The 57,671-nt window shown below is 60.0% G+C and carries 48 protein-coding genes (2 of these 48 cut by a window edge); 16 read left to right on the top strand and 32 right to left on the bottom strand.

The window, feature by feature from the left end; translation table 11 throughout:
* The 8 genes from J2Y39_RS10140 to J2Y39_RS10175 all read right to left on the bottom strand — a co-directional run.
* A protein-coding gene (locus J2Y39_RS10140; RefSeq protein WP_310217216.1) for a GDSL-type esterase/lipase family protein crosses the window boundary here: on the bottom strand, positions 1–137 show its 5' portion. It extends 994 nt beyond the left edge of the window; the window shows 137 of its 1,131 coding nt (coding positions 1–137); its start codon is at positions 135–137; its stop codon lies beyond the left edge, outside the window.
* Between the two features lie 104 nt (positions 138–241).
* Positions 242–1,288: an acyltransferase gene (locus J2Y39_RS10145; protein ID WP_310217219.1), complete on the bottom strand. Its 1,047-nt coding sequence runs from the start codon at positions 1,286–1,288 to the stop codon at positions 242–244.
* 12 nt (positions 1,289–1,300) lie between these two features.
* Positions 1,301–2,404: a hypothetical protein gene (locus J2Y39_RS10150; protein WP_056791467.1), complete on the bottom strand. Its 1,104-nt coding sequence runs from the start codon at positions 2,402–2,404 to the stop codon at positions 1,301–1,303.
* A complete protein-coding gene (locus J2Y39_RS10155) occupies positions 2,395–3,627 on the bottom strand; it encodes a phosphoribosylaminoimidazole carboxylase (protein ID WP_310217222.1) in 1,233 nt (410 codons plus the stop codon). Before J2Y39_RS10155 ends, J2Y39_RS10150 begins: the two co-directional genes overlap by 10 nt.
* On the bottom strand, positions 3,624–4,736 hold the full coding sequence (locus J2Y39_RS10160) for a polysaccharide pyruvyl transferase family protein (RefSeq protein ID WP_310217225.1): 1,113 nt from the start codon (positions 4,734–4,736) through the stop codon (positions 3,624–3,626). The genes J2Y39_RS10155 and J2Y39_RS10160 overlap by 4 nt, the downstream gene beginning before the upstream one ends.
* A gap of 15 nt (positions 4,737–4,751) precedes the next feature.
* Complete coding sequence (locus J2Y39_RS10165; protein WP_252868001.1) at positions 4,752–5,834, bottom strand: glycosyltransferase; 1,083 nt, start codon at positions 5,832–5,834, stop codon at positions 4,752–4,754.
* Positions 5,835–5,874: 40 nt separating this feature from the next.
* Positions 5,875–8,097, bottom strand: a complete 2,223-nt coding sequence (locus J2Y39_RS10170; protein WP_310217229.1) for a polysaccharide biosynthesis tyrosine autokinase — start codon at positions 8,095–8,097, stop codon at positions 5,875–5,877.
* Between the two features lie 39 nt (positions 8,098–8,136).
* Complete coding sequence (locus tag J2Y39_RS10175) at positions 8,137–8,577, bottom strand: low molecular weight protein-tyrosine-phosphatase (protein WP_073471426.1); 441 nt, start codon at positions 8,575–8,577, stop codon at positions 8,137–8,139.
* 289 nt (positions 8,578–8,866) lie between these two features.
* Here J2Y39_RS10175 and J2Y39_RS10180 point away from each other — a divergent pair, with 289 nt between their 5' ends.
* Both J2Y39_RS10180 and tal read left to right on the top strand, forming a co-directional pair.
* Entirely contained in the window at positions 8,867–9,823 is a 957-nt protein-coding gene (locus tag J2Y39_RS10180; protein WP_310217234.1) for a glycosyl hydrolase family 5, read from the top strand.
* A gap of 202 nt (positions 9,824–10,025) precedes the next feature.
* Positions 10,026–10,952 (top strand): transaldolase, encoded by a 927-nt coding sequence (gene tal / locus J2Y39_RS10185; protein WP_016775468.1) that lies wholly within the window; start codon positions 10,026–10,028, stop codon positions 10,950–10,952.
* A 214-nt stretch (positions 10,953–11,166) separates the two neighbouring features.
* Here the strand turns inward: tal and rssC are convergent, their stop codons facing one another.
* From rssC to J2Y39_RS10200, 3 genes are all read right to left on the bottom strand, one after another.
* On the bottom strand, positions 11,167–11,649 hold the full coding sequence (rssC, locus tag J2Y39_RS10190) for an anti-sigma factor antagonist RssC (RefSeq protein WP_003226553.1): 483 nt from the start codon (positions 11,647–11,649) through the stop codon (positions 11,167–11,169).
* Entirely contained in the window at positions 11,649–12,830 is a 1,182-nt protein-coding gene (gene rssB / locus J2Y39_RS10195; protein WP_024013622.1) for a two-component system response regulator RssB, read from the bottom strand. Before rssB ends, rssC begins: the two co-directional genes overlap by 1 nt.
* 344 nt (positions 12,831–13,174) lie before the next feature.
* Positions 13,175–13,864 (bottom strand): VacJ family lipoprotein, encoded by a 690-nt coding sequence (locus J2Y39_RS10200; protein ID WP_016775470.1) that lies wholly within the window; start codon positions 13,862–13,864, stop codon positions 13,175–13,177.
* Positions 13,865–14,063: 199 nt separating this feature from the next.
* Here J2Y39_RS10200 and J2Y39_RS10205 point away from each other — a divergent pair, with 199 nt between their 5' ends.
* Together J2Y39_RS10205 and J2Y39_RS10210 are read left to right on the top strand one after the other, a co-directional pair.
* Positions 14,064–14,684 carry a phosphatase gene (locus tag J2Y39_RS10205; RefSeq protein WP_056791481.1) on the top strand — a complete coding sequence of 207 codons (621 nt, stop codon included), beginning with the start codon at positions 14,064–14,066 and terminating at the stop codon, positions 14,682–14,684.
* Positions 14,685–14,792: 108 nt separating this feature from the next.
* Complete coding sequence (locus J2Y39_RS10210) at positions 14,793–15,056, top strand: DUF4404 family protein (RefSeq protein ID WP_150634832.1); 264 nt, start codon at positions 14,793–14,795, stop codon at positions 15,054–15,056.
* A gap of 187 nt (positions 15,057–15,243) precedes the next feature.
* Here the strand turns inward: J2Y39_RS10210 and queF are convergent, their stop codons facing one another.
* Both queF and J2Y39_RS10225 read right to left on the bottom strand, forming a co-directional pair.
* Positions 15,244–16,074 (bottom strand): NADPH-dependent 7-cyano-7-deazaguanine reductase QueF, encoded by an 831-nt coding sequence (gene queF / locus J2Y39_RS10220; RefSeq protein WP_310217245.1) that lies wholly within the window; start codon positions 16,072–16,074, stop codon positions 15,244–15,246.
* A gap of 61 nt (positions 16,075–16,135) precedes the next feature.
* Positions 16,136–16,669 carry a cupredoxin family protein gene (locus tag J2Y39_RS10225; RefSeq protein ID WP_310217247.1) on the bottom strand — a complete coding sequence of 178 codons (534 nt, stop codon included), beginning with the start codon at positions 16,667–16,669 and terminating at the stop codon, positions 16,136–16,138.
* Between the two features lie 166 nt (positions 16,670–16,835).
* On the opposite strand from J2Y39_RS10225, the gene J2Y39_RS10230 reads away from it, so the two are divergent.
* Positions 16,836–17,516, top strand: coding sequence for a heavy metal response regulator transcription factor (locus J2Y39_RS10230; RefSeq protein ID WP_310217250.1), 681 nt, complete (start codon positions 16,836–16,838; stop codon positions 17,514–17,516).
* Positions 17,516–18,862: a heavy metal sensor histidine kinase gene (locus J2Y39_RS10235; RefSeq protein ID WP_310217254.1), complete on the top strand. Its 1,347-nt coding sequence runs from the start codon at positions 17,516–17,518 to the stop codon at positions 18,860–18,862. Before J2Y39_RS10230 ends, J2Y39_RS10235 begins: the two co-directional genes overlap by 1 nt.
* A gap of 119 nt (positions 18,863–18,981) precedes the next feature.
* Here the strand turns inward: J2Y39_RS10235 and J2Y39_RS10240 are convergent, their stop codons facing one another.
* The 3 genes from J2Y39_RS10240 to J2Y39_RS10250 form a co-directional block, all read right to left on the bottom strand.
* Positions 18,982–20,226 carry a lipoprotein-releasing ABC transporter permease subunit gene (locus J2Y39_RS10240; RefSeq protein ID WP_310217257.1) on the bottom strand — a complete coding sequence of 415 codons (1,245 nt, stop codon included), beginning with the start codon at positions 20,224–20,226 and terminating at the stop codon, positions 18,982–18,984.
* A 63-nt stretch (positions 20,227–20,289) separates the two neighbouring features.
* Positions 20,290–20,988, bottom strand: coding sequence for a lipoprotein-releasing ABC transporter ATP-binding protein LolD (gene lolD / locus J2Y39_RS10245; RefSeq protein WP_024013628.1), 699 nt, complete (start codon positions 20,986–20,988; stop codon positions 20,290–20,292).
* Complete coding sequence (locus J2Y39_RS10250) at positions 20,981–22,231, bottom strand: lipoprotein-releasing ABC transporter permease subunit (RefSeq protein WP_024013629.1); 1,251 nt, start codon at positions 22,229–22,231, stop codon at positions 20,981–20,983. Before J2Y39_RS10250 ends, lolD begins: the two co-directional genes overlap by 8 nt.
* Before the next feature lie 94 nt (positions 22,232–22,325).
* Here J2Y39_RS10250 and J2Y39_RS10255 point away from each other — a divergent pair, with 94 nt between their 5' ends.
* Entirely contained in the window at positions 22,326–22,907 is a 582-nt protein-coding gene (locus J2Y39_RS10255; protein ID WP_016775478.1) for a PilZ domain-containing protein, read from the top strand.
* A 14-nt stretch (positions 22,908–22,921) separates the two neighbouring features.
* Complete coding sequence (locus J2Y39_RS10260; protein WP_041477331.1) at positions 22,922–23,644, top strand: glycerophosphodiester phosphodiesterase family protein; 723 nt, start codon at positions 22,922–22,924, stop codon at positions 23,642–23,644.
* A gap of 42 nt (positions 23,645–23,686) precedes the next feature.
* Here J2Y39_RS10260 and sthA read toward each other — a convergent pair whose 3' ends face one another.
* Together sthA and J2Y39_RS10270 are read right to left on the bottom strand one after the other, a co-directional pair.
* Positions 23,687–25,081 (bottom strand): Si-specific NAD(P)(+) transhydrogenase, encoded by a 1,395-nt coding sequence (sthA, locus tag J2Y39_RS10265; protein WP_039760770.1) that lies wholly within the window; start codon positions 25,079–25,081, stop codon positions 23,687–23,689.
* A 201-nt stretch (positions 25,082–25,282) separates the two neighbouring features.
* A complete protein-coding gene (locus J2Y39_RS10270; protein ID WP_310217266.1) occupies positions 25,283–26,329 on the bottom strand; it encodes an FAD:protein FMN transferase in 1,047 nt (348 codons plus the stop codon).
* A gap of 75 nt (positions 26,330–26,404) precedes the next feature.
* On the opposite strand from J2Y39_RS10270, the gene J2Y39_RS10275 reads away from it, so the two are divergent.
* Positions 26,405–27,703: an MFS transporter gene (locus J2Y39_RS10275; RefSeq protein ID WP_041477332.1), complete on the top strand. Its 1,299-nt coding sequence runs from the start codon at positions 26,405–26,407 to the stop codon at positions 27,701–27,703.
* Positions 27,704–27,875: 172 nt separating this feature from the next.
* On the opposite strand, the gene J2Y39_RS10280 is transcribed toward J2Y39_RS10275, so the two are convergent.
* A complete protein-coding gene (locus J2Y39_RS10280) occupies positions 27,876–29,339 on the bottom strand; it encodes a glyceraldehyde-3-phosphate dehydrogenase (RefSeq protein ID WP_016775482.1) in 1,464 nt (487 codons plus the stop codon).
* Between the two features lie 354 nt (positions 29,340–29,693).
* On the opposite strand from J2Y39_RS10280, the gene mfd reads away from it, so the two are divergent.
* Genes mfd through J2Y39_RS10295 form a run of 3 tightly spaced genes read left to right on the top strand, consistent with a single transcriptional unit; the run spans position 29,694 to position 36,422 of the window.
* Positions 29,694–33,143 (top strand): transcription-repair coupling factor, encoded by a 3,450-nt coding sequence (mfd, locus tag J2Y39_RS10285; RefSeq protein ID WP_024013632.1) that lies wholly within the window; start codon positions 29,694–29,696, stop codon positions 33,141–33,143.
* 10 nt (positions 33,144–33,153) lie between these two features.
* A complete protein-coding gene (locus J2Y39_RS10290; RefSeq protein ID WP_056791507.1) occupies positions 33,154–33,720 on the top strand; it encodes a CsiV family protein in 567 nt (188 codons plus the stop codon).
* A gap of 11 nt (positions 33,721–33,731) precedes the next feature.
* Complete coding sequence (locus J2Y39_RS10295) at positions 33,732–36,422, top strand: DEAD/DEAH box helicase (RefSeq protein WP_310217271.1); 2,691 nt, start codon at positions 33,732–33,734, stop codon at positions 36,420–36,422.
* A 148-nt stretch (positions 36,423–36,570) separates the two neighbouring features.
* Here J2Y39_RS10295 and J2Y39_RS10300 read toward each other — a convergent pair whose 3' ends face one another.
* The 4 genes from J2Y39_RS10300 to J2Y39_RS10315 form a co-directional block, all read right to left on the bottom strand.
* Positions 36,571–39,864: a DEAD/DEAH box helicase gene (locus J2Y39_RS10300; RefSeq protein ID WP_310217274.1), complete on the bottom strand. Its 3,294-nt coding sequence runs from the start codon at positions 39,862–39,864 to the stop codon at positions 36,571–36,573.
* A gap of 9 nt (positions 39,865–39,873) precedes the next feature.
* Positions 39,874–40,611 carry an S-methyl-5'-thioinosine phosphorylase gene (locus J2Y39_RS10305; RefSeq protein WP_310217277.1) on the bottom strand — a complete coding sequence of 246 codons (738 nt, stop codon included), beginning with the start codon at positions 40,609–40,611 and terminating at the stop codon, positions 39,874–39,876.
* Positions 40,612–40,624: 13 nt separating this feature from the next.
* Positions 40,625–41,623: a beta-N-acetylhexosaminidase gene (gene nagZ, locus J2Y39_RS10310; protein WP_177434243.1), complete on the bottom strand. Its 999-nt coding sequence runs from the start codon at positions 41,621–41,623 to the stop codon at positions 40,625–40,627.
* A gap of 170 nt (positions 41,624–41,793) precedes the next feature.
* A complete protein-coding gene (locus J2Y39_RS10315; RefSeq protein WP_056791523.1) occupies positions 41,794–42,501 on the bottom strand; it encodes a TetR/AcrR family transcriptional regulator in 708 nt (235 codons plus the stop codon).
* A 229-nt stretch (positions 42,502–42,730) separates the two neighbouring features.
* Here J2Y39_RS10315 and lexA point away from each other — a divergent pair, with 229 nt between their 5' ends.
* Together lexA and sulA are read left to right on the top strand one after the other, a co-directional pair.
* A complete protein-coding gene (lexA, locus tag J2Y39_RS10320) occupies positions 42,731–43,339 on the top strand; it encodes a transcriptional repressor LexA (RefSeq protein WP_016775490.1) in 609 nt (202 codons plus the stop codon).
* Positions 43,340–43,349: 10 nt separating this feature from the next.
* Positions 43,350–43,823, top strand: a complete 474-nt coding sequence (gene sulA / locus J2Y39_RS10325) for an SOS-induced cell division inhibitor SulA (RefSeq protein ID WP_041477346.1) — start codon at positions 43,350–43,352, stop codon at positions 43,821–43,823.
* 97 nt (positions 43,824–43,920) lie between these two features.
* On the opposite strand, the gene J2Y39_RS10330 is transcribed toward sulA, so the two are convergent.
* The 7 genes from J2Y39_RS10330 to J2Y39_RS10360 all read right to left on the bottom strand — a co-directional run bounded on the left by J2Y39_RS10330 (position 43,921) and on the right by J2Y39_RS10360 (position 52,325).
* Positions 43,921–44,154 carry a hypothetical protein gene (locus J2Y39_RS10330; RefSeq protein ID WP_003226592.1) on the bottom strand — a complete coding sequence of 78 codons (234 nt, stop codon included), beginning with the start codon at positions 44,152–44,154 and terminating at the stop codon, positions 43,921–43,923.
* Between the two features lie 106 nt (positions 44,155–44,260).
* The gene (locus J2Y39_RS10335; protein ID WP_236169419.1) at positions 44,261–44,785 is read right to left on the bottom strand and encodes a DUF6586 family protein; all 525 of its coding nucleotides are present in this window, start codon (positions 44,783–44,785) and stop codon (positions 44,261–44,263) included.
* A 144-nt stretch (positions 44,786–44,929) separates the two neighbouring features.
* On the bottom strand, positions 44,930–47,563 hold the full coding sequence (topA, locus tag J2Y39_RS10340) for a type I DNA topoisomerase (RefSeq protein ID WP_041477349.1): 2,634 nt from the start codon (positions 47,561–47,563) through the stop codon (positions 44,930–44,932).
* A 114-nt stretch (positions 47,564–47,677) separates the two neighbouring features.
* Positions 47,678–47,914 carry a DUF1653 domain-containing protein gene (locus tag J2Y39_RS10345; protein WP_041477350.1) on the bottom strand — a complete coding sequence of 79 codons (237 nt, stop codon included), beginning with the start codon at positions 47,912–47,914 and terminating at the stop codon, positions 47,678–47,680.
* Positions 47,915–48,007: 93 nt separating this feature from the next.
* Positions 48,008–49,183 carry an acetyl-CoA C-acyltransferase FadA gene (gene fadA, locus J2Y39_RS10350; protein WP_016775495.1) on the bottom strand — a complete coding sequence of 392 codons (1,176 nt, stop codon included), beginning with the start codon at positions 49,181–49,183 and terminating at the stop codon, positions 48,008–48,010.
* A 29-nt stretch (positions 49,184–49,212) separates the two neighbouring features.
* Positions 49,213–51,360: a fatty acid oxidation complex subunit alpha FadB gene (fadB, locus tag J2Y39_RS10355; protein ID WP_310217287.1), complete on the bottom strand. Its 2,148-nt coding sequence runs from the start codon at positions 51,358–51,360 to the stop codon at positions 49,213–49,215.
* 527 nt (positions 51,361–51,887) lie between these two features.
* Positions 51,888–52,325 carry a hypothetical protein gene (locus J2Y39_RS10360; RefSeq protein WP_041477352.1) on the bottom strand — a complete coding sequence of 146 codons (438 nt, stop codon included), beginning with the start codon at positions 52,323–52,325 and terminating at the stop codon, positions 51,888–51,890.
* A gap of 103 nt (positions 52,326–52,428) precedes the next feature.
* Between J2Y39_RS10360 and J2Y39_RS10365 the strand changes: the two genes are divergently transcribed.
* A complete protein-coding gene (locus J2Y39_RS10365) occupies positions 52,429–52,866 on the top strand; it encodes a universal stress protein (RefSeq protein WP_016775498.1) in 438 nt (145 codons plus the stop codon).
* Positions 52,867–53,058: 192 nt separating this feature from the next.
* On the opposite strand, the gene J2Y39_RS10370 is transcribed toward J2Y39_RS10365, so the two are convergent.
* Positions 53,059–54,981 (bottom strand): ATP-binding cassette domain-containing protein, encoded by a 1,923-nt coding sequence (locus tag J2Y39_RS10370; protein WP_016775499.1) that lies wholly within the window; start codon positions 54,979–54,981, stop codon positions 53,059–53,061.
* Between the two features lie 214 nt (positions 54,982–55,195).
* Here J2Y39_RS10370 and J2Y39_RS10375 point away from each other — a divergent pair, with 214 nt between their 5' ends.
* The gene (locus J2Y39_RS10375; protein WP_252868012.1) at positions 55,196–57,124 is read left to right on the top strand and encodes a transglycosylase SLT domain-containing protein; all 1,929 of its coding nucleotides are present in this window, start codon (positions 55,196–55,198) and stop codon (positions 57,122–57,124) included.
* An 82-nt stretch (positions 57,125–57,206) separates the two neighbouring features.
* Here J2Y39_RS10375 and J2Y39_RS10380 read toward each other — a convergent pair whose 3' ends face one another.
* Positions 57,207–57,671, bottom strand: the 3' portion of a protein-coding gene (locus tag J2Y39_RS10380; protein ID WP_409037406.1) for an ABC transporter transmembrane domain-containing protein. The gene runs 1,317 nt beyond the window's last position; 465 of the gene's 1,782 nt are visible here — the last part of the coding sequence; its start codon lies beyond the right edge, outside the window; the stop codon is at positions 57,207–57,209.

Consider the following 57,671-nt stretch of genomic DNA (forward strand, 5'->3'; position numbering starts at 1 on the left):
GTGTAGCTGTCGCCGATCACCGAAACCGCCAGCACCTTGCCGGTCTTGCCGTCGCGCCACTGCGCAAAGCGCTGGCGGGCATCGTCTACCGTGATGGCCGAGGTGGCGACTGGTTGAGGGGCGTCTACTGGCATCATTGAATATTTCCTTTGTCCGGGATGGCCCCTTCGCGAGCAGGCTCGCTCCCACAAAAGACGCAATCCACACAACCTCTGTGGGAGCGAGCCTGCTCGCGAAGCTTTCAGCTGTTCTGCGTCTGCACCACCGGAGCGACAATCACCGGTGCTTTCCTCTTCGCCGCACGCTCGCCAAGGAACAGCACCGAAGTGAAATTGAACCGGCTGAACACCATCGCCAACAGCACCGGCCCGAGCAATCCACAACTCAGACCACCGAGCACCAGCAAACTCTCATCCTTTACGCCCAGGCGCCCGAGGACAAACCGCGAGGTCGCCGCGAACAAAACATGAAAGAGGAAAATCGCATAGGAGTATCCGCCCAGCCAGGTCAGCGCTCTCGAACGCATGTCACTCGACAGCAACGCAATGCAAGACACGCAACCCACCGTCAAACCGATCAGGCTGCGGCGATCGACAATCAGCTCTCGATCAATCGCCGCGACGTACAGCAACGTCAGCGAGATCAGCACAAACAGCAGCGGCCCGATCACTTTGAAACGCTGTTTCAAAACATCGACATTTTCCTGACCGATCATCCCCGCAACAAAAAACGGCAGCAGGTAAATCGCACCGTTGATACCGAACGCATCCAGCGGCAACGGCGGCAGCAGGAACAACACCGCCGCAAACGCAAACAAGCCATACAGCCGCGTCGCCGAACGCAGCAGGCCGCGCCACTCCAGCAGGCCGACGAAGATGAAAATGCTGAACACCGCCTGCAGAAACCAGAAGTGGTTGATCGGCACCCAGAACGACAACAACGCATCGATCACGCCGACGTCCTTGTTCACCCCCGGCCCTACCGCTTGCAGCACCGAGAACGGCACGCCGACGCAGAACAGCGGCACGATCAGCCGCCGCACCTTGCCGGCGAAGAACGCGGAAAAGTCATTGCCGCGAATCTTGTAGATCGAATAGATGTAGCCGGAGATAAACGTGAACAGCGGCATGCGCACGTACACCATCGAGTCGGCGATGACCCGGAACGGCGAGCCGATGTCGATCTTCAAGCCGCCGCCCAGCGGGCCGATGACGTGATAGAGCACCAGCAGCAGGCACGCCAGGCCGCGCAGGGTTTCGATCTCCAGGGATTTTTTCTTGCTCGACATAGAGCACCTGCCTTAAGTGAGAATTCTTGATTCGACCTGCACCGGTTTGTTCGCGCGCAGCATCAAGCCCAGGCCGACGAACAACACCGGCACCACCATCGAGAAGTGTCGGGCGAAGGAGCCGAAGTCCGGCTCGAACAAGCCTTGCACCAACAGAAACGCCAGCGGAATCGCGATCAGTTCCTTGGGTTTGGTCTGGATCGGCGCGCCCTTGTAGTCGGTCGAAGTGATGACCTTGAACAGCAGCAGCGCGGTCATGATCATCAGCGCAACGAAGATCACCTGCCCCGGCCCGGACAGCAGAATCAGCTCAACCGGGAACGACAGGCGGAAGAAAATGATCATCGAATCCAGTGCCTGGGAGACGAAGTCACTGCCGCTAAGCCACGAGACGATCAGTGACTTCGAGCCCTCCTCGCCCGCCGTGCGCAGCTCGTTGTTGCTCGCCCGGATCGACGACACCGGAAAGCCCAGCGCCAGCTGAATGGCCATGGCCACCGCCAGATAAAACAGGAACAGCATCAGAAAGAAGGTGAAGCGCGAGACGTACTTTTTCATCACGCAGACGCCGACCCACGACAGCGAAAACAGAATCCAGTACGGCCGGATCAGCACACCGTAAATCACCGCCGAGAGAAAAAAACCGCCGCGATATTTGCGCGTCAATGCGCTGAGCAGAATGCTCAACACCGCCACCGACACGATGATTTCCTTGGTCAGGTTCTCGAGGAAAAACGAGCGCACGATGCCCCACAGGCACAGGGTGCCGAAGATGGTCAACGGCATGCGCCGGAACACCACTACCGGAATTGCGGTGAGGAAGAAATTGCAGAACATGCCGTAGGCCCAGGCATTGGTCAGGTTGATCCCGGTAGGCCGCAGCAGGAACGCCGAACACTCGTAGGACGAGCGATCCGGTGAGAACGGATTCCAGAAATTGCAGTTGTCGGCACGCGCATATGACGACCACAACGTCATCGCGTCCGGCCCCGGATCGCGTGGCACCAGCAACGGCATCGCCACCGACAGAAATAGTCCGGTGAACAGAATCAGGAAGGAAATCGACGAATCGAATGTGCGCCCACGAAACTCGATGCGCGGCAGCTTCAAGCCCATGACAGCGCAGCCTTTTTCGCTCCGGTGACACGGGTCAACACTGCAATCACACCAAGTTGCACGACAATGGCGAAGACGTTGCCCCACGCCGCGCCATAGATCGAGTAATGCTTGATCAGCACATAGCTGACCGGCACTGAAATCAGCAGGCAGAGCGCCGCGCTGGCCAGCGACACCCGGCTGTTTTTCGAAGCAATCAAACCGCCCCAGACGATGTCGCCGATCGCCCGCAAAGCGAAGGAAAAAATCAGCACCGCGAGGAGCGCGTTATCCGGGCGCGGCACGCTGCTGGCGACGTAATCGAGCAGCACATTGAAAAACACATAGATCGCCACGGCCACAACGGCGGAGACCACTAGCGAGCGCATCACCCATTTGTTGACGAACAGTTGCCTGACCGTGAACGCCTGCTGATCGGCCTGAAACCGTTTGGCCAGCACCGGAATGCCGACCACCGCCACCACCGCATAAGACAATGCCTGCAAGGTATTGGCCGCCGACCACGCGTACACATATTTACCGAGGCTGGCGTAGGGCTCCAGGTCGATGATCAGAAAGCGCTCGGCGTACTGACTCAGGGCGATCAGACCGGTGCCGAGATAGAACGGCAACCCGGCCTTCCACACCGTCGCGGTATCCAGCACCGTCGCCTCGCGGCCCTTGTGCACGTTCACCACGATCAAATAACCGGCGATGATTACCATCACGTTGGCGGCGACCCACAGCCACAACACACTGGCGATGCCCGCGACCCAGCCGAGCACCATGCCGCCCACCGCCAATACCGCCCACAGGCCGGTCTTGATGAAGAACAGCAAGGCGCCGGCGGTGGCTTTCTGCGCAGAAAACACGAAGGAATTGATTTCGAACGACAGGTGCTCGGTGAGCAACACCAGCGTCACGCACAGGATCAGCGTGGCGGTCGCTTCCACCGACTGGAACAGCGAATAGACCAGCACCGTCAGTACCGACAACAACAGCCCCACCGCCAGATACAGCAGCAGAACCTTGTCGACCACCCGCCGCGAGCTGCCGCCGACGCTGATCAAACGGTTGATTTCGGAACTGAAGCCGACGCTGTAGAACTTCGAAGCGATCAGCGAAGCCGCGACCACCACACCGTAAAAACCCAGCGCCTCGTAACCGAGGTAATGGGTGATGGCCAACACCAGCAAGAACTTCGCGCCCAAGGCTCCGCCGCGAAGCAACAGCCGAAATATCATCGAACGACACCCTTGATAATTTCGTCCATGGCCACGGTTTTCGCTTCGATTTCGCGGCAGGTGTCAGTCAGGCGCTTGCCGAAATCCGCCAAGGCATTGGGCGCGTAAACGGTGTTGATGATGGTGTCGACGTCGATGTCGCCGCCATTGATCACCCAGTCCTCGACGCCCATGTCCTGATAGGCGCCAAAGCCTTTGCGCTCGTAGCTGATGTGATACGCCGGCACGCCGGAGAGCAGCGATTCGATGGCGCCGTGCAGACGCACCGAGATCACCAGATCGGGTTGGTATTTGGCGATGGTTGCCTTCAGCGACAGCAGGTCTTCGTTGATGCCCAGCTCGCGGTAGAACGCGCCGTCATCGTTGCCACGCACCGCGCTCTGTACCGCGCAGACCACTTTGCTTTTGTTCTTCAGGCGCTGCAGCAGCAGTTTCAGATTGGCCACATAAGCGACCTTCTTCTCTTTGCTCCACTCCGGTGGCTTGCGCAGCACCACGCAGACGGTCGCCGGCGACGCGGCGCAGCGGGTGAATTTCGGTTGCTGAAGAATCTTGCTCGCCAGCGACTGCACGGCCAGATCCGGCGCGCGGTAGACGTTTTCGCAAGCGTCAAAAATCGCCGAGGAACGGTTGTCACGCACGAACACCGCATCGGCGCTGGCGTAGTATTCGACGATCTTGCTGCTCTCGCCGTGGAACGGGCCGATGCTCTGCGGCAGGTACACCGAAGGCACCTTGCTGAGGATCGCGGTTTCCAATTGCTTGGCATGGCCGAGCTTCAGCTTGATGTGCTCGAAGGCGCTTTTCGAACGCATGTAACCGCCGCCGACACCGACGATCAGATCGGTCTTCTTCAGCAGATCAGCGAGCCCGGCGTAGGACTGATTGAGAAACACCGCTTGCTTGACCCGCCCCAGACCCTTGGCCGCCATCACCGGCGCATCGAAACGCGGGTGCGGCAAGTAGTTGAACGACTCGGGGTCGGACGCCACGACACTGATCGCGGTGTCCTCACCGAAGTTACGCTGCACCAGAGCAATGGCCAGATCGACGAGCAGACCGTCACCGGAGTTGGACGCACTGTAGCCATGCAAAATCGTTACGTTCATAAGCTTGAGTTCTACTTAATAAGTGGGAGCGTGATACAGGTCGTAGGTCTGGCGGATCATCAACGCGGCGCTGAAACGTTCGCGGACAATGCTCCGGCCTTCGTTGCCGAGGTCGAGCAGGCGCGGCTTCTGGATGATCGTCAAAACGTCGGCCAGCGCCTGGTGATCGCCGGAGGGGAAGACGTAGCCGGACACTTCATTGGTGACCAGTTCCGGCAGTGAAGTGCAGTTGCTGGCGATCACCGGCAGCCCCATGGCCATGCCTTCCAGCGGCACCATGGCAAAGCCTTCCCAGCGACTCGGCACGATCAGCGCATCGGCTTTCTGATACAGCGCCTGCACTTCACTCGGGGTCACCCATGGCAGGTACTCGACCGAATCCATCGGCGGGCACTCGACCGAATCTTCGTTGACCGCACTGCCGACCACGGTGAGTTTCAGGTCGTTGCGGTTGACCTTGGCGTAGGCCTTGAGCAGCACGTCGAAGCCTTTCTGGTAATCCAGGCGCCCGACGAACAGCAGATGAATCGGCTCGGCGCCAGCGGTTTTTGGCGCGTCATCCTTGTGATGAATGCCGTTGTAGATCAGCTTCATGCGCTTGCGCTCGATACCGAAACGCGCGGCTTTATCCAGCTCGTACTGGCTGACGCAGATGATCACGTCGGTGACTTTCTGCAGCACGCGCTCGATCCACGCGTAGACCTTCTGCTTGGTCGGCGAGCTTTCCATCAGGAACGAAAACGCATGCGGGCAGTAGACGATTTTCGGCTTGCGCCATGGTCGCAACAGCACACACACCACACGGCCGATCACCCCGGAAAAGGTGCTGTGCAAATGCACGACGTCGGGTTTTTCCTTGAGCAGCACCTGGCTCAGACGCCAGGCGAAACGCAGCAGCGACGGCACGTTGCGGCCACTACGTGGAAAGGTGCGCACCTGCTGCGGGGCGATGCCGTGCAGCTCCTTGGCCTGATCCTCGGGCACCAGATAGACCAGTTGATAATTCGCTGCGTCGTCTTCTGGGGATGTCGAGATCGTGCGGATCACCGTCGCCACGCCACCTTTGATCGTCTCTGCCACGTGCAGTATTTTTTTCACAACTCACCCACTTCAAACAGGAAAGAACAATCGGCAACCATCAGGATTTGTCGGACGCGTATTCGTAGTTGTAATAGCCGGTGCCGCCGTAATAGCTGGCCGCACGTTTCTCGACGCCGTTGAACACCGCGCCTTTCAACTCGATGCCGTTCTGGGCGAAGCGGCGAATGGTCAGTTCGATCTCTTTGGCCGGGTTCACCCCGAAGCGGGTGACGATCAGGCTGATGCCGGCCTCGCGACCGACGATGGCGGCATCGGTCACCGCCAGCAGCGGCGGCGTATCGATGATCACCAGGTCGTAGCGCTCGCTGAGTTGCGCCAGCAGCTCACGGAAGTTGGCGTGCATCAGCAATTCGGAAGGATTGGGCGGCACTTGCCCCCGGCTGATGAAATGCAGGTTGTCGACTTCGACTTTGTTGATCGCCTGCTCAAGGGTGCAGCGCTTGACCAGCAGGTCGGACAAACCATTGCTGATCGGCGTGTTGAGGGTTTTGTGCAGGTGCCCTTTGCGCATGTCGGCATCGATCAGCACCACGCGCTGGCCGCTCAGGGCCATGACCGCCGCAAGGTTGGACGAGACGAAGGTCTTGCCGACCTGCGGGCTCGGCCCGGAAATCATGATGCGGTTGTTGGTCGAATCGAGCCCGGCAAAGTGCAGGCAGGTGCGCAGGCTGCGGATCGATTCGATCGACAGATCGGTCGGGTTGCGCAGCGCCAGCAGATACGCCGGCTTGTCGACGCCATCGCGGGCGCGGCCCTTTTTGTTGTCCTCTTCCTCCTGCAAGGCGCTGTAGGGAATCGACGCGTAAACCGGCAGGCCCAACTGCTCGATGCCTTCCGGGCCTTCAAGGCCACGGCTGAGGGATTTGCGCAGCAGCACCAGCGCCACGCCGACAAACGCGCCGAGCAATGTCGCGATCAGCACGATCAGTGGTTTCTTCGGTTTGATCGGATTGGTCAGGTCGACATCGGCGGTGTCGATCAGGCGCACGTTGCCGACGGCCCCGGCGCGGACGATGTCCAGTTCTTGGGATTTGTTCAGCAACTGCGTGTAGATCTGCGAAGCCACCTCGACGTCGCGGGTCAGGTTGAGCAATTCCTGCTGGGTGGCCGGCAGGTCCTGAACCTTGACTTCGAGGGATTTCTGCTGCTGGGTCAATTCGCCGATCTGCGTCATCAAGGCGCGATAGGCCGGGTGCTGTTTGGTGAACTTGCGATCGAGCTCGGCCTGCTGCATTTTCAGCTCGGAGATGCGCGTTTCCAGCGCCACCGACTGGCCCAGCACCGACTGGGTTTCCAGCGAAATGTTCACGGTCTTGCCGTGGGTCTGGTAGGCATTCAAGGCGTCGCTGGCCTTGGCCAGATCACGCTTGACCTGAGGCAACTGGCTTTGCAGAAACGCGAGGCTCTGCGCGGCTTCCGCCGAGGTGCGGCGTACGTTCTGTTCGACGTAGAGCGAGGCGATCTTGTTGAGAATCTTCACCGCCTCGGCCGCGTCGGAGCTGGCCAGCGCCAGACGAATGATCCCCGACTCCTTGCCTTGTTCGGAGATATCCAGCGCGTCCTGATAGCCCTGAATGGTCACAATCCGAGGATTGCGCACCACCTGAAAGCGCGTGCCGGGGTTGGCCGACAAGTGCGCGATCTGCCCTTCTACACCGTCATTGGCAAACGCTTCGCCGGCCACGCCTTCGGCGAGCAGATTGTCGTTTTCATCGAACAGTTGAAAACGCTGCTGCTCGCCGGCGATCAGGGTGAGTTTCTTGCCGAGCAGGTCTTTCGGCAATTGCAGCCGGTTGAACTCCAGACGCTCGCCACCCCAGGCGTAACTGTTCAGGCCGAAACGCGGCGGCGCGACGCTGGTCTCGCTGTCACCGCGATAGCGCCGTGAGAGAAAGCCGCCGATCAACGGGAACGTGTTGGGGGTGACGTCGATATCCAGGCGCAGGTCGTCAACGGTTTTGCCGATCACCGCGCGGGATTTGATGATGCCGATTTCGGTCACCGACGGCGATTGGCCGCCGAGCATGCTGTTGAGGTCGGAGAAACCGAGCATGTCGTTCTTTTTCGGTTCGACCTGCACCAGCGCGTTCGCCAGGTACACGGGCGTCGCCAGAACCGCATAGGCGACGCCGGTGACCATGAAGGCACCGGTCAGCGCGCCGATCAGCCACTTCTGGTCGATCAGGCTGCCGAAGATGCCGAGCAGATCAATACTGTCTTGATCATTGTCGCGGGTGCCGATTACGGACGGTAACTGCATAAGTCTGTTCTTACCATTTACTGTTCTGAAGAAGATTCATCAATGCCCGAGACGCTTTGCCCATGAACTAACAGCATCTTCAATCAATGCGTGGGCATGAATAAACGCGGCTTTGCCTTGACGATACGGATCATGTATTTCGCGCTCGCTCTGCCACTTGCCGAGCAGAAACACTTTGCCTCGGGCGTGCGAGGCAATCTTCAGCACTTGATTGACGTGGGCTTTTTCCATGACCAGGATCAGGTCCGAGTCATTGACGATGTCCGAAGTCAGTTGCCGCGCCTTGAAGGCCTCGGCGCAATGCCCGTGCTCTTCGAGAACCTGCCGCGCCGAGGCCTCCACGCCCTCGCCCACGCGGGCGGACAGCCCGGCAGAGGACACGGTGATGGCGGACTGGCCCAGCGCGTTGCGCAGCAGCAGTTCAGCCGTCGGACTTCGGCATATATTGCCCACGCAGACAACGAGGATCTTTTTGAACAAGTCTTGCTTTCCTGTGTAATATCAAACAGCCAACATGCCGTGAAAGTTAATGAACCCTCTCGACTTTCCTGCACTCAGAAATAGCTTCGCCCTGTTAGTACAGGAACATTAAGTACCACAGCGTTTTAAGCCGCCCCAACCACAATTAGCGGACTAAAAATAACTGTGATTTTCAGTTGCTGTTTTCCTGACAAAAAATAACATTCGCGCACTTAGTGCCATCACTGTTATCGGAAATTGAGTAACGGGATAAATATTCGTAGTTGTCATTCTCTTCAGGAGAGCAGACATGAAAACAGCACAGCGCAATAAACTCGCCGCCCTCGCCCTGATGGCGCTCGGTGCCACCAGCCAGGTTCACGCCAGTGAGCTGTTCCCCAACCTTCCAGCAAAAACCATCGGCGTGCAGGTGAAAATCCAGAGTTTCACCGCCGCCGATGCCGCGCAGATCAAGGCAGCAGGCTTCAGCTTTGTACGCTTCGGTGTGTGGAGCGACAGCCTCACCGCCAAGACTTATCAGAAACAGGTCAGCGACGCCTTCGCCGCCGCCGCTTCCGCCGGCCTGCCGGTGCTGCTGACGGTGCGCGCGATCAAGGCACTGCCGGCCACGTCGCCGGAGGAGCTGAACGCCGCCGGCGGTAAGTTCGCCAACACCGTGACCGGGCTGGAAAAATCCTGGAGCTCGCAATTGGTGGCGATCGAAATCTGGAACGAGCCGGACCTGGAAACCTATTGGCCGACGCGCAATTTCGATACAACGTTCGTGCCGTTCATGGCCGGCATGTGCAAGGCCTTCGAAGCTCAGCCACAGACGACACCACGGGTCGGTTTCGGCTTCGCCCGGCCGCCAAGCGCGGGCTCGGCGTCGACGGTGGCGCTGAAAAGTATCGTCAGCGAGTACCCCAAATGCCTCAACGCAGTGTCCTATCACCCTTACGGCATGACCGCCACGCAGATCAGCAACGCGCAGACCTTCATCCAGCAGAGCTTCAATCTGCCGGGGGTCATCAGTGAATGGGGGGTTTCGGCCCTCGCCTCCAACGGCGGTCCTGAGGGGCAAGCGACCAAGATCAACGCGTTTATTACCGACGTGAAACGCCTCAATATTCCCCTGACCTCTATCTATGAATGGCGGAACAGTGATTCCGGCAGCAACGATCGCGAGAAGAACTTCGGCTTTCTCACCTCTGACGGCCAGCCAAAACCGGCGCGGTTATCCGTGGAAGGTGTGTTGAACGCTGAGTAGAGCTCGAGCAACCGGCCTGTTCACAGGTCGGTTGCTTTGAACCTGTGGGCTGTTTTGGCATCGTATTCAGCGACACCGCGCCCCGCCTTTCAAACAATCGTTTTCTGGTTGTTGCCGCAGGGGCCATCGATCCACGAATGCACCCTTGAGTGCCCGTCAGCGCTCGGGTAATGTCTTCAGACCCATAGGATAGAGCACGCCCATGACTTCCAAGCTGGAACAACTCAAACAGTTCACCACCGTAGTTGCCGACACTGGCGACTTCGAAGCGATCGCCCGAGTCAAACCGACCGATGCCACCACCAACCCTTCCCTGCTGCTCAAGGCTTCGGCCATTCACGGTTACGCCGAACTGCTGAACGATTGCGTTCGCGACTGCAAGGGCGATGTCGGCCTGGCCAGCGACCGTTTCGGCGTCGCAGTGGGCAAGGAAATTCTCAACGTGGTTCCAGGCCGCATCTCCACCGAAGTGGATGCGCGCCTGTCCTTCGACCAGGATGCGATCCTCAAGCGTGCGCATCGCCTGATCGAGCTGTACGACAAGGCCGGCGTCGGCCGCGACCGCGTGCTGATCAAGATCGCCTCGACCTGGGAAGGCATCCGCGCCGCCGAGATCCTCGAGAAGGAAGGCATCCAGACCAACCTGACGCTGCTGTTCTCCTTCGCCCAGGCCGCCGCCTGCGCCGACGCCGGGGTGTTCCTGATTTCGCCGTTCGTGGGCCGTATCTACGACTGGTACAAGAAGGCCAACGGCAACGACTACACCGGCGCTGATGATCCGGGCGTGCAGTCGGTGACGCGCATCTACAACTACTACAAGGCCAACGACTACAAGACCGTGGTCATGGGCGCGAGCTTCCGTAACATCAACCAGATCGAGCAACTGGCTGGCTGCGATCGCCTGACCATCAGCCCGGAACTGCTGGAGAAACTGGCCGCCGATACCGGCAAGCTGGAACGCAAACTGGCACCGGGCAATGCCGGTGAAGCGCGTCTGAGCCTCAACGAAGCGCAATTCCGCTGGTTGTCCAACGAAGACGCGATGGCCACCGAGAAACTGGCTGAAGGCATCCGTCAGTTCGCCCGCGACCAGGAGAAGCTGGAAGCGTTGCTGCAGGCCAAGCTGTGATTTGAGTCTGTAGAACGCAAAAAGGGCGAACCTGTGAGGGATCGCCCTTTTTCATTTGCCTGCACTGATAAATGTATCGACCGACCCGACGCCATCGCGGGCAAGCCCGCTCCCACAGGGTATGTGGAGAACCTAAGTTTGAGGTTTCACGCGATCATTGTGGGAGCGGGCTTGCCCGCGATGAGGCCAGCCCAGACACCATCAATTCATGAGGTCAGTGTCTTTCCAGGGCATTGACCAGATCATGAAACGCTTCACGATTGGAATCGTTCAGGCCCATGAGAATCTTGTGCGCTTCCAGCACCTTGATTCGCACCACTTCTTCGGACTGGTCCTGATCCGGCAGGTCGTCCAGGCACTCCGGGCACGGCACCGGGTGGTTGACGATGTTGAACACCTGCTCGAAGCCCATCGACTGCAAAAGCCGAGTGATGTCTTCGTGGGTGGTGACAACCGTCGGCAACAGGCCGACCTTCTGCCGCGACAGGATCGACAGTTTGGCCAGCAGGCCCAGGGTGGTGCTGTCGATGCTGCGGGTTTCGGTCAAATCGATCACGATCGCGTTGAAATTCAGCGCGGTGAAGATTTTCTCAATAGTCGCATCCAACGCCGAACACAGGGTCAGGCGAACTTCACCGACGAACTTCAGGACGAAGGTGCCGTCCTGCTCGGCGAACTGGATTCTACCGGTACTCATTAAAGATTCCTGCTCAACACCAACAGGGCGATATCATCCGGCATCTCCCCTAGCGTGGCCAAACCAAACACTTGCCGCAGACCATCCAGGCTGCCGCCCGCCGACTTCACCCGTTCGGGCAAAGCAGCCTCTTTTTCTTTGAGCGTTGCTTCCGGCAAAAGGTCCAGAATGCCATCAGACATCAGCGTCAGGCTGAACGTCGGCGGCAGCTCAAGCACGTGGTCTTCGTAGGTGGCTTCGTTGAAAAGCCCCACCGGCAGACCACGGCCTTCGAGATAACGAACACTGTCAGGCGTGTACAACACAGGCAAAGGCAGATGGCCGCCGATGCTATAGGTCAACAAACCGGTCTCCTCGTCGATGACTCCACCGACCATTGTGACGTGTTTACCCAGCTTACAACTGATCAGCCCCCGGTTGATATGACCGAGCACTTCCGAAGGTTTGAACTCCGGCAAGGTACCGCTGCGTTTTGACTCGAAGAGCAAACGCGTGGTCATGAACTTCAACAGCACGGTGACGAAGGCTGATGACGCACCATGCCCGGAAACATCCGCCAGATAAAACGCGACCCGGCGCTCGTCAACGCGGAAATAGTCGACAAAATCACCCGACAGGTACAGCGACGGGATGATCTGGTGGGCAAAGTTGAATTCGTCGATGCTCCACGGGCTTTCCGGCAGCATGTTCATCTGCACCTGGCGACCGGCGTTCTGGTCTTCCTGGAGCAGGTTCAGGCTGGCTTCGAGCTCGCGGTTGGCCTTTTCCAGCTTCTCGCTGTAGCGCTGGTTTTCCAGCAGCAGCCGCGCACGATCCAGGGCCCGGCGCACGGAGTGCTCGAGCACAGCCAGATCTTCGAGAGGCTTGATCAGGTAGTCCGCCGCACCCAGGCGCAGGGCCTCGACTGCGTCGTTCATCACCCCGGCACCAGAGACCACGATCACCGGCGTATCGGGTGAGCGCTCGGTGACCTGACGGATCAGTTCGAGACCGCCCATCTGCGGCATGCGCAGATCGCAGATGACCAGATCGGGCTCGTCTTGCTCGAATACCTGAAGACCCTGTTGACCGTTGCCGGCCTGCAGGACGCTGAAACCACTGTCTTCCAGATAGGCCGCGAGGCTCGCGCGCACTACCTCGTCATCATCGATTATCAGCAGCGTGGCACTGGTTTTTGGCATGTGGGCAAACGGCGCCAGAATTAGGTTGGCGTAGTGAGCGGGGCAACGGCCCTGCGCAGACTACTGGATTCGCTTTCTAGCCTCTCTGTTGCAGCGCTTTCAAGCATTCGCCTGGCGCGCGGTTTTAAACAGAGGTGCCCTTCTAAGGCGCAGACGGTACTCCCATCCGCAGAGCGTTTCAAGCATGCGCCGATTGTCGCTTGACGACTTTGTTTGTCAAATCACCGGGAGTTATAAGAACCGCTCCAACGGTAACCCGATGGAAGGTAGTGGCAGTCGCAGGCAACGCTCTGGCGCGGACAAAAAAGGCGACCCGAGGGTCGCCTTTCTGTCGCCGGTCGAAATCAGAAATCGTCTTCGACCTGACCGTCCTTCACCTTGAACTCGCGGTTCTGCAGGTAAGCGTTGCGGATGAAGGTGTATTTGTCGCCGCTGATCAGCTTCTCGCTCGACAGCAGGCTGGCGCGGGTGTCGACGATGTTCAGGCCGAAGATCGAGTTACGCGTCGGCACGTGGTCGATGTAGCGGTACGCGCCGGTGAAGCTGTCGACATATTTCGACGGTGCGTCACGCAGGGTGCTCGGCCCCATCAGCGGCAGCATAACGTACGGGCCGCTGCCCACGCCCCAGTAACCGAGGGTCTGACCGAAGTCTTCGTCGCTGCGGTTCAAGCCCATCTTGGTGCCGACATCAAAGAAGCCGAGCAGACCGAAGGTGGTGTTGAAGATCAGTCGGGCGGTATCAACGCCCGCCGCAGCCGGTTTGGCCTGGAGAATGTTGTTCGCCAGGTTGGTCACGTCACCGACGTTGCGGAACATATTGTGAATGCCGTCTTCAACGAACTGCGGGGTGATGAACTCATAACCCTGGGCCAGTGGCTTCAGCGCGTAGGTGTCAACGAAGTCGTTGAACTGGAAAATCGGCCGGTTGACGCTTTCCCAAGGGTCTTCTTCGGTGGCCGCCTGGGTGGCGAACGGCGCCAGCAACAGGCTGGCACATACACTTAGCTGAGTGAGCGAAGGGCTCCAGCGCATAGAAAAACTCCTTGGATTCGATACTGGCGCGGTCCTCTCGGCCCGGGCATTAAGGCCGCTAGTATAAGCGTAAACGGCGATTTGGGCAGTGCGCCGCTGCAAGGATATGCAGGAAGTTTCCTACGCAGGCTTTCACCCGCCTGTCATGCAACTGTCACCCCAGCGCCTTAGTCTTGAGCGTTATTTCAGGGACGTTGCCATGACTCACGCCGAAACCTTGCCCGTCGCCGCGCCCGGCCTGACTGCCGTGCTGTTCGGCCTGAGCGGTTGCCTGGTGGATTTCGGTGCCCGCGCCGCGCGAGAGCTCAACGCCCAGCCGGAACATGCCAAAACTACACCGGGCGCACTCGATAGCCTGAAAAGTTTGCAGCGCCAGGGAATTCCCTGCGCGTGGCTCGACGAATTGCCCCCTGCCCTCGCTCAGCCACTGGCCGCGTCGCTGCCGGACTGGATCAAACCGACGCAACATTCAGCAACAATGAATCCATGGCCAGCGCCCAACGCGTGCTGGCAGGCGTTGATGAGTTTGAACATCGACCGCCTCGACGGTTGCGTGCTGGTCAGTGGTGAGCCGCGCCTGTTACAGGCCGGTCTGAATGCCGGGTTATGGACGATTGGCCTGGCGTCCTGTGGCTCGCTATGCGGCCTGAGCCCGAGCGAGTGGCAGGCGCTCTCGCAAAAGGAACGCGAAAAGTTGCGCGGCAAGGCAACCGTGCAGTTGTTCGGCCTGGGCGTGCATTCGGTAATCGATCATCTCGGCGAACTGGACGCCTGCCTCGCCGACATCAGCTTGCGCCGCGCCAAAGGCGAAAAGCCCTGACCGGCGTCATGCAGGTTTACCGAGAGTGGATTAATCTAAAGGTCAGCCATAGACCTTTGGCGCGCGGCTGCGGTCAATGCCAGTGCCTATTGATAAAAGGAAACCACCATGCCCGCCCAAGAACTGCAAAAACAGCTCGATACCCTGCGCGAGCAGCTGGAACACAATCCACCGCTGTCGGAAGCCGAGCGTGATGATCTGCATGCGCTGATGGCGCAGATCGAATCGGAGATCCAGCTGGAAACTGCCACCCAGGACGCGAGCATCGCCGATGGTGTGAACCTGGCAGTGGATCGCTTCGAGCTTGAACATCCGGCTATCGCCAGCACCCTGCGCAACATCGTCAACGCGCTGGGCAGCATGGGCATCTGACGCCCCGCCGCACAAAAAAGCCCTGCCAGCGATGGCAGGGCTTTTTCATTTGCAAAATGTGCATGCAAGCCCTTGTGGGAGCGAGCCTGCTCGCGAAGGCGTCGTGTCAGTCGACATCATCGTTTAATGACACACCGCATTCGCGAGCAGGCTCGCTTCCACATTGGATGTCGCACATTCAGGATCTTTATTGACGTACGAGCCGATGATTTGGCAACTGCACCTCTTCAGTGCTGCGATACGGATTGATATCCAGCCCACCCCGGCGTACATAGCGCGCAAATACCGTCAGTTTCTCCGGCTTCAACAACCGCTGCAGATCAAGAAAAATCCGCTCAACGCATTGCTCATGGAAGTCCGAATGCTGGCGGAAGCTGACGATGTACTCCAGCAGGCTGGCGTGATCCAGCGCCGCGCCGCGATATTCCACCACGACGCTGCCCCAGTCCGGCTGGCTGGTCACCGGGCAGTTGGATTTGAGCAGGTGGCTGTGCACGCTCTCCTCGACCACGCGCGAATTGTCGCAACGCAGCAGCTCCGGACGCGGGTGTTCATAATTGCTCACGCTGATATCCAGATCGTCGATGCACACGCCCGGCAACCCCACCACGCCTTCAGCTTCGACGTCCTTCAGACTGCGAACCCGAACGCCCACCGGTTTACCGGCAGCGGCGGACAGATCCTTGACCAGCGTCGCTTGCAATGTGGCAACGTCGGCGAACGGCGTCTGATTCAGCGAGTTGAGGTAAAGCTTGAACGACTTCGATTCGATGATGTTCGGCGAGTCCGCCGGGATGCTGAATTCAGCGATCGCCACCACCGGTTTGCCCGAGGGCAGCAGCCACGACAGCTCGAAGCAGTTCCAGAAATCCACGCCTTTATACGGCAGGGTTTCGGCGGTCAGGCCCAGCTCGGCCCATTTCGCGGTGCGCGGAATCGGGAACAGCAGGGACGGCGTGTAGGTGGCGATGTATTCGCTGGATTTGCCCAGCGGCGAATGTTCGGCTGCGGGATGCATGGCGGAAACCTGACTGAAGAATCAGCGGATTCTACCAGCCTTTGCCCGCGCCTTTGAGTGCTTACTGACTGACTGTCAGTTTGCCGACCATGCCCGCCTGATAATGCCCGGGGATATTGCAGGCAAACTCGAGCGCCGTGGCCTTGCTGAAGGTCCAGGTCAACTCGGCGGTTTTACCGGGCTCGACCAGCACGCTGTTGGGGTCGTCATGCTGCATGCCGTGGCCCATCGCCGCGTGATTCATGCCCGCCATGTCGTGGGACATTTTTTTCATGCCGGTAGGCGTAAGCATGCCGCTTTGCTGCATCTGCAACATTTCCTGCTGGTGACTGGCATGCATCGCCGCATCACCGAGGTTGAATTCATGCAGCAACTGGCCTTTATTCACCAGTACAAAGCGAACCGTCTCACCGGCCTTGACCTGTATGGCTTTCGGGTCGAAGTTCATGTCGCCCATGACGATTTCGATACTGCGCGTAGCCTGGCTCGCCGCTGCCGGCTGGCCGAAGGCGAAGGTGTGCGCGGGTGCCGCCCAGGCTGGCGAACTCAATGCCAGCAGACAGGTGGCTATTTTCAGCGAGGTGCGCAAAAACATGGTCGTACTCCAACAAGACAAGGTTCAGCCTGTGGGAAACTCTAACCACCCAGTGCTGGCATCGACCTGACAGGCAGATTACAACTTTGTCAGCTTGGCGCTTATCGCCGGATCTCACGGTATAACGCCCTCGCCCTTCCAAATACCAACCCCGCCCGAGTCGCCCATGAAACTGTTGATCGTCGAAGACCAAGCGAAAACCGGCCAATACCTGCGTCAGGGCCTGACCGAGGCCGGGTTCAATACCGAACTGGTGGCCGATGGCATCAGCGGCCAGCAACTGGCCTTGAGCGGTGACTACGCGCTGTTGATCCTCGATGTGATGCTGCCCGGGCGCAGTGGCTGGCAGATTCTGCAAGCGGTACGCAGCGCTGGCCTCGAAACGCCGGTACTTTTTCTCACCGCCAAAGACGCCGTGGAGGACAGGGTTCACGGCCTCGAACTGGGCGCCGACGATTATCTGGTCAAGCCATTCGCCTTCTCCGAATTGCTCGCCCGGGTGCGCAGCCTGTTGCGACGCGGCAGCGCAATCGCCCAGGAAACCAGCCTGCAACTGGCCGATCTGCGCCTGGATCTGATCCGCCGCCGGGTCGAACGCAGCGGCCAGCGCATCGACCTGACCGCCAAGGAATTCGCCCTGCTGGAAATGCTCCTGCGCCGTCAGGGTGAAGTCCTGCCCAAATCGCTGATCGCCTCGCAGGTTTGGGACATGAATTTCGACAGCGACACCAACGTCATCGAAGTGGCGATCCGCCGCTTGCGCCTGAAGATCGACGATGACTTCCCCGACAAGTTGATCCACACCGTGCGCGGCATGGGTTACGTGCTCGAAGAGCGTTCGCTGTGATGCGTCGTTGGTCCTTGAGCACGCGCCTGGCCCTGTTGTTTGCCGCCTGCACTGCGGTGGTCTCGCTGTTCGCCGGGGTGCTGTTCGACCGCGCCAGCGAGGCGCACTTCATCGAACTCGATCAGCAACAACTGGAGACGAAACTGATCGGCCTGCGCCGCGCCTTGCAGGATCTCCAACCTGCCCAGCGCGAGGCGCGGCTGGCTGATGAACTCAGCCGTCAGGCCGATCTGTCGTTGCGCATTACCAGTGGCGACGGTCAGCACTGGTATGACAGCTCGGTGCAGATTCCGAAGAATCTGCCGCTGCAAACAGGCCTGTCGACCATCAGCCATGACGGCACCGATTACCGCGTGCTGCGCGCCCCGCTCTACCCAGACACAGCGGATTCGCCGCAACTGACGCTGCTGCTGGACATCACCCATCACCAGCATTTTCTTACGCGCATGCAGCATCTGATCTGGCTGACCGTCGGCCTGTCGGCGCTGGCTACTGCCGTGCTCGGGGCCTGGGCCGCGCGCAGCGGTCTGCGCCCGTTGCGGCGGATGAGCGCGGTGGCCCGTGGGATTTCTGCGCAATCGCTGAATGCCCGACTGCCTGAAGAGAAGATGCCACCAGAGCTTGCAGAAATGGCCTACAGCTTCAACGCCATGCTCGCACGCCTCGACGACTCGTTTCAGCGCCTCTCGGCGTTCTCCGCCGACATCGCCCATGAGCTGCGCACGCCACTGTCGAATCTGCTGACCCACACCCAGGTCACCCTCACCCGCCCTCGGGCACTGGAGGATTACCGCGAAGCGCTGCACAGCAACCTCGAAGAACTGCAACGGATGGCGCAACTGGTCAACGACATGCTCTACCTGGCCAAGGCTGACCACGGCTTGCTGATGCCCAAGCGCGAACCACTGGAACTGGCGGATGAGGCCGACATGCTGCTGGAGTTTTTTGCACCATTGGCGGAAGACGCTGGCGTGAGCTTGAGCCGTGAAGGTGAGGCGCAAATCGAAGGTGATCGCGGCATGTTGCGCCGAGCCTTGTCGAACCTGCTGGATAACGCACTGCGGTTTACCCCGGCCGAGGGTTATGTGCGCTTGAGCATCGTCGACGAGGGGGAGATCGTGCGCGTCTGCGTCGAGAACAGTGGCGAGGGGGTCTCAGCGCAATTACTGCCACGTCTGTTCGACCGCTTCTATCGAGCGGATCCGGCGCGGCAGGAAGGCAGCAGTGAGCATGCGGGGTTGGGCTTGGCAATTACCCAGTCGATCGTGCGTGCCCATGGCGGGCAGATTCATTGCGAATCTGAAACGGGTTGGACGCGGTTTGTAATCGAGTTGCCTCGGACCTGATCGTTCCCACGCTCTGCGTGGGAATGCAGCCCGGGACGCTCCGCGTCCCTTCAAGAGCCGAACGCAGAGCGTCCGTTGAGGCATTCCCACGCAGAGCGTGGGAACGAGCATGGAGTCGCTTACGAATATCTCAGCGCATGCGCCGGCTCAATCTTCGCCGCCCGCCACGCCGGATACACCGTCGCCAGGAAGCTCAGGATGAAACCCGCCGAGCAGATCAACAGCACATCCCCACCCTGCAATTCCGAGGGCAGGTTGCTGACGAAATACACGTCCGAACTGAAGATATGCTGGCCGGTCACACGCTCGATCCAGCCGACCAGTTCGCTGACATTGAGCGCCGCAATCACGCCCAGCACGCCGCCAATGATGGTGCCGACAATACCGATCACCGTGCCCTGCACCATGAAGATCGCCATGATCTGCCGTGGTGTGGCGCCGATGGTGCGCAGGATCGCGATGTCGGCGCCCTTGTCGTTCACCACCATGATCAGCGTCGCGATGATGTTGAACGCCGCCACCGCGACGATCATCAGCAACAGCAGGCCGATCATGGTTTTTTCCATCTTCATCGCGCTGAACAGGCTGCCCTGGGTGTGAGTCCAGTCGTCAGCCTTGAAGTCAGCACCGAGGCCACCGGCAATGTCCGCAGACACCTTCGGCGCGGCGTACAGATCCTTGACCGCCAGACGCACGCTCTGCACCTGATTCGGTTGCCAGTGCTGCATGGTCGCGGCGTCGGCGACGTGAATCAGGCCCATCGAGCCGTCCAGCTCGGCGCCGACCTTGAACACGCCAACCACATTCAGGCGCTGCATGCGCGGGGTGATACCGCCCGGCGCGGTGCTGACTTCCGGGACGATCAGAGTGATCTTGTCGCCGACATTGAGGCGGAAACGCCGCGCGGTGATTTCACCGATCACCACACCGAATTCACCCGGCTTCAAGGCATCCAGACGACCCTGGACGATGTGCTGGGCAACGATCGACACCTTGCCTTCCTGGGCCGGATCAACGCCGCTGATCTGAATCGGCTGCATCGAACCCTTGTAGGACAGCATGCCTTCCATTTCGGTGAACGGCACGGCGGCCGTCACTTCGGGATTTTTCATCGCAGCGGCGGCCACTGGCTGCCAGTCATCGATCGGCTTGACGCCAACGATGGTCGCATGGGGCACCATGCCGAGGATGCGCGAGCTCATTTCGCGCTGAAAGCCGTTCATCACCGACAGCACGACGATCATCGCCAGCACGCCGAGGGCGAGGCCGATCATCGAGGTCATCGAAATGAACGAAACAAAGCGATTGCGGCGCTTGGCGCGGGTATAGCGCGTGCCGATAAAGATCGATAACGGTCTGAACATTCGCTGGGGCACCGTATAGAAATAAAAGACCCGGCACCGTTACGGGCGCCGGGTTTCAGCCAGTCAGATGGGGGTCAGGCAACCTTCCTGCAACTGCAGGACGCGGTCCATCTGGCGAGCCAGGTTCATGTCGTGCGTCACCACCAGGAACGCTGTGCGCATCGAAGTGCTCAGCTCCAGCATCAGATCCTGAATGCCTTCGGCGGTATGCAGGTCAAGGTTGCCGGTTGGCTCATCGAGCATCACCAGCCCCGGGTTGTTCACCAGTGCACGGGCAATGGCCACGCGCTGACGTTCGCCGCCGGAGAGTTCCGCCGGTTTGTGTTCCAGACGATGGCCCAGACCGACGCGCTCCAGCAATGCCGTGGCACGCTGGCGCGCCTCCGGGATGGCGGTCTTGCCGATCAACAGCGGCATGCAGACGTTTTCCAGCGCGGTGAATTCCGGCAGCAGGTGGTGAAACTGGTAAACGAAACCAAGCGCGCGATTGCGCAGCAGGCCCCGCTTCTTCTCGCTCAACGCCGACAGTTCTTCACCGTCGAGCCAGACGCTGCCCTTGCTCGGCGTATCGAGGCCGCCGAGCAGGTTGAGCAAGGTACTTTTGCCGGAACCGGATTTACCCACGATCGCCACACGCTCGCCCGGGTGCAACTCCAGTTGCAGGCCGGCCAGCACTTGTACCGACTCAGGCCCCTCCTCGTAGGACTTGCCCAGGTTACGGCAGCTCAGAATTGCTTGTTCACTCATGCCCGACTCACTCATAACGTAACGCCTCCGCCGGCTGGGTGCGCGCGGCACGCCAGGCGGGATACAGGGTGGCGAGGAAACTCAGGACCAACGCAGCGGCGCAGACCATGACGACGTCCTGGCTCTGTACCTGCGAAGGAAGATAATCAATGAAATACACGTCAGCATTAAGGAACTTGTGGCCGATCAGCCCTTCAAGCGCCGAAATGGCCGCACTGACATTCAGCGCCGCGAGGATCCCGACCACCGCGCCGATGGCCGTACCGACCACGCCGATCACTGTGCCCTGGACCATGAACGTGCGCATGATCGTGCCCGGAGTGGCGCCGAGGGTACGCAGAATGGCGATGTCACCCTTCTTGTCGTTCACCACCATCACCAGCGTGGAAATGATGTTGAACGCGGCGACGGCGACGATGAGCAGCAACAGCAGCCCGATCATGGCTTTTTCCATGCGGATCGCCTGATACAGGTTGCCGTGGGTGCGGGTCCAGTCGCGGGCGTAGTAACGATCTTCGCCGAGCTGCTGGGCAATGTTCCACGCCTCGCGCGGGGCCTGGAACAGGTCGTCGAACTTCAGCCGCAGGCCCTGCACCTGATCGGCTTTCCAGCGGTGCATTTTCGCCAGATCCTGCAGATTGGTCACGCCGAGGTAGCCGTCGAGCTCACCGGCGCCGACATGGAAAATCCCGACCACGGTGAAGCGCTTCATGCGCGGGAACATCCCGGCCGGGGTCACGCTGACCTCAGGTGCAACGAAAGTGACCTTGTCGCCGATGCCAACGCCAAGCTTGGTCGCGGCCTTGTCGCCGATGACGATGCCGAAGCTGCCCGGTGTCAGGTCGTCGAGTTTGCCCTGCTTCATGAAGTTGTCGATGATCGACACATTGCGCTCGAGCGCAGGATCAATGGCATTGAGCAACACCTTGGAAACCTGACCGTTATTGGTCAGCAGGCCCTGCATCTGGGTGAACGGCGCCACCGCCGTCACCTGCCGGTTCTGCTTGACCTTGTCGGCCAGGCTCTGCCAGTCATTGATCGGCTCGCCGGTCTCGAGAGTGGCGTGGGGCACCATGCCCAGCACGCGGGTGCGCATCTCATGGTCGAAGCCGTTCATCACCGACAGCACGACGATCATCACGACCACGCCAAGGGCGAGCCCGATCATCGAAGTCAGGGAAATGAATGACACAAAATGATTGCGACGCTTTGCACGGGTATAACGCGTGCCGATAAATACGAAGAGAGGTCTGAACATGTCGGGGCTTGTTCGGAGGGAAAAGGAACGTCCTTGTGGCGGGGGTCGAAAACCAGCTTTACACTCAGACCACCGCCGCTACCATGGGTTCGCCATGTCGACATTAGATGAAGAAGATCGCCGCGAATACTACCGTATCGAGGACACGATCGCACTGGAAATTCGGCCCCTGTCCGCTCCCGAAGCCGCAGGCCAGGAAGTGTTGCAGGATGCTTCCCCACTGTTCAACCTGCTCAGCGAACTGCACCTGAGCGAATTCGAGTCGCAGCACCTGTTGCGACAGATCAGCGAGCGCGACCGCGCCATCGCGGCGTTCCTCAAATCGCAGAACAAACGCATCGACCTGCTCAGCCAGGTAATCGCCCTGACGGTGCTCGGACACATCGGCGAGCCGCAGCCGGTGATCATCTCCGAGGGCGGGATCGACTTTCAGTACCCGACCCCGATTGCCACCGGCGCGCACCTGTCGGTGAAACTGGTACTGATGCCGCAGGCACTCGGCCTGCTGCTGCGCGCCCGGGTCACCCATTGCGATCCCAAGGGCGATGGCTATGACGTCGGCACCGAGTTCGAGCGCCCGACCGATGCCCAGCGCCAATTGCTCGCGCGCTACATCTTGCAGAAGCAGGCTCAGGAACGCCGTCTGGCCCGCGAACAGAACGAATCTGGCATTTAACTTAAGGAAGCACCGTGACCCTCATCTACGGCCACCGCGGCGCCAAGGGCGAAGCACCGGAAAACACCCTGAGCAGCTTTCAGGAGTGCCTCAAGCACGGCGTGCGCCGCTGCGAACTGGATCTGCACCTGTCCAAGGACGGCGAGCTGATGGTCATCCATGACCCGACGCTCAAACGCACCACCGACCGTCGCGGCAAAGTCGTCGAGCACACCGCCGCCGAACTGGTGACCTACGACGCGCGCAAGGGTGGCCCGGGCTGGATCCAGCCGTGCCCGATTCCGACGCTGGAAGAGTTGTTCGAGAAATGTGATTTCGAGCACTGGCAGCTGGAAGTCAAAAGCGCTTCACGCACCCGCGCGGCGACTACCGTGCTGGCGATTCGGGAAATGGCTCAACGGCATGGCCTGCTCGACAAGGTGACGATCACCTCGAGTTCACGGGAAGTCTTGAAGGCAGCGCTGGACCTGGTACCGGACGTATCCCGTGGCCTGGTGGCCGAATACGCCTGGCTCGATCCGTTGAAGGTGGCGGCCAGCTACGGTTGCGAAATTCTCGCGTTGAACTGGACGCTGTGTACGCCGGAACGCCTGCAGAAGGCGCAGCGTCAGGGCCTGCATGTGTCGGTGTGGACCGTCAACGAGCCTGCACTGATGCGCAGACTCGCCGACTTCGGCGTTGACAGCCTGATTACAGACTTTCCCGGTTTGGCCACTGCCACCCTTGAGAATTGCTGAAATCGGTCTCCCCGGCCGGCTCAGGCCACCGGCCGGAGCCCGTCAAAAAAGCCGGTTGAGGCCGTCGTACGCTGCGACCCGATAGGCTTCGGCCATGGTCGGGTAGTTGAACGTGGTGTTGACGAAATACTTCAGGGTGTTCAGCTCGCCCGGCTGATTCATGATCGCCTGACCGATGTGCACGATCTCCGACGCCTGATAACCGAAGCAATGCACGCCGAGCACTTCCAGCGTCTCGCGGTGGAACAGGATCTTCAGCATGCCCTGCGGCTCACCGGCAATCTGCGCCCGCGCCATGCTCTTGAAGAAGGCCTTGCCGACTTCGTACGGCACTTTGGCCTGGGTCAGCTCCTGCTCGTTCTTGCCGATCGAGCTGATCTCCGGAATGGTGTAGATGCCGGTCGGCACGTCATTGACGAAGCGCCAGCTGCCATTGTCGACGATGCTGCCAGCGGCCGAACGACCCTGGTCGTGGGCGGCACTGGCCAGGCTTGGCCAGCCGATCACGTCACCGGCGCCGTAGATGTTCTCTATGCAGGTGCGGTAGTTCTGGTCGACTTCGATCTGGCCACGGCTGTTGACCTTGACCCCGATGTTTTCCAGACCCAGCGTGTCGGTATTGCCGGTACGGCCGTTGCACCAGAGCAAGGCGTCCGCCTTGATCTTCTTGCCGGATTTCAGGTGCAGGATCACGCCGTTGTCCACGCCTTCGACGCGGTCGTACTCTTCGTTGTGACGCACGGTGATGTTGTTGTTGCTGAAGTGGTAGCTCAGCGCCTGGGAAATTTCCGAGTCAAGGAAGCTCAGCAACTGGCCACGGTTGTCGACCAGTTCGACCAGCACACCCAGACCACTGAAGATCGATGCGTATTCGCAACCGATTACACCAGCGCCGTAAACGATCAGTTTGCGCGGGGTGTGACCGAGGCTGAGGATGGTGTCGCTATCGTAGATGCGCGGGTGGTGGAAATCGATGTCCGCCGGGCGATACGGGCGCGAACCGGTGGCGATGATGATGTGCTTGGCCACCAGCTTCTCGACCACGCCGTTGCCGCAGACCACTTCGATGGTTTGCTCGTCGGCGAAGCTGCCGGTGCCGAAGAACACGTCGACGCGGTTACGGGCGTAGTAGCCGGTGCGCGAGGCGACTTGTTTGGAAATGACTTTTTCGGCGCTTTTCAACACGTCCGGGAAGGAAAACCAGCGTGGCTCGCCGATCGCGCGGAACATCGGGTTGGTGTTGAACTGCATGATCTGCCGCACCGAGTGACGCAGTGCCTTGGACGGGATGGTGCCGAGGTGGGTGCAGTTGCCGCCGACCTGACGACGGCTGTCGACCATCGCGACCTTGCGCCCCGCTTTGGCGGCGTTCATTGCCGCGCCTTCTCCCGCCGGGCCGGAACCCAGTACCACCACGTCGTAGTTGTAGACAGCCATGCGTACTCCTCAGAACAGGCCGCGGTGCCAGCAGCACCGGCGGCTAAATCACGCCGAACGGCGGCGCGAAGGAACAATTGGGGGCCAGTGAAGAACCCGGACACAGTCTATAGAAGCGTCAACGCCGCGCACATTAACCCTTGGTCGCGTCGTAGGCTACTTTTGCCTGCACTACAACGCCAGCTTTCGTCTTGTCTCCGGTCAGTTTTTTTCACCGACAAGCTGCGTAAATGCCTGACTGCTGCGGGTGACGAAACCTGTATCGGCACGCAAGACAAAGAATGCAGCAATGTCATGCTTTTGGGCATAGTCCCGTGCCCTTTCCGGCCCGAGAATCAGCAACAGCGTCGATAGTCCATCGGCCATCAACGCTGAAGGATGAATCACCGTGACTGACGCCAGATCATGTAGGACCGGCCTTCCGCTGCGCGCATCGAAGGTGTGGGAATAACGCCGACCGTCCTGCAGAAAATAATGGCGGTAGTCACCGGAGGTGGACACGCCGTAGCCATCGACATCGATAATCCGCTCGGCCACTTGCTGGTCATCGCGAGGCTCTTCGAGAGCGATGCGCCACGCTGAACCATCCGGCTTCTTGCCCCGGGCCTTGAGTTCGCCCGTGGCTTCGACCAGGTAATTGTCGATGCCCATGCCCTGCAATCTGGCGGCGATGGTATCCACGGCGTAACCGGCGGCAATGCTGTTGAAGTCGACTTCGACGGCGGCGTCCTTGCACAACCGCTCGCCATCGATGCGCAGATGCTGATGGCCGACCCGCTGCATGACCTCGGCCACAGCGGCCGCATCAGGGATCTTTTCTTCGCGTCCTTGCGGGCCGAATCCCCAGAGGTCCAGCAGCGGTTCCACGGTCAGGTCGTAGGAGCCTTCGCTTTGGATTGAAAGCTGTTCGCCGATGCGGACCAATTCGAGCACCGCTGTCGGCATGCCTTGGCAGCTATCGGCGGGCAAGGCGTTGAAACGCTCGATGACGGAGTCACTGCGGTAAGTCGACAGCTGTTGATCGACTTCACCGAGGATGGCCTGCACTTTGCTGCGCACCTGCGCAGGATCGGCGACCCCGGGGTGGCGCACGTACTTGACCGACCAGGTACTGCCCATGGTCGAGCCACCGACCTGTTCCAGGGAATCGCCGTTGCCGCAGCCGCCGATTGCCACCGCCAACACCACAAGCCCCAACCAGCGTCCAGTTAACAATTCTTCATCTCCCCGCAAAACCACGGCGGCCATTATGAACTACAAGCGCCCGCTCGCTTCCCCATGGCTGCAACGCCTTTATACAAAATTGAACAGTGAGTACCTCCCATGTCCTCCACCACGGGCAAAGGCAAAGCGATCTTTCGCGTTGTCAGCGGCAACTTCCTCGAAATGTTCGACTTCATGGTCTACGGCTTCTATGCCACGGCCATCGCCAAAACCTTCTTCCCCACCGACAGCGCGTTCGCTTCGCTGATGCTGTCGCTGGCGACCTTCGGCGCCGGCTTCCTGATGCGTCCGCTGGGGGCGATTTTCCTCGGTGCCTATATCGACCGTCACGGACGGCGCAAAGGGCTGATCATCACTTTGGCGATGATGGCCGCCGGTACAGTGCTGATTGCCTGCGTACCCGGCTACGCGACGCTCGGTGTCGCCGCGCCGCTGCTGGTGTTGTTCGGCCGTTTGCTGCAAGGCTTCTCGGCGGGCGTGGAACTGGGCGGCGTGTCGGTGTATCTGGCGGAAATTTCGACGCCGGGGCGTAAAGGCTTTTTCGTCAGTTGGCAGTCCGCCAGCCAACAGGCAGCCGTGGTGTTCGCCGGTCTGCTCGGCGTTGGCCTCAACCACTGGCTGAGCCCTGAGCAGATGGGCGAATGGGGCTGGCGCGTACCGTTTCTGATTGGCTGCATGATCGTGCCGGTGATTTTTTTCATCCGTCGCTCGCTGGAAGAAACCCCGGAGTTCCAGGCGCGCACCCACCGCCCTACCCTCGGCGAAATCGTCCGCTCGATCGGGCAGAACTTCGGCATCGTCATTGCCGGCATGGCGCTGGTGGTGATGACCACGGTGTCGTTCTACCTGATCACCGCTTACACCCCGACGTTCGGCAAGGCCGAACTGCACCTGTCTGATCTCGATGCGCTGTTGGTGACGGTGTGCATCGGCTTGTCGAACTTCTTCTGGCTACCGGTGATGGGCGCGGTATCCGACAAGATCGGCCGAAAACCCCTACTGCTGGCGGCGACGATTCTGGCGATCCTCACTGCGTATCCGGCGCTGTCGTGGCTGGTGGCGAACCCGAGCTTCAGCCATTTGCTGATTGTCGAATTGTGGCTGTCGTTCCTGTACGGCTCGTACAACGGCGCGATGGTGGTGGCGCTGACCGAGATCATGCCGGTGGAAGTGCGCACGACCGGGTTTTCCCTGGCCTACAGTTTGGCAACGGCGACGTTCGGCGGATTTACTCCGGCAGCGTGCACCTATCTGATTCATGTGCTGGACAACAAGGCAGCACCGGGCATCTGGCTCAGTGGCGCGGCGGTGTTGGGGTTGATTGCGACGTTGGTGTTGTTCCGTGGCAACCGGCATGAGTTGCGCACGGCGCAGGCCTCGGTAGCCAGCGGCGCCTGACAGAATGCTTTCGCGAGCAGGCTCGCTCCCACAGAAGATTGTGAACGACACTGATCCAGTGTGGGAGCGAGCCTGCTCGCGAAGAGGCCGGCAAGGACGCCGAAGATCCAACAGGCCCACAAACAAAAACGCCCCGACAAAATGCCGGGGCGTTTTCATTCAAGCCTGAAGCTTAGCGCGGGAACGCTGGCGGATTCACATCAGCCATGTCTTCCATCACACGAACCACCTGGCAGCTGTAGCCGAACTCGTTGTCGTACCAGACGTACAGAACGACACGGTTGTCCTGCACGATGGTCGCTTCAGCGTCGACTACACCGGCGTGACGCGAGCCAACGAAGTCAGTCGACACCACTTCCTGCGAATTGACGAAGTCGATCTGCTTGTGCAGCTCGGAGTGCAGCGCCATGTAGCGCAGGTACTCGTTCATCTCTTCGCGGGTGGCGGCTTTCTCAAGGTTGAGGTTGAGAATGGCCATCGACACGTTTGGCGTCGGAACACGAATCGCGTTACCGGTCAGCTTGCCGGCCAGCTCAGGCAGAGCCTTGGCAGCAGCGGTAGCGGCGCCGGTCTCGGTGATCACCATGTTCAGCGCGGCGCTGCGGCCACGGCGATCGCCCTTGTGGAAGTTGTCGATCAGGTTCTGGTCGTTGGTGTACGAATGAACGGTTTCGACGTGACCGTTGATGATGCCGAACTTGTCGTTGACCGCTTTGAGCACCGGCACGATGGCGTTGGTGGTGCAGGAAGCAGCCGAGACGATCTTGTCGTCAGCGGTGATTTCACCGTGGTTGATGCCGTGAACGATGTTCTTCAGCTTGCCCTTGCCAGGCGCGGTCAGAACAACGCGATCGATACCCGGGCAGGCCAGGTGCTGACCCAGGCCATCGGCGTCACGCCATACACCGGTGTTGTCCACCAGCAGCGCGTCTTTGATGCCGTACTGGGTGTAATCCACCTCGGTCGGGTTCTTCGCGTAGATCACCTGGATCAGGTTACCGTTGGCGGTGATGGTGTTGTTTTCTTCGTCGATGGTAATGGTGCCGTTGAACGAACCGTGTACCGAATCGCGACGCAGCAGGCTGGCGCGTTTGGTCAGGTCGTTTTCGGCGCCTTTGCGCACGACGATGGCGCGCAGACGCAGGCCGTCGCCACCACCGGTTTTCTCGATCAGGATGCGCGCCAGCAGACGGCCGATACGACCGAAGCCGTACAGAACAACGTCGGTGCCTTTGCGGGCCGAGGCGTTCTGCTGGCCAACCACGTCAGCCATCTCTTCACGCACGAACTGCTCGGCGCTGCGACCGTTGCCTTCGTTACGGAATTTGAACGCCAGCTTGCCCAGATCCACCGACGCCGCGCCAAGCTTGAGCTCGCTCATGGCCTTGAGCAGTGGGAATGTTTCGTGGACGGAGAGTTCGCTGTCGTCGGAAGAACGGTGGCGAGCAAAGCGGTGAGCTTTGAGAATCGCGATGACAGACTGGTTGATCAGGCTGCGGCCATAGATCGAGCTAACCACGTTGTTATTGCGGTAGAGCTGACCGATAAGCGGAATCATCGCTTCTGCGAGTGCTTCACGGTCGATCCATTCACCAAGACACTGGTCGGGCTTCTGAGTCACGGTAACCTTCCACATGTAGGGGCAGAAAAAAGGGGCTACATTATGCCGCCGACAAGCCCTTTCAGCAATGCGCGCTTGTCGCGCAATCGGTAACAAAATCCCGTTCAAAAAATTTACGCCTTTCTCCAGCCCAGTAAAACCGGGGCTTTCAGCGCAGTCAATTTTTCGACGACTGTTAGACGATGTCTGTAACCCTCCGTAACACCACCCGGTTTCGGCACTACATCACCATGAAAAAAGTGCTCGTTTTTATGGTTACCACTACATTTCGTCCAAACCGTGAAGATAGACGCAGTCTGCAACTGACAGGCGGCACCGGAGGCCGCTACAATTACCGACTTTGTCGCAACGCCTGGAGCTCAACCTTCCGTGCCTGTTCTGCGTCTACCGTTACTCCCTGCCGAAGCAGGTAAACAGCACTGGGGCAATCTGCCCGGTGCCGCCCTCAGCCTGGCGATTGCCGAGGCTGCCAGCGCTGCCAAGCGCTTTACCCTGCTGCTGACCGCCGACAGCCAAAGCGCCGAACGGCTGGAACAGGAGCTGAGTTTCTTCGCCCCGGATTTGCCCGTACTGCATTTCCCCGACTGGGAAACCCTGCCCTACGACCTGTTCTCGCCGCACCAGGACATCATCTCCCAGCGCATCGCCAGCCTGTATCGCCTGCCGGAACTGGCCCACGGCGTGCTGGTGGTACCGATCACCACCGCCCTGCATCGCTTGGCGCCGACCAAGTTCCTGCTCGGCAGCAGCCTGGTGCTGGATATCGGCCAGAAGCTCGACGTCGAACAGATGCGCGCGCGGCTCGAAGCCAGCGGCTATCGCTATGTCGACACGGTGTACGAGCACGGCGAGTTCACCGTACGCGGCGCGCTGATCGACCTGTTCCCGATGGGCAGCAAACTGCCGTATCGCATCGACCTGTTCGACGACGAAATCGAAACCCTGCGCACCTTCGATCCGGAAACCCAGCGTTCAATCGACAAGGTCGAGTCGGTCAAGCTGCTGCCGGCCCGCGAATTCCCGTTGCAGAAAGACGCAGTCACCCGCTTCAAGGCGCGCTTTCGCGAGCGCTTCGACGTCGACTTCCGCCGCTGCCCGATCTTTCAGGACCTGAGCAGCGGTATCACCCCGGCCGGTATCGAGTACTACCTGCCGCTGTTCTTCGACGAAACTTCGACGCTGTTCGATTACCTGCCTCAGGACACACAAGTGTTCTCGCTGCCGGGCATTGAGCAGGCGGCGGAAAACTTCTGGAACGACGTGCGCAATCGTTACGAAGAACGCCGCGTCGATCCATCGCGTCCTTTATTGCCACCGGCCGAACTGTTCCTGCCAGTGGAAGACTGCTTCGCGCGCCTGAAGAACTGGCCACGGGTCGTTGCCAGTCAACAGGACGTTGAAAGCGGCGTCGGCCGTGAGCGCTTCCCGGCCCATGCGCTGCCCGATCTGGCCATCGAAGCCAAGGCCACGCAACCGCTGGCGGCGCTGGCCGGGTTCCTCGAAGAATTCCCCGGGCGCGTGCTGTTCACCGCTGAATCGGCGGGTCGTCGCGAAGTCCTGCTGGAACTGTTGGAACGCCTGAAGTTGCGGCCGAAAACCGTCGACAGCTGGCCAGACTTCGTTGCCAGCAAGGATCGTCTGGCGATCACCATCGCCCCGCTCGACGAAGGTCTGCTGCTCGACGACCCGGCGCTGGCGCTGGTGGCGGAAAGTCCGCTGTTCGGCCAACGGGTCATGCAACGTCGTCGCCGCGAGAAGCGCAGCGACGTCAGCAACGATGCGGTAATCAAGAACCTCACCGAACTGCGCGAAGGCGCGCCGGTGGTGCATATCGATCACGGCGTCGGGCGCTACCTGGGCCTGACGATTCTGGAAATCGACAATCAGGCCGCCGAATTCCTCACCCTCGAATACGCCGAGAACGCCAAGCTCTACGTGCCGGTGGCCAACCTGCACCTGATCGCGCGCTACACCGGCAGCGACGATTCGCTCGCGCCGCTGCACCGCCTCGGCTCGGAAACCTGGCAGAAAGCCAAGCGCAAGGCCGCCGAGCAGGTGCGTGACGTCGCCGCCGAATTGCTCGACATTTACGCCCGTCGTGCCGCCCGTGAAGGTTACGCCTTCGCCGACCCGAAGGCCGATTACGCCACCTTCAGCGCCGGCTTCCCGTTCGAAGAAACACCCGATCAGCAAGCCACCATCGAGGCCGTGCGCGAAGACATGCTCGCGCCGAAACCGATGGATCGTCTGGTCTGCGGCGACGTTGGCTTCGGCAAGACCGAAGTGGCCATGCGCGCGGCGTTCATCGCCGTGCACGGCGGGCGTCAGGTGGCGATTCTGGTACCGACTACCCTGCTCGCCCAGCAGCACTACAACAGTTTCCGCGACCGCTTCGCCGACTGGCCGGTGACCGTGGAAGTGATGAGTCGCTTCAAATCGGCCAAGGAAGTCAACGCGGCGATCGCCGATCTGGCGGAAGGCAAGATCGACATCGTCATCGGCACGCACAAACTGCTGTCCGATGATGTGAAGATCAAAAACCTCGGGCTGGTGATCATCGACGAAGAGCACCGCTTTGGCGTACGCCAGAAAGAACAGCTCAAGGCCTTGCGCAGCGAAGTCGATATCCTGACCCTGACCGCGACGCCGATTCCGCGCACGCTGAACATGGCGGTGTCGGGCATGCGCGATCTGTCGATCATCGCCACGCCGCCGGCGCGGCGCCTGTCGGTGCGCACTTTTGTCATGGAGCAGAACAAGAGCACGGTCAAGGAAGCCCTGCTGCGTGAACTGCTGCGTGGCGGTCAGGTTTACTACCTGCACAACGATGTGAAGACCATCGAGAAATGCGCCGCCGACCTCGCCGAACTGGTGCCGGAAGCGCGCATCGGTATCGGCCACGGGCAGATGCGCGAACGTGAACTCGAACAGGTGATGAGCGACTTCTACCACAAGCGCTTCAACGTGCTGATCGCCTCGACCATCATCGAGACCGGCATCGACGTGCCGAGCGCCAACACCATCATCATCGAACGCGCCGACAAGTTCGGTCTGGCCCAGCTGCACCAGTTGCGTGGTCGTGTCGGTCGCAGTCACCACCAGGCTTACGCCTACCTGCTGACACCGCCACGCCAGCAAATCACCTCGGACGCGGAAAAACGTCTGGAAGCGATCGCCAATACCCAGGACCTCGGCGCCGGTTTCGTCCTGGCCACCAACGACCTGGAAATCCGTGGCGCCGGCGAACTGCTCGGCGACGGTCAGAGCGGGCAGATTCAGGCCGTCGGTTTCACCCTGTACATGGAAATGCTCGAACGCGCGGTGAAGTCGATCCGCAAGGGCGAGCAGCCGAACCTCGATCAACCGCTTGGCGGCGGCCCGGAAGTCAATCTGCGGGTGCCGGCGCTGATTCCGGAAGATTATCTGCCGGATGTGCATGCGCGGTTGATTCTGTATAAACGCATCGCCTCGGCCACCGACGAGGAAGGCCTCAAGGATCTGCAGGTGGAGATGATCGACCGCTTCGGCCTGTTGCCGGAGCCGACCAAGAACCTGGTGCGGATCACCGCGCTGAAATTGCAGGCGGAAAAGCTCGGCATCAAGAAAGTCGACGGCGGGCCGCAAGGCGGACGCATCGAGTTCGAAGCGCAGACGCCGGTTGACCCGATGACCCTGATCAAGCTGATCCAGACGCAGCCCAAGCGCTACAAGTTCGAAGGCGCGACGATGTTTAAATTCCAGGTGCCGATGGAGCGCCCGGAAGAACGTTTCAATACTGTCGAGGCGCTGTTTGAGCGTCTCATCCCGAAATCCGCTTGAAGGACGCCCGATGCGCCTGTTCCGCTCTCTGACTTTGTTGCTTGCACTTGCAGCACCGACGGCGTTTGCCGATGACACGTATCAGGTCGAAATGATCCTGGTGCGCCAGAATGCCGTCCCGGCCATCGTCAGCCGCGCCGCCCCGGAAGACTGGGCCGCAGGCGCCCAGCGTCTGGGCAGCGACAGCCAGCGCACCCCAGCGCTGAATGATGTAGTGAACAAACTCACCGCCAGCGGCGAGTACACCGTGTTGATGCACAAAGCCTGGCAGCAGAGCCTCGGCGAAGCACCGGCGAAAGTCGCAGTGAGCGAAGGTCAGGAACAATTCGGCCAGTTCCCCATCGAGGGCACGCTGGAAATGAAACTCGGCCGCTTCACCGACGTGACCGCCGATTTCTGGGTCAATCAGATCGACGCCAATGGCCTGGTCACCGCCAGTGAGCGCCTGCGTCAGGACAGCCACACCAAGAACGGCCAGCTCAATTACCTCGACAACGGTCATCTGGCCCTGCTGATCAAGATCACTTCCCTGACCGCGCCAGCGCCTCGCGAAGCGCCTGAAGTCGTGCCGGACTGATCGACGTCCTTATGCCGCCGCCCCTGAGCAAACCGCTGGCCCCGTCGTGGGTCAGCCGATTCAAAGAACAGAGTCTGGAGCGCGGCCGCCGCTACGCTTTGGAGAATCGAGTGCGCATCGCCCAGGTCGGCGATGCGACCATCACCGCCAGTTGCGAAGGTTCTGGCGGCAGTGTCTACCGGCAGACCATCCATCTGCGCGAGTCAGCCAAAGCGACGCTGTTGCTGGTCGACGCCACCTGCACCTGTCCGGTGCGCAGCAACTGCAAACACTGCGCGGCGGTGCTGCTGAAAATCCAGGAAACCCTCGATTACCCCGCCGCCGCTAAAGATGCCGAGCTGCTGGAGAAGCTCCAGGCCGTGCTGGAAAACCGCAGCCCGAAAGCGCCACCGCAAGTGCTGGTGGACAACGTGCAGCCGGTGCCGCGCCTGTGGCTGGCGAGCGTCGAGTTCAGCGCCTTCGAGCCGCGCAACGGCAAGATGCAGCGCTACATTCAGCACCGCGCGGCGCTGTCGTTCAGCTATCTGGACGAATACGTCAGCGGGCAAAAACACAGCGATATCCTGATCCGTCAGGAAGCCCAGACCCTGCGAATAAAACGTCACCCGGACGTCGAACAGTCCTACCGCGAACAGTTACGCATCCTCGGTTTCCGCATCGCCACAAGGCAGAGCAAAGCACTGCCGGAAAGCGCCGGCGAACTCTACGAGATGGTCAACGACAGCGCCTGGCTGACCTTCACCCTCAATGACTTGCCGAAGCTGCGCAGCCAGGGCTGGGAGTTGCAGATCGATGAGGAATTCGGTTTCGACCTGACCGCCGTCGACGACTGGTACGCCACCGTCGAACAGGCGCCGGAGCGCGACTGGTTCGATCTGGAACTGGGTATCATCGTCAACGGCGAGCGCCTGAGCCTGCTGCCGATTCTGCTGAACCTGATGCGCTCGCACACCGAAATCCTCAACCCGGAACGCCTCGCCCGCCGTCGCGATGACGAGCTGATTCTTGTCAACATTCCGCAACGCACCAGCGAGCATGGACCGTTGCAAGTGGCGCTGCCGCTCGGTCGCTTGAAGCCGGTATTGATGACGCTGGGCGAGTTCTATTTGCAGGAGCCGGGCGAAACCACCCTGCGCCTGAGCAAGGCTGACGCCACCCGGCTCAATTCGCTGGAAGGCCTGCCGCTGTTATGGGAAGGCGGCGAGCAGATGCGCACCTTCGCCCAGCGCCTGCGCGACATCCGCGATTTCACTGCCGAAGCGCCGCAAGGTCTGAATGCAACGCTGCGCCCGTATCAGCTCGAAGGTTTGAGCTGGATGCAATCGCTGCGACAACTCGAAGTCGGCGGCATTCTCGCGGACGACATGGGCCTGGGCAAAACCCTACAGACCTTGGCGCATATTCTCAGCGAGAAGAACGCCGGACGCCTCGATCGTCCGTGCATGGTAGTGATGCCGACCAGCCTGATTCCGAATTGGCTCGACGAGGCGGCGCACTTCACCCCGCAACTGAAAGTCCTCGCACTGTATGGTGCCACGCGCAAGAAACACTTCGACAATCTGGCCGACTTCGACCTGATCCTCACCACTTACGCCCTGTTGCCCAAGGACCTCGAGCGCCTGGCCAAACAGCCGCTGCACGTGCTGGTGCTGGACGAAGCGCAATACATCAAGAACTCCAACAGCAAAGCCGCCCAGGCCGCCCGCGAGCTGAACGCGCGCCAGCGCCTGTGCCTCAGCGGCACGCCGCTGGAAAACCACTTGGGCGAGCTCTGGTCGCTGTTCCACTTCCTGCTGCCGGGCTGGCTTGGCGATGTGAAAAGCTTCAATGCCGATTACCGTGTGCCGATCGAAAAGCGCGGCAGTGAAGTCAGACTGCAGCACCTCAACGGTCGGATAAAACCGTTTCTGCTGCGCCGCACCAAAGAGCAGGTCGCCACCGAGCTGCCGCCGAAAACCGAAATCATCCATTGGGTCGAACTCAACGAAGCGCAGCGCGACGTGTACGAGACCATGCGCCTGGCGATGGACAAGAAAGTCCGTGACGAGATCACTCGCAAAGGCGTGGCACGCAGCCAGATCATCATTCTCGAAGCCCTGCTCAAGCTGCGTCAGGTCTGCTGCGATCTGCGCCTGGTCAACGACGCCACCCTGCCCCCGCGCGGCAGCACCTCGGGCAAGCTCGACAGCCTGATGGAAATGCTTGAGGAACTGTTCGAAGAAGGCCGGCGGATTCTGCTGTTTTCGCAGTTCACTTCGATGCTGACATTGATCGAAGAGGAGTTGAAAAAACGCAAGATCGCTTACGCCCTCCTCACTGGCCAGACCCGTGACCGGCGCACACCGGTGAAGGAATTCCAGAGCGGCACGCGGCAGATCTTCCTGATCAGCCTGAAGGCCGGTGGTGTCGGTTTGAACCTCACCGAAGCCGATACGGTGATTCACTACGACCCGTGGTGGAACCCGGCAACCGAGAATCAGGCGACTGACCGCGCGTATCGAATCGGCCAGGAGAAACCGGTGTTCGTCTACAAGATGATTGCCCGGGGCACGGTGGAAGAGAAGATTCAGCACCTGCAGAAGGAAAAGTCTGACCTGGCAGCGGGCGTGCTCGATGGGCGCAAGGCCGGAGACTGGAAGTTGCAGAGCGATGATATTGAAGCGCTGTTTGCGCCGTTGCCGGACAAGATCGACAAGCGTTGAAAGCGGCGTCGCTGGTTAGATAGCTATCGCTGGCAAGCCAGCTCCCACAGGGTTATGAGCTGTACCGAAGATTGTGATTCAACTCGATATCTGTGGGAGCTGGCTTGCCAGCGATGGGGTCATCCAATATTGCGCAATCACTCAGGGCTCAACCCTTGGAAACCGGCAACGGCGCAAACAACGCCTCGATATCACTCTGTTCCAGTTTGAATCCCCCCGTCGTGCCGCCCTCAAGCACCGCCCCGGCCAGCGCCGCTTTCTCCTGCTGCAACGCCTGGATCTTTTCCTCCACGGTGCCTTTGGCAATCAACTTGTAGACGAACACCGGATTGTTCTGCCCGATCCGGTACGCCCGATCAGTCGCCTGATTCTCCACCGCCGGGTTCCACCACGGGTCGAAGTGAATCACCGTGTCCGCCGCTGTCAGGTTCAGACCGGTACCGCCGGCCTTGAGGCTGATCAGGAACAACGGCACCTTGCCGCCCTGGAAATCCCTCACCGGCGTGCGCCGATCGGTGGTGTCGCCGGTCAGCAACGAGTAGGCAAGCCCGCGTTGCTGCAATTCCTGCTCGATCAGCGCCAGCATCGAGGTGAATTGGGAAAACAGCAGAATGCGCCGACCTTCGCCGAGCAATTCTTCAAGCATCTCCATCAGGCTGATCAGCTTGCCGCTGCCCGAGCGCAACGCCTTCGCCGTGAGCGGCATATTGACCAGGCGCAGATCGCAGCAGACCTGACGCAGCTTGAGCAGCGCATCGAGGATGATGATCTGACTGCGCGCCACGCCGCTGCGGGCGATTTCGTCGCGGACCTTTTTGTCCATCGCCACGCGCACCGTCTCATAGACGTCGCGCTGACCATCACTGAGTTCGACCCAGTGGATGATCTCGGTTTTCGGCGGCAACTCGGTGGCGACCTGATCCTTCTTGCGCCGCAGCAAAAACGGCTTGATGCGTGCGGTCAGGTGCTGCATGCGCTGCACATTGCCGTGCTTCTCGATCGGCGTGCGGTAATCGCGGTTGAAGGATTTGCTGTCGCCGAGCCAGCCGGGCATGAGGAAATGGAACTGCGACCACAGCTCGCCGAGGTGGTTTTCCAGTGGCGTACCGCTCAGACACAGGCGCTGACGGGCCTGCAAGTCACGCGCGGCCTGGGCGGCTTTGCTCAGCGGGTTCTTGATGTTCTGCGCTTCGTCGAGAATCAGCACGCTCCACGACTGCGGCTGCAAGATTTCCAGGTCCCTGGGCAGCAATGCGTAAGTGGTCAGCACCAAGTCGTATTCGGCGAGATTGGCGAAGTCTTTTTGCCGCCCGGTGCCGTGCAGCGCCAGGACTTTCAACTGCGGCGTGAAGCGCTCGGCCTCGTCGAGCCAGTTGGGAATCAGGCTGGTCGGCATCACCGCCAGTGCCGGACAGTCCAGGCGCCCGGCGTGTTTTTCGGTGAGCAGATGCGCCAGTGTCTGCAGGGTTTTGCCCAGGCCCATGTCATCGCCCAAAATGCCGCCGACCTCCAGCTCGCGCAGGGTCTGCATCCAGTTCAGGCCTTCGAGCTGATACGGGCGCAGTTGCGCATTGAGGCCGGCCGGCGCAGCAACCTGGGCGTGACTGGAATTCTGCAGACGCTTGGCAAAAGTGCGCAGGCGTTCGCCGCCCTGCCAGTCCAGCGGTACGCCATCGAGCATACTCAGGCGTGCGGCGTCTGGAGCGGTCAAGCGCAGCGCATCGCCCTGGTGTCCGCCCAGATACAGCTCGCCCAGCGTCGCCATCAGCGGTTTCACCCGACTCAGCGGCAATGCGACTTTGGCGCCCGCCGGGTCGCCAAAACCGCTGGGCTTGAGCTCGATCAGGAGTTTTTCATCATCGCTGCGCTGCGCCAGATTGACCGGATCGAGCAAGCGCGGCTGGGTCCGCAACAGGTGCAGAAGGATCGGCAGCAAGCTGTAGCGCTCGCCGTTGACGACGATACCCAACTGCAAATCAAACCACTGATGGCCGGCCTCTTCTTCAACCTCGGCGTACCACTGCTCAACCGGTTGTACATCGAAATGGAAACCGGGACTGATCTCGATTTTCCAATCTGAGGCGCGCAGCGTGGCCAGCCCTTCGTGCATGAACCCGAGCCAGGCGGAATCATCCGGCAAGGTAAACATCTCGCCGGGACGGTCCATTGCACTCTTGCGCGTGGCTTTCTTGAAGCCATGTTTTTGCAGGTTCTGGCGCAGCTTCTTTTCCAGCGCAGGTTGACGCTGAATGCGCTGGGTTTCGCTGCCGTTGAGGATCATCACTTCCGGGTTGCGATCCACCGCCGGATGACCGTTGTAGGTAAACAGCAGAGCGGCGCGGTGCTCCAGCACATATTCCCAGCGCGAGCGTTCTCGGCCGCTGACCAGGGTCAGTTGCGGCTGCGGCAGCACGTCATCGATGACTCGCTCGGTGAGCTTGTGCGGTGGCGCAATTTGGGTCGCCGCGCTCATGCGATGGCTGAACTGCATGGCCTGACGCGCCGGAACGTCTGGCGCCAGGGTCAAATGGCAGGCGAGCTTTTCTTCCAGCTCAGTGAACAGCGGGCCAACCTGGCGCTGCTCGCGATCAAGATAATAAAGCGGCTCCAGCGCCAGCACGGTTTCCTGCGCGGCTTCGGCACTGCTCCATTGCGCGCGGAATCCGCCATCGGCCTGCTCAGCCCAAGAGAACTGACCCACGCGTTTCGCCCCCGGTGTCAGCGCTCGCAGGTCTTCGAAATCGAGGAACAGCCGCGAGGTGCGCAGGAGCATTTCCAGCAGTTCGGCGCCACTGCTGCCTTCCAGCGGATAGCCGCTGTAGTAGGCGTGATGGGAATGCATGGCGACCAACAGCCGGGCGATGCGCAGATCCAGCTCGGACAGGTAGCCGGGCTGGCGCATGAGCATTTCCGCGAGCGAGTACATCGGTTTGACCTCGCGTAACTCGCCGCTCTTGAGCTGGTAGACCTTGAAGATATCGAGCAGCCACTTGCCGTTCGCAGACGTCGATTTGAGCTTGTAAAACAGACGCGTGCCTGCGGTTTGCGCACTTTCGTCAGCAGGCTTGGCCGGCACGGGAATTGTCGAAAGCCAATGCTCGAGCGCTCGCCCCAACGGGATCTGTGCATCATTGTCAGACGCATCCTCACCCGTGCCCAGCAGGTGATAGATCACTGCCGCGCTGTGCTTGCAGTCCAGTGCAACCGGACAGCTGCACAGGCATCGCAAGCTAACCGATCCCAACCGATCTTCTGACAGGTAAATGGTTTGCTCATACGCCTGAAGTTGCGATCCGACGCAGAACGCCTCAATCTTCCTGTCATCGATTTCGAGGATCTCGACCCGGTCATCGGCGGCATAAGCGCGGGCCTTGGCCAACGCCTTGCTACTGAATGCGTGGGTCCATGTCAGCCCTTTAAGCCGCTCGATGAAAATGCTCATGGACAGTCCTTAGCTGGCCAGCACTCGCGCCAACGTTGATTTCACCTTGCCCATGCCATCGTGCAGGGCCTGTTCGATTTCGGCCATGGTGATGACTTCGGTGGTCTTGCCGGCTGCAGGATTCACCACCAGCGCCAGACAGGCGTAATCCAGATCCAGCTCACGCGCCAGCGCCGCTTCCGGCATGCCGGTCATGCCGACGATGTCGCAGCCGTCACGCTCCAGTCGCACGATCTCGGCGACCGTTTCCAGACGCGGACCCTGGGTGCAGGCATACACGCCTTGATCGCTGTATTCGCAGCCTTCGGCGGCGATCGCGGCAATCAGTTGCTGACGCAACGGCTCGCTGTAGGGAAAGCTGAAATCGATGTGGGTGACGTGCTCCAGATCATCGGCGAAATAGGTGTGCTCGCGCCCACTGGTGTAGTCGACGATCTGGTGCGGCACGCAGAAATGCCCGGTGCCCATGGCCGGATGAATACCGCCCACCGCGTTAACGGCGATGATCGCTTCGGCACCCGCCTGCTTCAACGCCCACAGGTTGGCGCGGTAGTTGACCTTGTGCGGCGGGAAACGATGCGGGTGACCGTGACGGGCGAGAAACAACACTTCCTTGCCGGCGTATTCACCAATCTGCACCTCGGCCGAAGGCGCGCCGTACGGGGTGTCGACTGCCAGCGACTGGCGAATGATCAGGCCTTCGAGCTGAGTCAGGCCAGTGCCACCGATGATTGCGTAAACGGTCATAACGAAAAAATCCTTAATCGATCAGTTGAGCGTCTTTGAGCGCGCCGAGGGCGGTGAGCCAACGCGGGTCCTGACGATAATCGGTGCTGGCGAAGGCCTGCCCGCGCATCTTCGCGATGCGCGTGGAAGGCTTGACCTTCATACGCTGGGCGGCACTCAACGCCAGCTCGGCTGCCGCGCGGTCGTTGCACACCAGCCCCATGTCGCAACCGGCACTCAGCGCGGCTTCGATGCGGCTGGCAGCGTCGCCGACCACGTGGGCGCCGGCCATCGACAGATCATCGCTGAAGATCACGCCATCGAACTGCAACTCGCCGCGCAGAATCTCCTGCAGCCAGCGTCGGGAGAAACCGGCGGGCTGCGAGTCGACTTGCGGATAGATGACGTGGGCCGGCATGACGGCGGCCAGCTGCTTGCTCAAACGGGCGAAGGGCACCAGATCATTGGCGCGGATTTCGTCGAGACTGCGCTCGTCGTTCGGAATCGCCACATGGGAGTCGGCTTCGGCCCAGCCGTGTCCCGGGAAATGTTTGCCGGTGGCGGCCATGCCGGCGCTGTTCATGCCGCGAATGAATGCACCGGCGAGCAAGGCGGCGCGCTCGGGATCGCCTTCGAAAGAACGGGTGCCCACCACGGCGCTGCGCTGATAGTCCAGATCCAGCACCGGGGCGAAACTCAGGTCGAGCCCGACCGCCAACACTTCGGTGGCCATGATCCAGCCGCATTGCTCGGCGAGATACTCTGCATTCGGGTTATCGGCGATGGCGCGCATCGCTGGCAGACGGACGAAACCCTGACGCAAACGCTGCACACGCCCGCCTTCCTGATCAACCGCCAGCAGCAGATCCGGGCGAATCGCGCGGATCGCGGCGCTCAGTTCGCGCACCTGGCGTGGATGCTCGATATTGCGGGCGAAAATGATCAGGCCGCCCACTTCGGGCTGACGCAACAATTGGCGATCTTCGGCCGTCAGCCAGGTACCGGCGACGTCCACCATCAACGAGCCTTGCAGGCCAGCAGTCATAGAGATTCCTTGAAAACGAAAAACCCGATCTGCTTGCATTCGCTACCGTGGGCAATGCCCGGACGGTCAGCAGAATTCATGCAGATCGGGTTCAGTACGAGAGTCGGCATGGCCGGCTAGCTTAGCGGATACCAGCTGCCGCGCCCACCCGTGCGCGGTCAAACCTTGGCGGCGACCGGTATGGATTTGCTGCGCGGACGCAATTGCGCGCTGGCCATGGCTGTATCGGTGACGCCGGTTTCGGCGCGCATGCCGGCAGCGAGGAACGGCACCATCAGGCGCATCACTTGTTCGATGGAGGTATTCACGCCGAAATCGGTCTCGGCAATCGCGCGCAAGGCCTTGATCCCGGACATGCTGAACGCTGCGGCGCCGAGCATGAAGTGCACGCGCCAGAACAGCTCGATCGGTGGAATGCGTGGCGCCGCTTCATTGACCAGCAGCATGTAGCGGCGGAACACTTTGCCATACATGTCTTCCAGATAACGTCGCAAGTGGCCCTGGCTCTGGCTGAACGCGAGGCCGAGCAAACGCATGAAGATCGACAGATCGTTACCGCTGCGAGGCTGCACGACGAGCGCTTGCTCGACGAGGATTTCCAGCAGCTCTTCGAGGGTCGGCTTGTTCTCAGGCTTGGCCTGACGGCGCTCCAGCTCTTTATCGAGGCTGACGCAGAACGGACCGAGGAAGCGCGAGAACACCGCCTGGATCAGCGCCTTTTTCGAGCCGAAGTGATAATTCACCGCAGCCAGATTGACGCCAGCCTTGCTGGTGATCAAACGCAATGAGGTTTCAGCGAATCCTTTCTCCGCGAACAACTGCTCGGCAGCATCAAGAATGCGTTCAACGGTTTCCGACTGGGCCATGGCTACTCCGCCTGACAAACACTTGTTTGAAACATACGTTTCAGCCTAAGCCTTGTCAAGCCTGCCGGTTCGTTTTGGGAATGGTCGGTCAGCTATTTAACCACACAAGGCGCCAGCATTAATAAGCGCCCTTCGCGACCGCTCGGCGGGCGGCAAAAAAACGCCCATTGCCAAGACCGCTTCACTGTATATAATCCCAGTCACTGTATAAAAAGACAGAGCGATCAATATGCTAAAGCTGACGCCACGCCAAGCCGAGATTCTGGCCTTCATCAAACGTTGCCTCGAAGACAACGGCTATCCGCCCACCCGTGCGGAAATCGCTCAGGAATTGGGTTTCAAATCGCCAAATGCGGCGGAAGAACATCTCAAGGCCCTGGCCCGCAAAGGCGCGATCGAGATGACCCCGGGCGCTTCCCGCGGCATCCGTATTCCCGGATTCGAAGCCAAGGCCGATGACTCCACCCTGCCGATCATTGGCCGAGTGGCTGCCGGCGCGCCGATCCTCGCCCAGCAGCACATCGAAGAATCCTGCAACATCAACCCGACCTTCTTCCATCCTCGCGCCGACTACCTGTTGCGTGTGCACGGCATGAGCATGAAGGATATCGGCATCTTCGACGGCGACCTGCTGGCAGTGCATACCACCCGCGAAGCGCGTAACGGCCAGGTTGTGGTTGCGCGTATCGGCGACGAAGTGACGGTCAAACGCTTCAAGCGTGAAGGCAGCAAAGTCTGGCTGATTGCCGAGAACCCCGAGTTTGCCCCTATCGAAGTCGACCTGAAAGATCAGGAACTGGTGATCGAAGGCTTGAGTGTCGGCGTCATTCGCCGCTAAAGGAGGCTCCATGCAGTTCCCACACACACCTCAGCAAACACAACTGCCTTTATTTGAAGCGTTTCTGGCGCAACCGATTGCGCCGATCCTCAAAGACGTGGTCGAGCGTGACTGGAATGCCAAACCTGACGCCTTCAGTGAGCTATCACTGCGTGGTGCGGCCGGGAACTGCCTGAACCTGCTAGCGCCGATCCTGCGTGAATTGAGCGAGGATCAGGATGCGCGCTGGCTGACGCTGATCGCCCCACCCGCCAGCCTGACGCAAACCTGGCTGCGCGATGCCGGCCTGAACCGCGAACGCATCCTACTGCTGCAACCGCGTGGCACGCAGAGTGCTCAGCAACTGGCGTGCGAAGCGTTGCGACTGGGTCGCAGCCACACCGTGGTGACCTGGCTAAACCCGTTGAATGCCAATTCACGGCAACAACTGATCAGCGCCGCGCGCACGGGCGAAGCTCAGAGCCTGAACATTCGTTTGGGTTGATTGTTGAGTAATGCGCGCTGTGTGAAGCGCAGGGCTTCTCCAGGGACAGAGAAGCCGATCTGAAGCGCAAGCGACCGAGAAAAGGCCAAAGCGTGGATCAATGAAGAACCCGCGGCCCCTCTTCCTTATCAAACTCGCCTTCAACCATACGACCTGCCATCTGCACGCCGACGCTCAACATCGCTTTGGCAATTTCAACGTGCTGGCCTTGCAGGAACGCCTTGGCATCCTCGGAGAAATCCAGCGTCACCAGAGAACCTTCGTCCTCGGCCCTGCGCAGTTCGATTCGGCCGTCTGGTAACTCGACAATTTCTAGAAAGGACGTTGGCATATAAGTCTGTTCTCCACGAAAGGCAGCGATTATATAGACATCATTCGAGCTTCGCTCGGGATCTTGACCAGCAGCATGTTTCAGATTGCCACTGCGCCAAATCCAATCAGCACTCATTCAAACCTTCACGGAAACGCAGGGCCAGACCTTTAAGGTTCTGCCGCCAGCTCTCCAGCTCGTCTCGACTGAGCTCTTCTGGCGCCTCTTCTTCATCAAGATTAATCGCTTGGATCAGCGGCTGCGTCACGTCGCCTTTCGGCTTGCGTGGCGCCCTCGGTGGCTGAAACAGTGCTGCGTGCGCCGCCAGCAGTTTCGCCAGCCAGGTTTCCGGATTACCGGCTAGCTCGACCATTTCGGCCAACTCCGGAATGGCGATCGACTCCAGCACTTCGCGCGTCAACAACTCCTCTGCCCTCGGCGAATTGGCCTGCGGCAGACGATAAAAGCCGGCGATCTCATGACACAAGCCCAGCAGTGCGCCGTAGAGGTGGAACAACGCCGACTCACGCCCGGCCTGGATCAGCGCCAGAGAATTCATCGCCCGCCCTTCTTCAGCACGAGCCAGAGCTTCGAGTGACAGGCCGGCGAAATAGATCTTCTGGTTGGTGCGGGTATAGAGTTCGTGGGCCATGACGGCAGCCTCCACAACGAAATAATTGCTTCACACAGGCCCGGCAGTGTCATGGATCAGCCGATGCCAGCGCAAGCACAAAACAAAAAGGCCGCATGAAAACCCGAAGGGTTCATGCGGCCTTTTTGCTGTTCAGACTAGCGCTTACTCAGCCTTGGCCTTTGCGCTGCGCTTGTCTTCAACAGTCCACTTGCCACCGTCGTAATACGCTTTCCAGCCTGTCGGCTTGCCGTCGACTTCGGTCTGTACGTATTGCTCCTTGGTCTTGCGGCTGTAGCGGATGACCGCTGGCAGACCGTCAGGATCCTTTTGCGGAGCCTCGCACAGGAAGTGGTACTTCGGATCAATCTCGTCCTTATGCGGCAGAATCTCGATCACCAACGGAGCGCGGGTCTCGCGGTTTTTCGGGAACTGACTGGCGGCCAGGAACAGACCGGACGCACCGTCGCGCAGGATGTAGGTGTCGTTGACCTTTTCGCATTTCAGCTCAGGCATCTTCACCGGGTCCATCTTCGGCGGTGCCGCGTCACCGCTCTTCAGCAGCTTGCGGGTGTTCTTGCACTCCGGGTTGGTGCAACCGAAGAACTTGCCGAAACGGCCGGTCTTGAGCTGCATTTCGCTGCCGCACTTATCGCATTCCAGGCTCGGACCTTCATAGCCCTTGATGCGATAGCTGCCTTCTTCAATTTCGTAACCGGCGCAATCCGGGTTGTTGCCGCAGATATGCAACTTGCGCTTCTCGTCCAGCAGGTAGGCGTCCATCGCCGTGCTGCAGATCGGGCAGCGATGCTTGCCACGCAGTACCAGCGATTCCGATTCGCCCTCGTCGTCCGCTGCGATTTCATCGCCCGGCACCAGGTTGACGGTGGCCTTGCAGCGCTCTTTCGGCGGCAGGCTGTAGCCCGAACAGCCGAGGAACACGCCAGTCGATGCGGTACGAATCTGCATCGGACGACCGCAAGTGGTGCACGGAATGTCAGTCATGACCGGCTGGTTGGCGCGCATGCCGCTGTCCGGGTTTTCCGCTACTTCGAGTTTCTTCTTGAAGTCGCCATAGAACTCGTCCAGCACGTTTTTCCAGTCGCGCTCGCCCTGCGCCACGTCATCGAGGTTCTCTTCCATGCCGGCGGTGAAGCCGTAGTCCATGAGATTGGAGAAGCTCTCGGACAGACGTTCGGTGACGATGTCACCCATCTTTTCCGAGTAGAAACGACGGTTGTGCAGGGTCACATAACCGCGATCCTGAATGGTCGAAATGATCGCAGCGTAAGTCGAAGGACGACCGATGCCGCGTTTTTCCATCTCCTTGACCAGACTGGCTTCGGAATAACGCGCCGGTGGCTTGGTGAAATGCTGCGACGGGTCAAGCTTGATCAGCTTCATCACATCGCCCTGGGCCATGTCGGGCAGCACGTCATCATCGCCAGGCTTGGCAATTTGCGGCATCACCCGGGTGTAACCGTCGAACTTGAGGATACGGCCCTTGGCACGCAGCTCGAAGTCGCCAGCGCCGACGCTGACGGTGGTCGACAGGTATTGAGCCGGCAGCATCTGGCAGGCTAGGAACTGGCGCCAGATCAGCTCGTACAGACGCTCGGCATCGCGCTCCATACCCGCCAGCTTGCTCGGCGTGGTGTTGGCGTCGGACGGACGAATCGCTTCGTGAGCCTCTTGCGCGCCTTCCTTGCTGCTGTAGACGTTCGGCGTTTCCGGCAGGTACTTCTTGCCGAACTCGTCTTCGATGTAAGTGCGCGCCATCGCCACGGCGTCGGCCGAGAGATTGGTCGAGTCGGTACGCATGTAAGTGATGTAGCCGGCTTCGTACAGACGCTGGGCCATCATCATGGTTTTCTTCACGCCGAAACCGAGGCGGTTGCTCGCAGCCTGCTGCAAGGTCGACGTGATGAACGGCGCCGACGGCTTGCTGCTGGTCGGTTTGTCTTCGCGCTTGACGATGCTGTAGCTGGAGGACTTGAGCTTCTCCAGCGCAGCCATGGCCTGGGCTTCGTTCAGCGGCTTGAAGGCTTCGCCTTTTTCGCGAGCCACTTCGAAACGCACGGTCGAGCCTTTGGTGGTGCCGAGATCAGCGTGCACTTCCCAGTATTCTTCGGGATTGAACGCACGGATTTCACGCTCACGCTCGACTACCAGCTTCACCGCAACCGATTGCACGCGACCGGCGGACAGACCACGGGCGATCTTGGCCCACAGCAGCGGCGAGACCATGTAGCCGACGACGCGGTCGAGGAAGCGACGCGCCTGCTGGGCGTTGACACGATCAATGTCCAGCTCGCCCGGCTCGGAGAAGGCTTCCTGGATCGCCTTCTTGGTGATTTCGTTGAACACCACGCGCTTGTAACGGCTGTCGTCACCACCGATGGCTTCGCGCAGGTGCCAGGCAATGGCTTCCCCCTCGCGATCCAAGTCGGTTGCGAGATAGATGGTGTCAGCATCCTTGGCGAGCCGGCGCAGCTCTTCGATGACCTTTTCTTTGCCCGGGAGGATCTCGTACTGGGCTTTCCAGCCGTGTTCGGGATCGACGCCCATGCGCGAGACCAGCTGCTTGCGCGCTTTCTCTTTCGGCGAGAGCACCGGACCTTCGCCCGCAGCAGCCTTGCCGCGCTTGGCGGCTGGCTCTTTGCTGGCGCTAGCCGAACCGCTGGTGGGCAGGTCTCGGATATGGCCGATACTCGACTTCACCACGTATTGGTTACCCAGATACTTGTTGATGGTCTTGGCCTTAGCCGGGGATTCCACAATGACCAGCGATTTGCCCATGGATCAGAAAATTCCTGAATTCTAGAAGTGAAAGGCGGTTGGCGCCTGACGCGGCACCGCTATATATAGTTGATACAAGGTGAGGTCAAGCGCAGGGTTGTCTGCGCAGTCGCCTCATGCCTTGTCAAAGACGCTCGGTTCGGCCTGCACCAAAGCAAAGCGCGGCACCTGCTCGCCGTCAACCTCGACCGACTCGACGAACATGCTCAGCGGGCGCACCCAAAAGCCGTAATCGCCATACAGGGCTTGGTAAAAGACCACTTCTTCTTCGGTTTCGGAATGCCGCGCAACACTGAATACACGGTATTGCGGACCTTTGTAATGTTGGTAGAGCCCAGGTTGTATCGGCATGCTTCGGCCCTCACTGAAATCTTTTCAAAAATAAATAAAAAACCCAAAAACAAAAACCGGGGCACTGGGCCCCGGCTTCCATCGACGAGACGCTTAAACGCGTTCGAAGACGGTGGAGATGCCTTGGCCGAGACCAATGCACATAGTGGCCACCCCGAAGGTGCCGCTATTCTGCTTCATCACGTTCAACAGGGTGCCGGAAATACGTGCACCGGAGCAACCGAACGGGTGACCCAGGGCGATCGCGCCGCCGTGCAGGTTAACCTTCTCGTTCATCTTGTCGAGCACTTTCAGATCTTTCAGCACTGGCAGAGCCTGTGCGGCGAAAGCTTCGTTGAGCTCGAAGAAGTCGATATCGTTGATGCCAAGGCCTGCGCGCTTCAGGGCTTTTTGTGTTGCCGGCACTGGACCATAGCCCATGATTGCCGGATCCACACCTGCCACTGCCATCGAACGGATCACCGCCATAGGCTGGATACCCAGGTCCTGGGCACGCTGCGCCGACATCACGATCATGCACGAAGCACCGTCAGTGATCTGCGACGAAGTACCGGCAGTCACGGTGCCGCCCTTTGGATTGAATGCCGGCTTCAGCGCCGCCAGACTTTCCAGGGTGGTTTCCGGACGAATGGTTTCGTCGTAGTCGTACAGTTTCAGGAAACCGTTCTCGTCGTAACCCTGCATCGGGATGATTTCGTCCTTGAACTTGCCTTCCACGGTTGCCTTGTGGGCCAACTGGTGGGAACGCACGCCAAAGGCATCCTGCTGCTCACGGGTGATGCCGTGCATCTTGCCGAGCATTTCAGCGGTCAGGCCCATCATGCCCGAGGCTTTTGCCGCGTACAGCGACATGTGCGGGTTCGGATCGACACCGTGCATCATGCTCACGTGGCCCATGTGCTCGACGCCGCCGACCACGAACACGTCACCGTTGCCGGTCATGATCGCTTGCGCAGCAGTGTGCAGCGCGCTCATCGACGAACCGCACAGACGGCTGACGGTCTGGCCGGCCGAAGTGTGCGGAATCTGGGTCATCAGCGACGCCATGCGCGCGATGTTCCAGCCCTGCTCCAGGGTCTGGTTGACGCAGCCCCAGATCACGTCCTCGACTTCCGCCGGGTCGACCTTGCTGTTGCGTTCCAGCAGTTTGCTGATCAGGTGCGCCGACATGTCTTCAGCGCGGGTGTTGCGGTGCATGCCGCCCTTGGAGCGGCCCATCGGAGTACGACCGAAGTCGACAATCACGACGTCTCTAGGATTCAAGCTCATAAGTTCACTCTCACTCTAGTTGGGGGCGCTTAACCGAAGAAGCTCTGGCCGTTTTTGGCCATTTCGCGCAGCTTCGCGGTCGGGTGGTACAGCGCGCCCAAATCAGCGTACTGGTCAGCCAGGGCAACGAGCTCGGCAACACCGATCGAATCGATGTAGCGCAGCGCACCGCCACGGAATGGAGGGAAACCGATACCGTAGACCAGACCCATGTCGGCTTCGGCGGCGGTTTCAACGATGCCGTCTTCCAGGCAGCGCACGGTTTCCAGGCACAGCGGGATCATCATCCAGTTGATGATGTCTTCGTCAGTGACTTCGCGCTGCTCGTAAACGATCGGCTTGAGCACTTCGAGTACCGACGGATCGGCGACTTTCTTCTGCTTGCCTTTCTTGTCGGCCTCGTAGGCGTAGAAGCCCTTGCCGTTCTTCTGGCCCAGGCGTTTGGCTTCGTACAGCACGTCGATGGCCGAACGACGGTCATCCTTCATGCGATCCGGGAAACCTTCAGCCATGACGTCGCGACCGTGGTGACCGGTGTCAATGCCGACCACGTCCATCAGGTACGCAGGGCCCATCGGCCAGCCGAATTTTTCCATGACCTTGTCGATACGCACAAAGTCGACACCGGCGCTGACCAGCTTGGCAAAACCGCCGAAGTACGGGAACAGCACGCGGTTGACCAAAAAGCCCGGGCAGTCATTGACGACGATCGGGTTCTTGCCCATTTTCTTCGCGTAGGCAACTGTGGTGGCGATGGCCAGTTCGCTGGACTTCTCGCCACGGATCACTTCCACCAGCGGCATCATGTGCACCGGGTTGAAGAAGTGCATGCCGACGAAGTTTTCCGGACGCTTGAGGGCCTTGGCCAGCAGGCTGATGGAAATGGTCGAGGTGTTGGACGCGAGGATGGTGTCCTCTTTGACCTTGTCTTCGACTTCAGCCAGTACCGCTTGCTTGACCTTCGGGTTTTCGACCACAGCTTCAACGACCAGATCGACGTGACCGAAGTCGCCGTAGGACAGGGTCGGACGAATGCCGTTAAGCACTTCAGCCATCTTCGCAGCGGTCATGCGACCCTTGTCAACGCGGCCGACCAGCAGCTTGGCGGCTTCGGCCAGACCCTGCTCGATACCGTGCTCGTTGATGTCCTTCATCAGGATCGGCGTGCCTTTGGAGGCCGACTGATAAGCGATACCGCCACCCATGATGCCGGCGCCGAGTACGGCAGCCTGCTTCACGTCTTTGGCGATTTCGTCGTAGGCCTTGGCCTTTTTCTTCAGCTCCTGATCGTTCAGGAACAGGCCGATCAGGCTCTGTGCGGCAGAGGTCTTGGCCAGTTTGACGAAGCCTGCAGCTTCCACTTCCAGCGCTTTGTCGCGACCGAAGTTCGCGGCTTTCTGGATGGTCTTGATCGCTTCAACCGGCGCCGGGTAGTTCGGGCCGGCCTGGCCAGCCACGAAACCTTTGGCGGTTTCGAAAGCCATCATTTGCTCAATGGCGTTCAACTTGAGTTTTTCAAGTTTCGGCTGACGCTTGGCCTTGTAATCGAACTCGCCGGAGATGGCGCGCTTGATCAGTTCAAGGGCAGCTTCCTGCAGCTTCTCTGGAGCAACCACGGCGTCGACGGCGCTGACTTTCAGGGCGTCTTCAGGACGGTTTTCCTTGCCGGCGGCAATCCACTCGATGGCGTTGTCGACACCGATCAGGCGTGGCAGACGCACAGTACCGCCGAAGCCTGGGTAGATGCCCAGTTTGACTTCCGGCAGACCGATCTTGGCCTTGGTGGACATGACGCGATAGTCAGCCGCCAGGCACATTTCCAGACCGCCACCGAGGGCGATGCCGTTGATGGCCGCGACGGTCGGCACGTTGAGGTCTTCGAAATCGCTGAAAATCTTGTTGGCTTCGAGATTGCCTGCAACCAGCTCGGCATCCGGCAGCTTGAAGTTGTCGACAAATTCGGTGATGTCGGCGCCGACGATGAACACGTCCTTGCCGCTGCTGACGATCACGCCCTTGATCGAAGCATCTGCCTTGATGGTGTCTACGGCCTGACGCAGTTCGTTCAGGGTTAGACGGTTGAACTTGTTGACGGACTCACCCTTGAGGTCGAATTTCAATTCGACGATGCCACTTTCAAGAGCTTTAACCGTGATGGCTTTACCTTCGTAAATCATCAACTGATCTCCACGATATGGAAGCTGAACAGTACACGTCGGACGCAGGCATATGGCTCAGAAGGACGCTTTGTTCGTCGATGCTGACACCTGTCCGCCTGGCACACCCGCCAACGCGATAGTCGGGATTCTGTAGGAGCAGTCTGTAAGACAAACGCTCAATTCATACGCCCGTTTGATTCGGGTACGTCACCTTCACGGAATTTCAGACAATTGTCAATCGCCCTAAATTCGGGCTGAAATGCGACTTTGCGGTCATTTCTGCACCATGATGAGCAGCAACACCCGTCTCGATGTTCAGCCATTCATAGAATCAATAGTTAGAAAAGTCGCCCTAATTTCCGCCGAGCCCTGTTCAGAAGGCTACGCTGGGTGGACTGCGAGGAAATTTGCCGAGGCGATCAAAGCGCCTGCCGCAAAAAAAGATTACCGGCCTGCCTGGCCAATCCGCCCGACGAATCATGTCGGGCTTTTTATTGCGCGTCTGCCGGACGTTTCACACCGTTGCAGTGAGAAAAGTCCGCGCATCACGCCAGTGCTTTCAGGGTCGCGTCGATATCCTGCAGAACCGTCGCCTCGCCCTTCTCGCCCCAGTACAAGGCGATCATCTGCTTGTCCGCTTCGATCTTGAAAACATTGCCCGGCAATTTTTCGAAATAATCGAGCAGGATCCGGTCATCGCAGACTTCTTGCCATTGATTGACCCACACGCCCGGGGTTTTCTGCCAATAGGTCCAGCACGCCGGTTGGCTGCCACGCCGCGGCCGATGGTACTGGGCGCAGGGATTCGGCGGCTCCGGCAGCAGCCAGTGCGGCCACTCCTGCGGCGCCAGCTGCATGGCCAGGCCGATGCGTCGCGCCTCCATGCGCAGGGCCATGCGCCCGCTCTGCGTTCGCGATGGGCGCAACCATGCCAGTGGACTTAAAACTACCAGCAGGATTGACACCACCAGCCAGACCGTCATATCTGTACTCCCGATTTTTGATGAGCCCATTGTGTCACTTGCGAACCAATGCGCTTGAAACCAGCCATACTTACCAATATCGAACCCTCAGGAGGAGCACCTCATGCCCTACCACCACATACTGGTCGCCGTAGATCTGACCGAAGAGTGCGACCCTGTGATCCACCGCGCCCGCGAGCTGTCGGTGAGCAACGCTGCCAAGTTGTCGCTGGTGCATATCGTTGAACCGATGGCCATGGCCTTCGGTGGCGACGTGCCAATGGACCTGTCACAACTGCAACAACAGCAGTTCGATCAGGCCAAGGAGCGTCTTGAAAAACTCAAATCGAAATACCCCGAGCTCGAAGGCGCCAATTGCCATCTGACCTACGGCCAGCCACGCCAGGAAATCCATCATTTCGCCAAGGAACAAGCGTGCGATCTGATCGTGGTCGGAAGCCATGGCCGTCATGGCTTGGCACTGCTGCTCGGCTCGACCGCGAATGACGTGCTGCACGGTGCGCCATGCGATGTGCTGGCGGTACACCTGGTCAAACGCTGATCTGTCTTGCTCTTTGTGGGAGCGAGCCTGCTCGCGAATACGTCGGCACATTCAATATGAGTGCCGCCTGACACACGGCTTTCGCGAGCAGGCTCGTTCCCACAGTTGACCTGCTCCAGCCTGTAGATCGCGTTACATATGAAAAGCCCGGCGCTCATCACTGAGCGCCGGGCTTTTTCACATCAGGAGCAATCAGGCATCCAGCTCGGCCCAACGCTCCACCAACGCATCCAGCTCGGCCTGCAATTGCTCCAGCGAAGCAATCACCTTGGCCGTTTCCGCCGGCGGACGCTGATAGAAACCGGCTTCAGCCATTTCCGCTTCAACCGCGGCGATTTGCTGCTCCTTGGCGTCGATGTCGCCCGGCAAGGCTTCCAGCTCACGCTGCAGCTTGTAGCTGAGTTTCTTCTTGGCAACCGGAGCGGCAGCCGCAGGCGCAGCCACCGGAGCCGGCTCAGCGCTAACCACCGCCGAGTTCAGGTCAGCCTTGCCCGACTTGCTTTCAGTCACGCCCAACAGACGCGGCGAACCGCCCTGACGGATCCAGTCCTGATAGCCGCCGACGTATTCACGAACCTTGCCTTCACCTTCGAAGACCAGGGTGCTGGTCACCACGTTATCGAGGAATGCCCGGTCGTGGCTGACCATCAGCACGGTGCCGTTGAAAGTCAGCAGCACTTCTTCGAGCAGCTCGAGAGTTTCCACATCGAGGTCGTTGGTCGGTTCGTCGAGCACCAGCAGGTTCGCCGGTTTGCTGAACAGCTTCGCCAGCAACAGACGCGCACGTTCACCACCCGACAACGCCTTGACCGGCGTGCGTGCACGCTGCGGGCTGAACAGGAAGTCGCCGAGATAGCTCAGCACGTGACGGCTCTGCCCGTCGATGTCGATGAAGTCGCGACCTTCGGCGACGTTGTCGATCACCGTTTTTTCCAGATCCAGCTGATGGCGCAACTGGTCGAAATACGCCACGTCGATGCGCGTGCCCTCTTCCACTTTACCGCTGGTCGGTTGCAGACCGCTGAGCATCAGTTTCAACAGGGTGGTCTTGCCGGTACCGTTGGCGCCGAGCAGACCGATACGGTCGCCGCGCTGCAGGACCATGGAGAAATCCTTGATCAGGAACGGCCCGCCCGGATGCGCGAAGCTCACGTTCTCGAGGACCATCACCTGCTTGCCGGATTTGTCGGCGGTTTCCAGCTGGATGTTGGCCTTGCCGGTACGCTCGCGACGCTCACTGCGCTCAACGCGCAGGGCTTTCAGGGCGCGCACGCGACCTTCGTTACGAGTGCGGCGGGCCTTGATGCCCTGACGGATCCAGACTTCTTCCTGAGCCAGACGCTTGTCGAACAGCGCGTTGGCGGTTTCTTCAGCGGCCAGCGCAGCTTCTTTGTGCACGAGGAAACTGGCGTAGTCGCCGTTCCAGTCAATCAGCCCGCCGCGATCCAGTTCGAGAATGCGCGTGGCGAGGTTTTGCAGGAAGGAACGGTCGTGGGTGATGAACAGCACGGCGCCCTGGAAATCTTTCAGCGCCTCTTCGAGCCAGGCAATCGCACCGATGTCCAGGTGGTTGGTCGGTTCGTCGAGCAGCAGCAGATCCGGTTCGGACACCAGCGCCTGCGCCAGCAGCACGCGACGACGCCAGCCGCCGGAGAGTTCGGCGAGAGTCTTGTCGGCCGGCAGTTGCAGACGGCTCAGGGTGCTGTCGACCAGCGTTTGAAGGCGCCAGCCATCACGGGCTTCGAGGTCGTGCTGAACGTGCATCAGCTTGTCCAGATCGGCGTCGGTGACGATGTTCTGGCTCAGGTGATGATATTCGGCGAGCAAGGCGCCAACACCATCGAGGCCTTCAGCCACCACGTCGAATACCGTCCGGTCGTCGGCAACTGGCAATTCTTGCGGCAATTCGCCGATTTTCAGACCGGGGGCACGCCACACCGAGCCGTCATCGGGCTTCTGGTCGCCCTTGACCAGTTTCATCATGCTGGACTTGCCAGTGCCGTTGCGGCCGATGATGCACACCCGCTCACCACGGGCGATCTGCCAGGACACCTTGTCCAACAACGGCATAGCGCCGAACGCAAGGGACACATCGCTGAATTTGAGCAGGGTCATGAGCTTCTCCAAAAACCGGGCGCGCATTCTACCTGACTTGAGGCTTCAGCAGGCCGGCAATTTGTCTGTCGAAGCACTCTGCACAACATTTGTTGCGAACTTGTGCAGCGAGGCTCGCAAAGCTTTCGCCGCTTGCTGGCAAAAGGCTAAGCTACAGTCAATTCAGTGCGGATTCCGATCGGCACTTGTCATGATTTCTCTGCCCGGATGTCTCATGCGCAGTCGCCTTTTCAGTGTTTTGTCCTGCTTGTTTCTTACCGCCGCTGCCGCTCAATCCGTCCAGGCGGTGGACTTGTCCACCCAACGTCAGTATTACGATGAAGCCAAGCGCGCCTTGGCCAAGGGTGATACCGGCCCGTATTTCCGTTACAGCCAGGCGCTGGCCGATTATCCGCTGGAACCGTATCTGGCCTACGACGAACTGACCGCGCGTCTGAAGACCGCGAGCAACGCAGAAATCGAGAAATTCCTCGCCGAACACGGTGACCTGCCGCAAGCCAACTGGATGAAGCTGCGCTGGTTGCGCTGGCTCGCCGACCGTGGCGACTGGGCGACCTTCGTCAAGTATTACGATCCGAAGCTGAATTTCACTGAGCTCGACTGCCTCAACGCGCAATACCAAATCAGCCACGACAAGAAGGCTGAAGGCTATGCCAACGCAGAAAAACTCTGGCTGACCGGCAAATCGCAACCCGCCGCCTGTGACGCGCTGTTCGGCATCTGGGCTGCCGACGGCCAGCTTACCGAGCAGAAACGCTGGGAGCGCACCAAGCTTGCCGCACAGGCCCGCAACTATCCGCTGGCCAACAGTCTGATCAACGGCCTGACCACCCTCGCCCCGCGCGGTCGTTTGCTGGTCGACGTGGCGCAGAAACCCGAATTGCTCAATCAGCCGTCGCGCTTCAGCCCGGCCGACGAGCCGATGTCAGACGTCGTCAGCCTCGGCTTGCGCCGCCTCGCCCGGCAGGATCCGGACAAGGCCATGGCTTTGCTCGACGGTTACGCCAGCAGCATGCATTTCTCTCGCGATGAGAAAGTCGCGATCGCTCGCGAGATCGGCCTGACCCTCGCGCGCCGCTTCGACAGCCGCGCGCTGGACGTGATGACCAAATACGATCCGGAGCTGCGCGACAACACCGTCTCGGAATGGCGCCTGCGCCTGCTGCTGCGTCTGGCACGCTGGAACGATGCCTACGAATTGACCAAACGTCTGCCGCAAGACCTGGCCACCACCAACCGTTGGCGCTATTGGCAGGCGCGCAGTCTGGAACTGGCCGAGCCACAAAACCCGCAAGCGCTGACCCTGTACAAGAATCTGGCGCGGGAACGAGACTTCTACGGCTTCCTCGCCGCAGACCGTTCACAGTCGCCTTACTCGCTGAACAACAAGCCGCTGGTGCTCAGCCAGGCGTTGATCAACAAGGTTCGTAACACCCCCGGCGTGCGGCGCGCGCTGGAGTTTCATGCACGCGGGCAGATCGTCGACGGGCGTCGCGAGTGGTATCACGTCAGCCGTCATTTCAACCGCGATGAAATGGTCGCCCAGGCCAAACTGGCCTACGACCTGAAATGGTACTTCCCGGCGATTCGCACCATCAGTCAGGCGCAGTACTGGGACGATCTGGACATCCGCTTCCCGATGGCTCACCGCGATACCCTCGTGCGTGAAGCCAAGGTTCGCGGCCTGCATTCGAGCTGGGTGTTCGCCATCACCCGGCAGGAAAGCGCCTTCATGGACGACGCGCGCTCCGGCGTCGGCGCCAGCGGTCTGATGCAACTGATGCCAGCCACCGCCAAGGAAACCGCACGCAAATTCAGCATCCCCCTGGCTTCGCCGCAGCAGGTGCTCAATCCAGACAAGAACATTCAGCTCGGCGCCGCTTACCTCAGCCAGGTGCACAGCCAGTTCAACGGCAACCGCGTGCTCGCCTCCGCCGCTTATAACGCCGGGCCAGGCCGCGTGCGTCAGTGGCTGCGCGGCGCTGATCACCTGAGTTTCGACGTCTGGGTGGAAAGCATCCCGTTCGACGAAACCCGTCAATACGTGCAGAACGTGTTGTCCTACTCGGTGATCTACGGGCAAAAGCTCAACTCGCCGCAACCGCTGGTGGATTGGCATGAGCGGTATTTTGACGATCAGTAATCACCAGGCTGACGCCGGATCATGAAAAATGCCCGTATCGTGAGATGCGGGCATTTTTTTGGTCGGTTACTTGGTCGATTGCTCAGTCTGCTGTGACAGATCGACCATCATTGAACTGCAACGCCGCCAGCCGTGCGTACAGCGGATTGCTGGCGATCAACTCCTGATGTGTCCCCACCGCTACCAGCTTGCCTTGATCCATCACCGCAATCCGGTCAGCGTTCTTCACCGTGGCCAGCCTGTGAGCGATCACTAGCGTGGTGCGGTTTTCCATCAGCGTTGGCAGGGCCTGCTGGATCAGATGTTCGCTCTGTGCGTCGAGGGCGCTGGTGGCTTCGTCAAGGAGCAGGATCGGCGCGTCCACTAGCAAGGCGCGGGCAATGGCCAGACGTTGGCGCTGACCGCCGGACAACCCGAGGCCGCCATCTCCCAGATGAGTCTGATAGCCGTCCGGCATTTGTTCGATGAAGTCGTGGGCGTGGGCAATTCGCGCAGCTTCCTTGACCTGCTCAAGCGTGGCCGTCGGGCAGCCGTAGCAAATGTTGTC

It is taken from the genome of Pseudomonas sp. 2957 (assembly GCF_031456345.1).
In the GTDB taxonomy this organism is placed as follows: Bacteria; Pseudomonadota; Gammaproteobacteria; order Pseudomonadales; family Pseudomonadaceae; genus Aquipseudomonas; species Aquipseudomonas siliginis.

Excerpts from the sequence above, each read along its gene's own strand:
- J2Y39_RS10335 (WP_236169419.1), bottom strand. The coding sequence starts at position 44,785 with ATGGCCCACGAACTCTATACCCGCACCAACCAGAAGATCTATTTCGCC.
- J2Y39_RS10290 (WP_056791507.1), top strand. The coding sequence starts at position 33,154 with ATGCGCCTGTTCCGCTCTCTGACTTTGTTGCTTGCACTTGCAGCACCG.
- J2Y39_RS10255 (WP_016775478.1), top strand. The coding sequence starts at position 22,326 with ATGTCGACATTAGATGAAGAAGATCGCCGCGAATACTACCGTATCGAG.
- J2Y39_RS10150 (WP_056791467.1), bottom strand. The coding sequence starts at position 2,404 with ATGGGCTTGAAGCTGCCGCGCATCGAGTTTCGTGGGCGCACATTCGAT.
- J2Y39_RS10330 (WP_003226592.1), bottom strand. The coding sequence starts at position 44,154 with ATGCCAACGTCCTTTCTAGAAATTGTCGAGTTACCAGACGGCCGAATC.
- lexA (WP_016775490.1), top strand. The coding sequence starts at position 42,731 with ATGCTAAAGCTGACGCCACGCCAAGCCGAGATTCTGGCCTTCATCAAA.
- J2Y39_RS10225 (WP_310217247.1), bottom strand. The coding sequence starts at position 16,669 with ATGTTTTTGCGCACCTCGCTGAAAATAGCCACCTGTCTGCTGGCATTG.
- fadA (WP_016775495.1), bottom strand. The coding sequence starts at position 49,183 with ATGAGCTTGAATCCTAGAGACGTCGTGATTGTCGACTTCGGTCGTACT.
- J2Y39_RS10205 (WP_056791481.1), top strand. The coding sequence starts at position 14,064 with ATGACTCACGCCGAAACCTTGCCCGTCGCCGCGCCCGGCCTGACTGCC.
- J2Y39_RS10375 (WP_252868012.1), top strand. The coding sequence starts at position 55,196 with ATGCGCAGTCGCCTTTTCAGTGTTTTGTCCTGCTTGTTTCTTACCGCC.
- fadB (WP_310217287.1), bottom strand. The coding sequence starts at position 51,360 with ATGATTTACGAAGGTAAAGCCATCACGGTTAAAGCTCTTGAAAGTGGC.
- J2Y39_RS10275 (WP_041477332.1), top strand. The coding sequence starts at position 26,405 with ATGTCCTCCACCACGGGCAAAGGCAAAGCGATCTTTCGCGTTGTCAGC.
- sulA (WP_041477346.1), top strand. The coding sequence starts at position 43,350 with ATGCAGTTCCCACACACACCTCAGCAAACACAACTGCCTTTATTTGAA.
- tal (WP_016775468.1), top strand. The coding sequence starts at position 10,026 with ATGACTTCCAAGCTGGAACAACTCAAACAGTTCACCACCGTAGTTGCC.
- lolD (WP_024013628.1), bottom strand. The coding sequence starts at position 20,988 with ATGAGTGAGTCGGGCATGAGTGAACAAGCAATTCTGAGCTGCCGTAAC.
- J2Y39_RS10280 (WP_016775482.1), bottom strand. The coding sequence starts at position 29,339 with ATGTGGAAGGTTACCGTGACTCAGAAGCCCGACCAGTGTCTTGGTGAA.
- J2Y39_RS10305 (WP_310217277.1), bottom strand. The coding sequence starts at position 40,611 with ATGACCGTTTACGCAATCATCGGTGGCACTGGCCTGACTCAGCTCGAA.
- J2Y39_RS10210 (WP_150634832.1), top strand. The coding sequence starts at position 14,793 with ATGCCCGCCCAAGAACTGCAAAAACAGCTCGATACCCTGCGCGAGCAG.
- J2Y39_RS10295 (WP_310217271.1), top strand. The coding sequence starts at position 33,732 with ATGCCGCCGCCCCTGAGCAAACCGCTGGCCCCGTCGTGGGTCAGCCGA.
- J2Y39_RS10145 (WP_310217219.1), bottom strand. The coding sequence starts at position 1,288 with ATGTCGAGCAAGAAAAAATCCCTGGAGATCGAAACCCTGCGCGGCCTG.
- rssB (WP_024013622.1), bottom strand. The coding sequence starts at position 12,830 with ATGCCAAAAACCAGTGCCACGCTGCTGATAATCGATGATGACGAGGTA.
- J2Y39_RS10160 (WP_310217225.1), bottom strand. The coding sequence starts at position 4,736 with ATGAACGTAACGATTTTGCATGGCTACAGTGCGTCCAACTCCGGTGAC.
- J2Y39_RS10240 (WP_310217257.1), bottom strand. The coding sequence starts at position 20,226 with ATGTTCAGACCGTTATCGATCTTTATCGGCACGCGCTATACCCGCGCC.
- J2Y39_RS10345 (WP_041477350.1), bottom strand. The coding sequence starts at position 47,914 with ATGCCGATACAACCTGGGCTCTACCAACATTACAAAGGTCCGCAATAC.
- J2Y39_RS10250 (WP_024013629.1), bottom strand. The coding sequence starts at position 22,231 with ATGTTCAGACCTCTCTTCGTATTTATCGGCACGCGTTATACCCGTGCA.
- J2Y39_RS10180 (WP_310217234.1), top strand. The coding sequence starts at position 8,867 with ATGAAAACAGCACAGCGCAATAAACTCGCCGCCCTCGCCCTGATGGCG.
- J2Y39_RS10170 (WP_310217229.1), bottom strand. The coding sequence starts at position 8,097 with ATGCAGTTACCGTCCGTAATCGGCACCCGCGACAATGATCAAGACAGT.
- J2Y39_RS10235 (WP_310217254.1), top strand. The coding sequence starts at position 17,516 with ATGCGTCGTTGGTCCTTGAGCACGCGCCTGGCCCTGTTGTTTGCCGCC.
- topA (WP_041477349.1), bottom strand. The coding sequence starts at position 47,563 with ATGGGCAAATCGCTGGTCATTGTGGAATCCCCGGCTAAGGCCAAGACC.
- J2Y39_RS10155 (WP_310217222.1), bottom strand. The coding sequence starts at position 3,627 with ATGATATTTCGGCTGTTGCTTCGCGGCGGAGCCTTGGGCGCGAAGTTC.
- J2Y39_RS10365 (WP_016775498.1), top strand. The coding sequence starts at position 52,429 with ATGCCCTACCACCACATACTGGTCGCCGTAGATCTGACCGAAGAGTGC.
- queF (WP_310217245.1), bottom strand. The coding sequence starts at position 16,074 with ATGCATCCCGCAGCCGAACATTCGCCGCTGGGCAAATCCAGCGAATAC.
- J2Y39_RS10200 (WP_016775470.1), bottom strand. The coding sequence starts at position 13,864 with ATGCGCTGGAGCCCTTCGCTCACTCAGCTAAGTGTATGTGCCAGCCTG.
- J2Y39_RS10270 (WP_310217266.1), bottom strand. The coding sequence starts at position 26,329 with ATGGCCGCCGTGGTTTTGCGGGGAGATGAAGAATTGTTAACTGGACGC.
- rssC (WP_003226553.1), bottom strand. The coding sequence starts at position 11,649 with ATGAGTACCGGTAGAATCCAGTTCGCCGAGCAGGACGGCACCTTCGTC.
- J2Y39_RS10230 (WP_310217250.1), top strand. The coding sequence starts at position 16,836 with ATGAAACTGTTGATCGTCGAAGACCAAGCGAAAACCGGCCAATACCTG.
- J2Y39_RS10360 (WP_041477352.1), bottom strand. The coding sequence starts at position 52,325 with ATGACGGTCTGGCTGGTGGTGTCAATCCTGCTGGTAGTTTTAAGTCCA.
- J2Y39_RS10300 (WP_310217274.1), bottom strand. The coding sequence starts at position 39,864 with ATGAGCATTTTCATCGAGCGGCTTAAAGGGCTGACATGGACCCACGCA.
- J2Y39_RS10370 (WP_016775499.1), bottom strand. The coding sequence starts at position 54,981 with ATGACCCTGCTCAAATTCAGCGATGTGTCCCTTGCGTTCGGCGCTATG.
- sthA (WP_039760770.1), bottom strand. The coding sequence starts at position 25,081 with ATGGCTGTCTACAACTACGACGTGGTGGTACTGGGTTCCGGCCCGGCG.
- J2Y39_RS10315 (WP_056791523.1), bottom strand. The coding sequence starts at position 42,501 with ATGGCCCAGTCGGAAACCGTTGAACGCATTCTTGATGCTGCCGAGCAG.